Below are 57,671 nucleotides of genomic sequence, written 5' to 3'. Positions count from 1 at the left end.
TAACTTCACATGCATCGATGGAAACTCCTGGCGATATGCAAGTAATATAGAAGGAAGCCAATTCTTCACGGATTCAATCATCCCGATCTGCACACTTCCATTGCCTGTCCACTTCACCTCTTTAATCTCTTGTTGTAAAATATCTGCCTCATGAAGAATTTGCAAGGCACGCTCATAAATTACGCTACCTGATTCCGTTAGTTGGACACGTTTAGTCGTTCGTTCGAGTAACTGAAATCCGACTTCTAACTCCAAATTCTTGATCGCTTTGCTGAGCGAAGGCTGCGAAAGATGAAGTTTTTTAGCCGCTTCAGAAAAGCTGGATTGCTGCACCACCATGACAAAATACTGCAATTGCTTGAATTCCATTCATCTCACCTCCACTTATAGCCTGCATGCATGAATATATGAAAAACATGTATTAGAATTAATAAATACAAACCAGTATAGTAAGAATATCACGTTGGAAAGGGTGAAGTATATTGTTAATTCCATCAAATGAAAAATACTGGTCAGGTCGTACCGATAGTGAGACCGACAGAGCTGCATTTCGAATGCATCAAATCATCCAATTTTCCGAATTAAAAGAAAGCGCTACCAATAAAACATGTACCCTCATCGGATTTTCTTCAGAAGAAGGTGTACGTCGAAATAATGGCAGACTCGGTGCTGCAGAAGGACCGAATGCCCTACGTAACGAACTAGCGAAACTACCTTGGCGTTTGCCTGCTGACCGTCAAATAATTGATGTAGGCACTGTCATATGTGAGCACGGTCAGCTAGAACAAGCGCAAGCTGAATTAGGCACAGTCGTTCAAAAGAGCCTTCTCCATCATACGAAACCCGTTATTTTAGGTGGCGGACATGAAACCGCTTACGGTCATTATACAGGAGTTCGAGACTTCCTAGGCCCTGACGCAAAACTTGGTGTAATAAATATTGATGCTCACTTCGACTTGCGTGGCTACGATGAACAACCTTCTTCAGGCACGATGTTCAAGCAGATGCTCGACGCCGATCCGCATGTTGACTACCTTGTGCTAGGTATTCAAGAATTTGGCAATACAGACGCATTATTCGCAGAAGCCGATGCAAAAGGCGTGACATATGTCACAGAACAAGAAATTTCGACAAGTCCTTTAGACGATACATTGCAAAAAATACAGTTATTCATTGATAAACAAGACGCTATTTTGTTAACATTGTGCTCGGATGTCCTGAATTCTGCGTTCGCTCCAGGTGTAAGTGCGCCATCTCCCTTCGGATTAGATCCGTTGATTGTACGCTCTTTCATTCAAACGGTGGCATCGCATGAGAAAACACTTTCATTCGACATTTCCGAAATAAATCCGTCACTTGATCATCATAATCAAACGGTTAAGCTGGGGGCCTATCTTACAAATGAAGCAATCTTTGCATTGCTGGGAGGTCGAATCACATGACAATTGAGCTAAATCAAATTTCTACGCTGTTTTTAGCGTTAGCTCTCCTAACACTGGGTACGATGTTAGTCCGTAAAGTCGGCTTTCTCCAGAAATTCTGTATCCCTGCCCCTGTTGTCGGCGGTTTACTATTCGCGTTTTTAGCGACTATTTTGAAGTACTTTGATTTAGTGAGTTTTTCTTTAGATACTTCATTGCAAAATCTATTCATGCTGACATTTTTCACAACAGTCGGTCTGGGTGCTAGTTTCCGTTTGATTCGTCTAGGCGGAAAGCTATTGATGATCTACTGGGTAGCTTGTGGCTTCTTAGCACTGATCCAAAACGTCATTGGTGTATCCATGTCCTATATATTTGGATTACACCCGTTGATCGGTATGATGGCTGGCGCTGTCTCGATGGAAGGCGGACACGGTGGTGCTACTGCTTACGGGGAAACATTAGAGAGCCTTGGGATTGATTCAGCCCTATCCGTTGGTATTGCAGCAGCAACCTTCGGACTCGTAGCAGGCGGTCTAATCGGTGGTCCAATCGTTAAATACTTGATCAATAAATATGATTTAAAATCTACGGAAGTCGAGCATGAAAAAGCATATTCCGTGGAATCATTGGAAAAACCAATCAACACAGATAACTTCCTAACACAGACGTTATTGATTACTCTTTGTATCGCAGGCGGTACATTTATCGGGGATCTGTTCTCTAGTGCCACTGGTTTCGTCATGCCAGGTTATGTAGGCGCGATGTTCGTTGCAGTTATCGTTCGTAATATTGTGGATCGCGTGAAGGAAGATGCCGTTCATATGACAAGCATCAATTTGATCGGCGACGTTTCACTCGGTATTTTCTTATCGATGGCGTTAATGAGCATCAAGCTGTGGGAAGTTGCAGATTTGGCACTTCCATTGTTGCTGATCGTCTTTGTACAAGTGATCTTCGTCGCGTTGTTTGCGATCTTCGTCCTGTTCCGTTTGCTCGGTAAGGATTACGACGCAGCCGTTATGATCGCTGGTTTCGCAGGCCATAGTTTGGGTGCGACGCCAAATGCGATGGCGAACATGGCAGCCGTCACAGGACGCTATGGTCCGTCACGCAAGGCCTTCTTGATCGTCCCCATCGTAGGCGCCTTCCTCATAGACGTCGTCTCGATGCCGATCATCATCACTACGATTAATATATTTGCTTGATTGTCGTAAATTAAACACTTTAAAGATGTAAGCTAATTAGTGAGTGCGAAGGGATTGAAGCTCCAGCTGGAGACGCTTTCCTGAGGGCGTGGCCCGAGCTTCCGCTTCAATCCTACTTACCGAGTGGGGATACTTATATCGCTCATTGTAGATAGTGTGTGAATTATTGTTGTGTTTCAACTTATTTAAGTTCAATGACAGATCAAGGTCTAGATCAAAACTAATTTTAATAATGAGCGGTAAGTTTCAACCACTTGCTATGCAAGGGATTCGAGCGAGAGCCGTAGCGATGGACGGCTTTTGCGAGTAATAGCGAAGCGTTTGGTGCAAATCTTTGCACAAGGAGCGGCGACCCGCCTAGAGCGCAAACCCCATCCCCAACACTAACTAAACCTTTATAATTCCCCAAGAACCGAAATTCTCGGTTCTTTTTTTATTCCTTTTAAGCGTAATTTTCACACCCTTCTGTTAAAATGAAAACATTAATTCGCATCTTGGAGAGGAGCTTGCTTTATGAAAGAAGAACTAATCGAACGACTCACACGCTACGCTAAAATCGACACACAATCCGACGCTACTTCGGACACAACACCGTCCACAGAAAAACAATGGGACCTGTTGCGGGTACTCGAAAAAGAGATGACTGATATTGGTCTCGAAGACATCTCAGTCGACGAAAACGGCTACCTATTTGGTACGCTGCCATCAAACACGGAAAAACAATTACCAACGGTCGGCTTCTTGGCGCATATCGACACAGCTCCTGACTACACGGGTACGAACGTCAACCCACAACGCATTGATAACTATGACGGTAAGGACATCTCATTAAACGAATCAACAATTATGAGCGTACAAGCATTTCCAGAGCTCAACAACTACATTGGCCATACCCTGATTACGACAGATGGCACAACTTTACTAGGTGCTGACGATAAAGCTGGAATCGCGGAAATCATGACAGCGATGCACTATTTAGTCGAGCATCCTGAAATCAAACACGGGAAGGTACGCATAGGCTTCACACCTGACGAAGAAATTGGGCTTGGTCCACATAAGTTTGACGTAGAACGTTTTGGCGCTGACTTTGCTTATACAATGGACGGCGGACCACTTGGGGAACTACAGTATGAAAGTTTTAACGCGGCAGGTGTTGAAGTGATTTTCCACGGTGCGAATGTCCACCCAGGAACAGCTAAAGATAAAATGGTCAACTCCTTGCTAATCGCGGCAGAATTCCAGCAAGCAATGCCACAACACGAAATTCCGCAGGAAACGGAGCATTATGAAGGCTTCATTCACTTAATGAATATCGATGGTTCTGTAGAAAAAACGACCTACCAATATATTATCCGTGACTTTGATAGAGATTCTTTTGAAGCTCGCAAGCAACTTGTACAAGATACTGCTACACAGCTTCAGGAAAAGTATGGTCAACATGCGGTAGAGCTAACAGTAACGGATCAGTACTTCAATATGGGTGAGAAAATTACGCCTGTAATGGAAATCGTCGATGTAGTAGCGGATGTCTATCGGAGTCTTGATATTGAACCGAAAATCGCACCCATTCGTGGGGGTACAGATGGTTCCCAACTTTCCTACATGGGAATGCCAACGCCAAATATCTTTACGGGCGGCGAAAATTACCACGGTAAATACGAATTCATCTCAGCAGACAATATGGTGAAAGCTACACAAGTTATTATCGAGACATTGAAACTTCAAGAACAACGCGGTTAAGCGTATGAAAGCAATTTGGATTGGCATTTTATCCGCACTATTCTTTGCGGTGACATTTGTATTGAATCGATCCATGGAACTGGATGGCGGTAGCTGGATGTGGAGTGCTTCACTGCGCTATTTCTTCATGGTTCCATTTCTACTCGTCATTGTAGCGATGCGTAGAGGATTGCATGGCGTCAAACGGGAAATGACTGTTGCCCCCTGGTCCTTTTTCATTTGGAGTTTCGTCGCATTCGTTCTATTCTATGGTCCGCTGACGTTTTCAGCTGGCTATAGTCCGGGATGGCTTGTTGCAGGAACATGGCAAATGACGATTGTGGCTGGGGTTTTGCTAGCACCCTTCTTCACGTTCCAAGCGAAGACGGAAACAGGGGGATTCCGCACAATCCGCCACCGTATTCCTGCAGCATCGTTGGTAATTTCATTGGTCATCTTAGTGGGTGTCGTGTTGATCCAGATTCCACATGCGAGTAGCGTATCGACGAAAACTATTATGTTCGGTACGTTGCCGCTTGTCATTGCAGCATTCGCCTATCCACTTGGTAATCGAAAAATGATGAACCTAGTAGGCGGACGTCTTGATATGTTCCAACGTGTACTTGCGATGACACTGATGACGATACCGATTTGGTTAATCCTTGCGTTATATGCTTGGTCGACGGTCGGATTGCCTTCTACAAGCCAAGTGGTGCAGTCATTGATTGTCTCGGTGAGTTCAGGCGTTATAGCCACCTCTCTCTTCTTCATGGCAACCGATATGGTGCAACATGATCAAGGAAAACTAGCGGCAGTTGAAGCTACGCAGTCTGTCGAATTAATTTTCGCCATGCTTGGTGAGATGTTGTTGCTAAGCTTGCCATTACCTGGCGTTCTTTCATTAGTAGGCGTGCTAGTAATTATCGGAGGCATGTCGTTGCATAGTTATCAAACTGCATTAGCTACTAAAAATCCATAGAAAAGGGTTGTCCGATAGTCAGTTTATGACACGTTGGACAACCCTTTTTTTCATATTTTACGTTCTTTAATTTGTGGTGGGATGCGCTTTCGCAATAATTGCGGTCTGACTTCAGATAATAAAATGGCGATAAAGATAATCAATGCGCCGAGAAACATTCGAAATGTCAGTAATTCGTAAGCTAGGGCCACGGAAAAGACCATCCCCCACACGGACTCCGTTGACAAAATAATAGCAGCCTTCGTTTCCGACAGATGCTTCTGTGCAACGGTTTGCATCAAAAATGCTAGTGTCGTCGAGAATACTGCCAAGTACAATACTGAACTTAAGGCTGCCGAATCCATCGAGAATGAAGTCTCACCTATTACAATGACCGTGATACAGCTGATCACCGCGGCAACCGTCATTTGCAATAATGTCAGCAAAATAGGATCCACCGAACTGACGAATCGTCCTGTGTAGAAGATATGGAATGCGAACATCACGGCGCAACCAAGTGTCAGCAGGTCTCCTATATTTATGCTTGAAGACCACTGCAACGATAATACTGCTACTCCGATGAGTGCCAAAACGGCACCACCTAACTCAAATTTGTCGAGCTTTCGCTTATATAGGATAAATGCGATAAACGGTACAATCACTACATTCACACCCGTTAGAAAGGCATTTTTTGAAGGTGTTGTGAATTGAAGTCCTACTGTTTGCAGGGCAAATGCTGCGTACAGCAAGATCCCGAGCACTGTTCCTTGCCATAGTATGGATTTGTTTAGTTGGCGTAGCCGCTTATGGAATACGAGTGCTAGTAATAGTGCGCCAATTGTGAAGCGTACTGCTAAGATTTGATACGGTGTGTAGTAGTCCAAAGCGAGCGCGCTCATCACAAAGCCGCTCCCCCAGATAATGGCGGTGATTGTCAATCCGATTTCGCCTATGTATTTTCTCATTTCTTTCACCATGCTTCCGCTAGTCAGTCGTATTATTCTAGCACGAATTTCTGTCAGATTATAGATGAATTTGTAATTGGAGCCTCTTTTGCGAATGGTAAGGGACATTGTGAGTGTGATGGGATGGAAGCTCCAGCTGGCGTCCCATCCGAAACACGTCCGAGCGCTAATCCTCCTGCCAGCCTATCTAATTCCACATCAAAAAACTGTCCATGAAGTCACACCCATCATGACTTCCTGGACAGCTGTCTACCTATCACTCTTCATATAACCCTATCTCCTTAATAGCACGCTCGACTAGCGATGGATCTACAGACTTGTCAAAGTCGATTTCCCCACGTATAGCGCCATTAGCTTTGTACATCTCATACTGCTTCTTAATATCGTCGATGAACATCTTACCGTTCGGATCGAGCCCTGTTACGAATACTCTCTCCCATAATTCATGATCCTTCAAAGCCGTATGTTTCACCATGATGTCGATAATTTCATCTTTTCCTTGATCCTTAAAAAACGCGTCGTTGTAGTCACGCACTCCTTTAAGGTAGGCTGCCATGAAGCGCACCGATAGATCTTTATTGGCCATGAACTGCGGTGAAGCCAATACCATGGCGATCTGAGACTCGGGTGCATAGTCTGTCGCGTCCCCGAAGCGTACGTGGAAACCTTTGTGGATTCCTTGTGCGATCAATGGTTCAATGTTCAATGCAGCATCAATTGTTCCTGAATCAATTGCTCCAAGCATCGCACCAAAGTCTGCGATATGGACATATTCCACATCGTCTTCTGTCAAACCTGCGTGCTTTAACATTTCTTCATAGATATACCCATCAATCGAATTTCTTGATGACACAGCAATTTTCTTTCCTTTGAAGTCGCTGTACTCCTTGATTTCATCAACCATATGATTACCAATGACGAAACTGAAGTAGGACTTGCCAAGCATATTATGGCCTTTATCTGCGATAATCCGAACATCGATTCCTTGGGCAATCGCGTTGAAGAATGATGCGGTAGAAACGCCACCCGCGATATCCACTTCTCCGGCAGCTAGTGCAGGCAACATATCATCGCTGTTGGCAAAGTCCGCAAAATCTACACGTATATTATAGTCGTCAAAATAACCCTTTTCCTTCGCAATATAGAAACCTGCTCCAGAAGCAGCCCCATCTTCCGCAATGAATACCTTCGCCTGCTTTTCAAGCGGAGCTAAGTCACCGGATATAGGCTTATCATCGTTCGCTACAGGCTTCACAACTTCTTTTGGAGAGCACGCACCCATTATCAATACAACTGACAATACGCTGAATAAACCTGCCTTTTTCATCCACTTCCCCACATCATCTCTCCTTTTATCATTTATTCTCTCGATTTCAGTACTTCTTCTTGCAAGTGATGCCAAATCTCAATGAATTTCGCTGCCATTTCAGGATCTTTCCGAATATCTTCCATTTTTCTCGGTCTAGGTTTATCAATGATAATCTCTTCGATAATTTTTCCTGGCTGTGCGCCCATCAATAGAATTCGATCACTTAACAACAATGCTTCATCGATACTATGCGTAATGAACAACACCGTCTTTTTCGTCTCTGCCCAAATACTCAATAACTCTTCCTGCAAAATAAAGCGATTCTGTTCATCGAGCGCGCCAAACGGTTCATCCATCAATAGAATCTCCGGATCGTTTGCGAATGCCCTGGCAATACTCACCCGTTGTTTCATTCCGCCAGACAATTCCTTTGGATATAGCGAAGCGAATCGCTCCAATCCCGTCTTCTTCAAATAAAAGTCCGTTCGTTCAGCAATGAATGCTTTCGGCAAATTACGCATCTTCAAACCAAAGGCGACGTTTTCGCGTACCGTCAGCCATGGAATAACCCCACGTTCTTGGAAGACCATTGATTGCAGAGGCCGATCATTCGATTCTGTTTCAATCGTAAAAGTGCCAACACTTGGTTGTTCAAGTCCAGCAAGAATCCGCAGTAATGTCGTCTTGCCACATCCACTCGGTCCGACTATACAAACGAACTCACCGTCTTTTACAGTCATGGAAATATTCTCAAGCGCGACGACACTGTCTTGTTTCTTATAAAAGGATTTCATTAATCCATCTACTGAAATTTTAGGCTTCCCCTCCATTTCCCTCACCTCCATGGCAGTAACTTATTTTGAAGCGCACGCAGTAAAAGCGAGAATAAATAACCGAAAAATGAGATCAGAATTAATCCCACATACATTTCGGGTAATAAAAAGGCCTTATAGGACGTCCATATCAAATAACCAATCCCTGAAGTCGCTCCCATCATCTCTGCCGCCACAATCGTCAACAACGCAATCGCCTGCCCCATCTGGATTCCTTCGAGCATGACAGGCAACGCACCGGGAAGGGCAATTTTGAAGAAGAAATTCCACTGGCTCGTTTGATAGTTACTCGCAACATCCAAATAAATCTTATCAATGTTCAGTACACCTGCTGCTGTGTTGATCACAACTGGGAAAAACACACTGCCTGCAATCGTCACGACTTTCGACAAATCCCCGATTCCGAATAAAATAATAATGATCGGCAATAACGCCAATGTCGGAATAGGCATAAGCGCCATAACAATCGGCTGTACAAAATGCCGGATCGGTGAATATAATCCCATCAGCAAACCGACAATAACACCTGGTATTACACCTGCCAGAAATCCGATGAATATTCGATACAACGATACGCCAACATGCTTCGCCATCGCACCGCTCACAATCATGTCATAGAAAGTTTGCACAATTGTACTAGGCGGTGGGAAAAAACGAATATCCAAGATACCTGTTCTCGACATTATTTCCCATAATACTAGCAAGAATATCGGCGACACAATCGTCAGCAACTGCTTGCCGCGTTCTTTACGTTGCCGCATCTTCCATTCTCTTTGCTCCACCTCAAATGATTCATTACGAGCCAATTCTTGGGTCTCCACCCTTCACCACCTCTTCACTGCCTATTGTATGTAAAGGCCTAGGAAACTGGTTGGGCAGGCATAGCATTCAAGTTGTTTCTATCAAAATAATTGATTATACTGAAACCATGACTACACTTACATCAGACCAAATCAGAGAATTGAATAGTTACAGCATCTACCTGAATCCACCAGCACATCCCGTCTTTACACTAGCGGATGTACTGGACCCTTCGAAAGTACAGAGTATTGTACAAGTGATCCAAACCGTCAGTCAAAGTCCAAATGAAGTCGTCGCTACTTCGTTCTTCGTTCGCAGACTCGGTATGTTTTTCGCTATGCAGTTGTATAATCTCGCTGCGTATGACGAAATGTGGAACGGATCAGCGGAAGATTTACAATTTGGCGCTCTAGAAGAGTTCGGCAATAAAACGATCAGCACTTTTGCAGATAGCTCAGATTGGGAAATGATTGATGACGAAGATCGCCAATCGCATATTAGACAGATTCTGGATGATGCACACGCAGTGATTGCGTCATTGCGTACAGCTGTCTCCGTATCTCCCTTAACCTTATGGGAAAACATCTTCGGCTTCTGGCTATGGCAGTATCATGTGCTATTGTCTGATCCAGGATCGGAAATGGAAGCGAGAGAAGATTTAGACATACTAAAAGACGACACCACATGGACGGGTATCGCCGATCACTCACGTTTCGCAAGCTATTTGAATGGATCAGAACCGTCCGCTTTATTAAACACCACTGTCCGCAAAACTTGTTGTTTTTCTAAAGATGTACCAGGATTGATGCGCTGTGGATTTTGTCCATTACCATGAAAAAGCAGGCTTTCGCTCATTACGCGAAGGCCTGCTTTTAACGTTTACGATAGGCATGATAGGATTGTTTGGTCGAATAGATGATCCCCATTGCCGCACCACTATAAAAAAATCCCATGAAGATTCCGGCAGATAAGTTTTTCGGATGGCTAATAAATATCGACAAGCCGAGCGCAACTACTGTGGATACCGTCGAGAGCCAAGTAAGCGGCACTTTAAATAACCACTTAGCAAGCAGTACCACAATCAAAACGACTGGCACACCCCATATCGCATCCCACACATTGGTATGAATAATGGGAAATTCCGTCAGCATATGCTACATCCTCTCGTTTTCGTTAGGATGTGCAATTTTGTTTTAATTATTAATCAAAAAACCTTCCAGTCTGAAGACTAGAAGGCGGGTTCGCCGCTATACGTTCTTCGTGGCGGCTTCACTAATTTCTTTTCGCATTTCATAGATGTTTTGCACAATGACTTTACCTACCGCATAAGCAGGTACAGCTACTAGGATGCCTAGGAATCCTGCGAGACTTCCCGCTACTAGCAACACCGTAATGATGGTCAGTGGATGAATATCAAGAGATTTCCCCATGACGTTCGGCGTAATTAAGTTACTGTCGATTTGCTGTGCGACCAACGTAACGACTCCGACCCAAATAACTAACTTCGGTTCCTGTAAATACGCAATTATTACAGCAGGCGCTACCGCAATCCATGGCCCGATAAACGGAATAATATTCATGAACAACGCTAGAATTGCCAACAATAAAGCATACTGCAATCCGATAATGGAGTACCCAATTAAAATAAGTGTTGCCAATATTGCACTAATCAATAATTGTCCTTGAATATACGAACGCAATACGTGATCAATATCCTCTAAAGTTTTCTTCACCCATAAACGTCGTTTTCCCGAAAACAGATTGTAAATTCTTGGCGCCAATTTTTCATGATCCTTCAACATAAACAGGAAGAAGAACGGCACGAGCAAGAGTAAAGCTACAGCCTGGATGAATGATTGAACAAATTGTACGAGCCACTTTCCAAATGTTACTGCGAACGTTTGAATCGATTCAACTGCCGAATTCAAAGAATCCTGCAATCCTTCAGGGAGATTATCTTTTTCGTTAAGAACTTGATCTTTCAGTTGCTCAATTTGGCGAGTAAGAGTAGGCCCATTATCCACTAAGTTATTCACTTGTTTCGTAACCATTGGACCAATAATTGCAACTAAAATCCAAATAACAGCTACAAGTATAAGCATAATTGTAATGATACTTCCCCATCGCGGCATGTTCTTCTTTTCCAAGTAATGTTGAATGGGTACTGTAATATAATAAAGAAGTCCGCCAAAGATCAATGGCATAATAATAGTCTGTAAGATAATACCGACAGGCTTAAAAATATAATTTACTTCTAAAAAGTACTTGGTGATCAATAGCGCCAATAAGACGCCGACACCGACCTGAAACCATACCTTTTTCGTCAATGCTTCACGTCCCTTCCGTAAAATTTTATGTAGTTAGCTTAAGTATACGTTGTAGAGCCCTCTATGTCGAAAACCAACCTAGCTACTTCGATAGTATGATCACAGGTTTTTCTCTAATTTAGCACATGGCTTTGTATTAGAAAAGTCACTGGCTCGCTACTTGTACTTCTTTTGTTTTCCCTACATATAAACTTTTTCAAACCTACTAAATTATGATAAATAAGCGATACTTGGATAACAACTTGCATCCAGTTTACTCTTCACGCACGACTTAACACCTTTCGCCGCAAGCGGATCATCAATACGTAGACGACCGGTACGACAGCCGAAAACATCGCAAGTCCAGTCCAACCTGCAAATTGCCACAACGGCGTTACAAGCGTACTACCCGCTGCCATACCTACATAATAAGATACCAAGTATAGACTCGCCGCACTTCCTTTATGATGCGTCGCCTCCTTGCTGACTGAAGCCGCTGTCAAAGAGTGAGCTGAAAAGAAGCCTAAACAAATTATACAATATCCGATAATAATCAAAGGTAATTTGACGGCAATAGTCAGAAGGCAACCGATAGCCAACAAGAGGACACCCGTAAAGCGCACAGTATTCATACCATACTTGACTGCAATTGAACCAGCCATTGGAGCCCCGATAATACCAAATGCATAGGCAAAGTAGATATAAGACACTTCATCCAGCGTCAGGCTAAAAGGTGATGCAGTTAAATGAAACGGTAGGAAAGTCCACATGCCTGTGAAGCTGAGTTGTAGCACAATACCCAAGCCAAAAACAACGAGCAAGGCAGGATTCTTCAAATGATAGCCGAAGCCCTGAATATCCTTTTTTATCGACTCTACACTTGGCTCGAAGTACGCAGATTTTGGCAAGAAGAACACCAAGATAGCAAATACCACTATGCCGACAACGGTTAATAACTGAAGCGATAGTTCCCACGACCAACGTTCCGCCAAATAACCTGTCACAAAACGTCCGAGCATACCTCCTGTCCCATTAAATGAAATATACAAAGCAGTCGCCAAACTAACAGACCGTTCATGGATTTCTTCATTGATATAAGCAAGTGCTGCCGCAAGTACCCCAGACATAGCAAAGCCTTGCAGGAATCGCAGTATGAGTATGACAGTGAACGAGTCAGTCAAAAACATCGGAATGAATAAAAGCGCAGTAAGTAAAATGGATACTTTCACAAAAACGGATCTACCAAGACGATCGGAATAAAACCCCAGAACTACAAGCCCTAAAATCAGTCCGATGGTGTTGATGGACATGGCCAAACTCGCAGTGGATACAGAAACGTTAAATTGCTTTGTTAATATAGGCAATAAAGGTTGGATGGCATACATCGCAGCAAAGATTAGCACAGATGCGATACCGAGACAAATGACAATCCGCCAAAATCGTAAGTCACGAATTGTCGATTTAGCTTGTATATTCATGTTGACACTTCCTGTCCTTTTAATGCGAATACTGGAATTATATCATCATAACGTCAATTAAACAGGAAATAATCAGATAAGCAATTGCTTTATATTTAGTTTTTTGTATATTACACGGAATATGCACCATACTGTATGTCGGAGGTGTTGGACAAATGAACAAAATGGCGATGACAGCTGTCGGACTTGGCGCACTATATCTCATGCGAAATAAGCAGTCACGGGAAAAACTTATGGAGCAATTTAGTCACCTTGCAGGAATGAACAGTAAACCGTAATGCCAGACATTTGCAGACACTTGAAAACCGGAGCCTAAAAAGGTTTCCGGTTCTTCCCAATATGTGGCGTTTATAAAAACATGTTTTCACGTTCGAAAAGTGGGTATTTATATAGTAACAACGAAACGGAGGAGATAGTATGAGTAACAAAGATCATGGTACAGAAGATAAATTAAAAGGCATGGGAAACAAGCTTAAAGGGAGCGTAAAAGATACAGTTGGCGATTTAACTGACAATACAAAAATGCAAGCTGAAGGTAAATGGGATAAGGCAAAAGGAGCTGCACAAGAAAAAATTGGTGAAGCGAAAGAACATTTCAGCGATGACGAAGCGCATCCTGAAAAGTAATTTATGTACAGTAAGCCTGCTGCTCAATCAGCAGGCTTTTTCACGCCCATTAAAAAAGAAGGATCTTCCATTACAATGGGAGATCCTTCTTTTTTACAACTGGTCTGTACCTATTCGAGGGCTATTTGGAATAGGATTCCCTACTTCTTCATTTGGATCACTATCCAGATTTTCACCGCTATCCGTTTGCTGTCCAGCACTATCATGCAAGTCTACAGATTCCGCACGTTCCCCGTCTGTTAAATGATCGACAAACAAGGCAATACCGCCTTCTTTTAAATCATTATAGAATGTTTTTGATTCTTGCTTCGAAAAACCCATTTTAATAAATATCGTTAACATTTCGTCCTTACTATTGAACAACCGACGCGTATGATCCCAAACTGAACCGTCTTGTAGTCCAATCAATTCAATTTCAGAATCACTTTCTAAAACTTTTAAATCATCGCGCACGTTGGAAACTGCACACATATGATTCTTTTTAAAACCTTGCGCTTCAAGTTCCGTTATTTTATAAAGGACATTATCGAGAGAGTGAAACGTACCCACATATTGTTTATCAGCCATTTTTGCACCTCCTTTTGTTAACACTCTGCTTTACTTCTACCCATCGAGGACTATTTTCACACATGGTTTAACATACTTTACATATAACTAACACATGCATAGTTCTTCACTCCTTGCACATGCTAAAGTTATCACGATGAAAAGGAGTGGTTGAGTAGTGGGAGTAAAAGACAACGTAGAAGCCGAAATCTCGAAAATGGGTGAGGAAAAGAAAGAGCAAATTTTGCAGAACTTCAATCATTTTAAAGGTTATCTTGCTGACAAAGTAGAAAAAGGTGAAAGTCTTGGCTTAAGCGATGAGCAGTTGGCGAAAACGACTGCGTTTATTGCCAATTATTTATCACGCAATGAAGAGCCTCGTAACCGTGAACAGTATTTATTGCAGGAGTTATGGGATTCAGGTTCTAAAGAAGAGCAACATACCTTGGCGCATATGCTTCTGAAAATGGTTCGTCAAGCATAATAGGAGGCGATTTGATATGGTATCTAAAGAAAATAGTGCCCCTCACTATCATCCGAATACGTATCGTCTGATTCAAACACATCCCGAAAATCTACGAACGAATACAGTTAGTCTGTTCGATTTGCATGAAGATATGCAAACGGTCGATTCCATCTCGTTGCCCGACCAAAGAAAAGATATGATGAAGGAAAAGATCAACCACTCCCCTCGCTTAAGTGGCGGCAGCTTGTCGGATGACTACGGCGCACCCCACTGATTCGCTAATAAAAGCCGTACGGTGCAAATTGCATTGTACGGCTTTTCCACATTCGTCCGCAGTAGTTGTCGATATTTCCCGGGAAATGAGATGGATAACACACAATCTGAAAGACTATTTCCGTGATATACTATGATCCGATGGAAATGGAGGTTGTGTACATGAAACCGTGGATGTATCCGCTACTCGTTGTTTTTGGGGCTGCTAGTTATGGAATTTTATCGACAATTATTAAATTAGCAATTCAAGACGGCTTCACCGCTTCAGAAGCAGTGACGAGCCAATATTATACAGGATTTCTTTTGGCACTTATTATATTTATTGTTGTTAAGCGCTCTAAACCAACATTTCGCGGTAGTTTTCCAGTGTTGATTGCAGGATTATTTACTGCGATTACAGGCACCGTATACGGCAAATCGGTAGAGTATATGCCTGCATCGCTAGCAGTTGTCTTATTGTTTCAATTCACATGGATCGGTATGTTGTATGAGTGTGTATTAGCCAAGCGTTTACCAAAACAGTCCGAAGTTGTATCACTTCTGTTTTTATTTGGCGGGACCATTCTGGCTGCAGGCTTGATCGATGTGGACTTGAGTGGTATTCCGTGGCAAGGATGGGCATGGGGAATTGCTGCGGCATTTAGTTTCGCTGCATTCGTCACGGCAAATCAAAAGCCCGTTCCTGGGATGGATGTCGTGACGCGGTTGTTTTTGATGTCATTTTATGCAGCAATCGCGATTACATTTTTCCAGTCTCCGGAAATTTTATGGAATGGAATGCTAGGCGATGGATTATGGATTTACGGTGCTATTTTAGGTGTGTTTGGCATTGTTCTACCTATATTTCTGTTTTCAGTCGGAGTCCCGAAAGTGGGTGCCGGTATGTCTTCCATTTTGAGTGCTGTGGAGTTACCTGTGGCGATTATTGCTTCGATGTTGCTGCTTGGTGAAAGACTAACGCTGCTGCAGTTTCTTGGAATATTCTTGGTATTGTTCGGGATGACTTGGCCTGCCATGTTGCAACGGTTTGCGATGAGAACTAGAACGCGGTTAAAACGGGTGTAATAAAGGGAACAATGTTGATTAACTAGATATTGATGTGAAAAACAAACAAGACTTCACTGGATTAGTGAAGTCTTGTTTGTTTCATATTCTAACCAATCCACTCTACGCAAAGCTGCGATAAGGAATAGAAGAATAATATCCATCGCCACAACTGCAAAACTAGTCGCGATAAAAAGTGTGGAAAAAGCATGATCGCCAAAGTTCAATGAAAATGCAGTCATCAGCATCATCAAGAAATTAATACTCACATACCAAATATAGGACATGTGTAGACGATTACGAATATGCGCTTGACCGGTTTGTTGTGTCATGGATTTCCAAGTACTGAACAAGTAATATACAACGATTACTTTCCAGACGAAGAGGAATTCTGCATACAACGTCCAACCACCACTTGTGACTTCGCCTAAGTTCACAAAAACACCAGGCACTGAAATCAACATGCCAATAAACGCAGTAAGTTCCACTTTTTTCGCTATCGGAAATCGTTCGGCAAGTAGTCCTGCTCCCGAATAAATCATATAGTAACCGATCGGTGCTGCCAGTATGTCGATACCTATTTGTAAACGAAAGAATACGAAGAGATAGCCCCAGAAAAACAGCCTGAATGCTTTATTCATGATGGGCCACCTCCACTCGCTCGTCAATAATTTGTTGAATGGAATCTTTCGTCAAATCCGGTTCGTACTGGAGATGACCGACTTGTGCAGTAAATGGTTTGCCGGTTTCCGTCGTACCAGACAAATTAATCTTCACGTCCATGGCGGCATGCAGTGAAGGATCAGCATAACTTTTCACGGTCAGCCAGTCACTTTTATCCAAATGCAAAGGAAAATTCACCTCACGCACATCACTACCTGTCGCTTTATTCCACTCGGCGTTTTCTATTACTGGATTGGGTTGTACGGTTTCATTACTATTTGCATTTTGCAATTTGATGTGAAATCGATCTTGTAACGCGTCATCAAATGCTGTACTTACTGATTCTAGTGCTAATGCTTCTGTCACATTCAGACGTGTCTCTGTGTACTCACCGGATGAGCCCGACTTAAACGACAAAGGATTACGCTCTTCTTTTTCGGGTTGGAAAACGATTCGCCCTATTGGATAGTTCGTTGTATGATTTTCCGAGAAGTAGACCGTCATTTCATCGAACTTCTTCGTCTCACTGGGAGTCACATATGTTTCAGGATTAAATTGGATATACACTCTCTTTAGCGAATACCTACCGAATTGTTCCATTTCTTCTATTCCATTATCTCCACGGAATTGATCTGGCATTCCACGAATACTTCCTAATTCTACCGTTTGAATGAAAGACGTATCTTCTTTATTTGTAATAAAATAAAACGGAATATACTGTTCGTAGTCCGCGTTTAAATCCAGATAGTGATTTAGAAAGACCGGATGCTTGAGCTTATGTTTTTCCGCGTATATATAATTACCAGCCCACATAAGCACAATTACCAATAAAATTGCCCAAAACGGTTTAATCTTCATCGGACCAACTCCTTATAGTGACTGAATAAACGTCACCAAGTCTCGTTGATTTTCGGGTGTAACTCCATGTCCGTCTTGATAGGTCTTGAATGTTACATTCGCACCAAGTGATTCGAAATATTCCTTGCTTTCGACTCCTGATTGGGAAGGAATTACATAATCAAAGTCGCCATGAGAAATGAATATTTGCTGATTTTCTACTGATTGTATAGCATATTCATTTTTTACGAAATCGGGTACATACCCGCTAAGGGCTACTACGCCACGAAGTGATGGGATCAGAGTTAATCCAAGTGCTTGTGCTAACACGGCTCCTTGGCTAAAACCAACGACTGTTAAACGTTCTGGATCAAGATCGTACTCCTGGATGGCTTCGCGAATAAATGATTGAATATAAACTAATACTTTATCAAATACATTCCGTTCAGGTTTGCCTTCTTCTTCAATCGTGAAGAATGCATAGCCTGGTCCATGTACGACGGGTCCTCTTAAACTGAAAATATGATGTGTTTCTTTAAAGTCTTTGACTAACTGCGGCAAGTCTTCTTCATGACTCCCCATTCCATGAAGTAAAAATAGTGCAGGCATTTTTCCTGAGACATTCGTCGGTGCAGTGTGTACAAATGTAAATGGTGATTGCATGGATATCTTCCCCTTTTCTGTTCTATATTCCACTAGTTTACCACAGAAAAAAACGCCTGCCACTTTATCTGACAGACGCGTTGAAGAGCTTATTTCTTTTCAGGTTTCGCTAATACTTCGTCCCAGTTGATCGTTCCATCTTTAATTTGATCGCGGCGTTCTTTAGTCATTGTATCATTCGGACGGCCGCCGTCTGGCCAATCTTTGTCGTGATTTTTCCATTCAGGACGATCTTTTGATAGGACATATGCTGCCAAGTCACTTGCATCTTGGTCAGACAGAGAATCTTCTTGACCAACCGGCATGTTTTTCTGTATATAACCCGCCATTTTAGTCATACGTGCAATTCCTGCTCCGTCGTTAAATGATCCCTCGCCCCATAGTTTCGGGCCTGTGTTGGAACCAATTCCCTCACCGTTTTCACCGTGACATGCAATACAAGATTGCTGATACAAGTCCTCACCATTCTCTACGTTTGGTGTCGGTAGATCGTCAAGAGTGTTCTGGTGGCGCCAATCTAATTCTGCACCTACTGGAATTCCTTCTGAGATATACGTCATGTATGCAACCATTGCATCCAAGTCTTCATCGTCATCAGCAAATTTCTGTCCATCCATACTTCTTACCATACAACCGTTAATTCGTTCTTCCAATGTAACCATTTGGCCAGATCTTCCGATATACATCGGATACACTGCGGACATCCCGACCATGGACGAAACACCTTCATCAGTTCCGGCACCTGCGTGACAGCTTGTACAAGATAATTCGTTCACTCGTGCGAGCCCGTCTTCTACTGAAGCGGCTTCGGAACGTAAGACATTGGACGTATCATCAAATAAATCGAAGCCGCGTTTGATCGCTTCTCCTTCTTTACCTTCTGGAACATCGTCCATTGAAGGCGGGTTGTGCTGAATTCCAGCTACCTCTTCTGTCGGAGCTTTTACCTGTGTAGTTTCTGATGCTTGGTCTTTATTCATGCGCATTTGGTTGCCCATAAATGCTATAACGACTAAACAAACTACGACAATAAAGCCTAGGGCTAATCCCGTTGTTCTTTTCATGTCCACTCCTCCTATTTCCTATTATTTAGCATATATACCACTTTTAACTTACCATACTTGTATATGCCAGTCTACCCAATTATGACTGATATTCATTTTCATTTAACACTAAACCTTGTCGTGTAAGTAGTTCATTTGCCTAAACTAAATGTGACAGAATGCGAAACAATCGACGGCGTCATGCCGTCGATTGTTTATTCCACTATATAGCCGTCACGCATCGTAATAATACGATCTGCGTAAGGAAGCATTTCTTCATCATGCGTCACCATCAGCGTCGTTAAATTCAGTGTACGCGTTAATTCCTGCAGTAATTCCATGACACTTTTTGAGCGTTTAGTATCAAGACTTGCTGTTGGTTCATCCGCAAATAAGATTTTAGGACGATGAATGATTGCACGCGCAATTGCCACACGCTGACGTTCTCCCCCAGATAACGAAGAAGGATACGCATCTTTACGGTGTTCCATATCGACTAACTTTAAAATATCTGCTATGGCTGTAGTCTGCTCTTTTTTACTCATTTTCGTTTCCGATACATCGAGCATCAACTCTAATTGCTCTTCTACGGTTAGGAACGGAACTAGGTGAGAAGACTGAAAAACAAATCCAAAGTCTGTCGCACGTATATGACGAATTTCTTCTTGGCTCATTTTAGTCATGTCTTTTCCTTCGAATAAAATCTCACCACCGGAAGCTTTCTGCAATCCAGCCGCAATCGTCAGAATGGTAGATTTACCAGAACCTGAAGGGCCGACCAACGCTGTGATCTCTCCTTCTTTTAACGATAAATTTACACCCTTTAATACTTCTTCTTCAATTTCACCGTTAGAAAATGTTTTTTTCACTTCGTCAATTGTAAAGGTAGACATATTACATCTCTCCTTGTTGAATCGCTTGTAGCGGTTCGATTCTTTTCACTTGGAATCCAGAAATTGTTGCTCCTATAAAACCGACTACCATAAATACTGCCGACAGCATCAAGACGGTATCCATTGTTAAATGGAATGGCATGCCGTCAGGGGCAATAAAGCTAAATGCTTGGCTGAGCGCAATGGAAAGCACGAGTGAAATAGCTGTAATCGCAAGCATTTGATACCAAATCATCTTAAATAATGACATAGTCTTCATGCCGATTGCTTTTAATATTCCGTACAAACCAATTTTTTGCACGTTCATCATATAGAAGAAAATCGCAAACAACATACCGCTGATGATTACAAGGAACCAAACAATCATATTCAACGACATCTGTTCCGCACTGTAACTTGGAATGGCATTCAGAAATTCTTTATTAGAGAATGAATCTAGTGCACTTAGTGTTGGTGTATCTTTGCCTGGAATGAAAATCGTCTGCATTTCCATTACACGATAGATTTCTTGATAGTTAGTCATGTCGATGAATGCGACAGGTGCGTGACTATATTTTTGCTGGTCAACGAACCCTTTGACGACGAATTCACCGCTAAATTGATTATTTGTTAAGACATCCCCAACTTTAATGCCCTCTTCTTTCAATGTACTATCCAGTACAATCTCGCCTTCTTTGACGTTTTCAAACAGCTGCGAGCCGGTAGATGCAACGAACGCAACACTATGCTGTTTGTCTTCCGAATCATTGACAAAGCCCATCTGAACCGAAAATGCAGTTGCATCGGGTTGATCGATGAGAATTTGTTTCTGTACTTCTGCATCTATTTTTGAAAGATTATACGTACTGTCTGCATCCTTATCCAAATAAAACTGCCCTTGCGGTAAATCTTTGATCAACGCCGCGTTGTCCTGTGATAATCCATTCGCTAATCCTGAAATAATAAATGTCAAAAAACTGACTAAAAATATGATGGATCCTAGAATCAAGAACTTCGCTTTACTTTTCTTCATTTCTTTCCACGCGATTTTCATATCGAGCGCCTCCGTATTTTTCTTTATACTTATATCGTATCTTGTGAAGATGAACGGAGAATGAACAGCATATTACACTTCACAACTTTTATTATTCTGTTTAAAGTGATATAACTTTCTATTTTTCTGGTGATATGTGAAAATTATAACAACAAAGGAGGGATGTTAATGATTCGTTTTGAAGAAGTCTCAAAGAGTTATGATATGTCGCATTTAGTCGTGAATTCAGTGAATCTAGAAATTAAACGGGGAGAGTTTCTTGTTTTGGTCGGACCCAGTGGTTGCGGAAAAACCACAACACTCAAGATGATCAACAGGCTCATCCCACTTACAAAAGGCACAATTTGGCTTGACGATAAGAGGATTAGCGACTACCCAATCCATGAGCTGCGCTGGCAAATAGGCTATGTGCTACAGCAAATCGCTTTATTCCCTCATATGACGATTGAAGAAAATATTGCAGTTGTACCCGAACTCGTCGGTTGGAAGAAAAAGAAAGTCCGTGAACGTGTAACTGAATTACTTGAAATGGTTGGTCTCGATCCCGATGTTTATAGGAAGCGTAAACCGAATGAACTGTCCGGTGGTCAACAACAACGGGTGGGTGTCGTGCGTGCACTTGCTGCAGATCCTGAGATTCTATTGATGGATGAGCCATTCAGCGCCTTAGACCCAATCAGCCGTTTGAAGCTACAGGATGATTTGCTTGAATTACAGCGCAGAATCCAAAAGACCATTGTATTCGTAACGCATGATTTACAGGAAGCGTTTAAACTAGGGGATCGTGTCTGCATCATGAACGAAGGGAAAATTGAACAGGTAGATACACCTCAGAAAATTCTCATTCAACCTGCTTCACCGTTCGTACGTGAATTTACAGCTTCCGCTGCTGCACAAACATTTTCTATCAGGGACCATATAGAAGATATTCCAACAGATCTATCACTATCCTTTGCAATTCCAATTAATTCCGAATGGGGCCCACTGCTTCAGTTTTTGGCTTCAGAAGATCAAGTGGCGATCCAACAGGATGGACAAGTGATTGGAATGGTTACCCGAGAAGGTATTCTTCGTTTCTTGGCTGAACAAGCGGTGAAGGGAGGAGCATCCAATGAATAATTTCCTTGATGTTTTCCAAGACCGTCGTGGACAATTACTTGAAGCACTCATTGAACATATTCAGATTTCATTAATTTCCTTACTCATTGCTGTGCTGATCGCTGTGCCATTGGGGATTTATTTAACCAATCGGCGAAAAATAGCGGAATCTGTCATCGGAGTGAGTGCTGTGATGCAGACGATACCTTCACTGGCACTTCTAGGGTTATTGATCCCACTATTCGGCATCGGAAAAGTGCCCGCCATCATTGCGCTAGTAGTTTATGCATTGCTGCCTATTTTACGCAATACGTATACCGGTATTAAAGAAGTCGACCCTTCCCTTCGCGAAGCTGCTACCGCAATGGGTATGAACACGCGAAAACGATTAATGAAAGTCGAATTACCACTAGCCATGCCGATCATTATGGCGGGTATCCGTACATCGATGGTGCTCATCATCGGAACTGCGACACTTGCAGCATTGATTGGTGCAGGTGGACTCGGAGATTTAATATTACTCGGAATCGATCGGAATAATCCTTCGTTAATCATACTAGGTGCAATACCAGCCGCATTACTCGCATTGTTCTTTGATTTCGTATTGAAGATATTTGAAGGTCTTTCATTCAAAAAAGCCATTACGGCATTTACAATTTTTGTGATTGCCGCCGTCTTGATGATTGCCGCACCATTCATAGGAGGCAGCAAGAAGGACGAATTAGTGATAGGAGCAAAACTTGGTGCAGAACCTGAAATTCTTATTAATATGTACAAGTTGTTGATCGAAGACCAAACAGATTTATCTGTCGAATTAAAGCCAGGGCTCGGCAAAACTTCATTTGTATTTAATGCGTTGAAGTCAGGAAGCATTGATTTGTATCCTGAATTTACAGGCACTGCTATATCGGAGTTCTTGAAAGAAGAAGCCGTCAGCAATGACCGCGATGAAGTATATGAGCAAGCACGAAAAGGACTTGATGAACAGTTTGATATGACACTTATGACACCGATGTCGTTCAATAACACCTATACTCTCGCTGTTTCCAAAGCATTCCAAGAAGAGTACGGGCTAAAAACGATGTCCGATCTAGCTTCTGTGGAAAATGCAGTAAAAGCAGGATTTACACTGGAGTTTAACGATCGTGAAGATGGCTATCTTGGAATTCAAAAGCTTTACGGCATAACGTTTTCCTCCATTAAAACAATGGAACCGAAACTACGCTATCAAGCAATCGAAGCAGGCGAAATCAACTTGATGGATGCCTACTCGACTGACAGCGAACTTCGGGAATATGATATGACGGTGCTCGAAGATGATAAAGAACTATTCCCGCCATACCAAGGCGCACCGCTACTTCGAAAAGATACGCTGAAGAAGTATCCTGAACTCGAAGATGCGTTGAACAGTCTTGCAGGAATCGTAACAGACGATGAAATGCGCGAGATGAACTACCAAGTGAACTCTGAAGGTGCGAAAGCTGACGAAGTAGCAGAAGCATTCTTGAAAGAACAAGGTTTGTTGAAGTGAAGATAGAAAAAATCAAAAGTGAAAGGTGAAACGCTACCTACTTGCCTTTCACTTCTACGCCTAAATAAAAAACAGTCACCAGCAGATAAAATTCTGCCGGTGACTGTTTTTTTGATTTAATTAATCCATCCAAGGAACTTCTATCATTGTACGACCGATCCATTCGCGCAGCACTTCGTTTGTTGGTCCCATGATTGCACCAGCACGACCGTCACGCACGAACTTTTCCACTTGGCCTGTCATATAACCGCGGCCACCTGACACTTGCAACGCCATATTGGTAACATCAATTACCATGTCTGCCGCATGCGTCTTCAACTGCCATAACGGGTACAAACACTCGGATAACTCTTTGCCTTCCGTATTGCAACGATCTAGCGCTTCTGCTGTACGATACAACATACTACGTGCGCTATCTACTTTAATCTGCGCCTTCGCCAACTCATGACGAATGACTTGATAATCTGTAACAGATGATCCTGTATCTGCGTGGACTCTGCGTTTAGCACCGTCTGTAGCCATATTCAAAGCGCCTTGTGCAATACCAACCCAACAAGCTGCTGAACCTAGTAAGAAAAGAGGGTCGATTGTGTTATCGTTGAAATAACCCATGCCACCTTCGCCACCAATACGGTTTTCAAGAGCTACTTGCACATCTTTAAAGTTCATCGGACCACTTGCGTTTCCGCGTAATCCCATTGCATCGAACGGGAATGCTTCAACTCCCGGCTGATCATTTTCGACCAATAAAAACATTAAATTATCCGGATTATCCGTTTCAGGAGATGTCGTTGCAACTAAATAAAAGTCTGCTTCTCCACCACTTGTGACGAATGACTTTTCAGCGTCCAGCAAGTAACCATTTTCATTTCGTATCGCTTTACTACCGATATTCCAGAAGTGACCCCCTGTCGCTCGTTCACTAAACGCTAGGCCACCGATTTGTCCTTCACGCAAGCGTGGTAATAGACGCTGACGCTGTTCTTCTGTTCCCGCTTCATAGATCGTATGTGCTGTAGTCATATGCATAACCCAGCACATCGTCGTAGATGGGCAATAATGCGCAAAGCTTTCGGAAAGTACTGCAAATGCTGTGAATCCGTCTTTCAGACCACCCGCTTCAACCGGGATGGTAACAGCCGAATAACCAGACTTCGCAACTTCACGTAAACTTTCACGTGGATAACTTCTCTCTTGATCAGAAATAAGTGCACGCGGCAGCAATTCTTTCTTGCCTAACGCATGTGCAGCTTTTTGTAATTCTTCATGCCCTTCTGGACAAGTCCACCATTCAGGAATTTGCATAATTCCATCTTGTTGTTTTTGTTTTTCCATCATAGCACTTTTTACCAAAATTACCACTCCATTTTATCATTTACCTACTTTTCTATTAGCAAGCAAGCAGGCTGTTCTCTTTCAACATTATCATGTTTTATTAAATAGTAAAGATTGGTCTATAAAATAAATATCTTTTTTATTTTAAATTATAATAAAACATCTAATAAATCCATTCAATTCATCCTTTGAATTTGTGGCGTTTTCTCAAAATTAAAATGGATAAAACCTTGAAAACACTATATTACATATGATGTAACAGTCATTTCAATTCCATAATATCCATCCGAACTTTTATGTCTTTTATATTCAAGTATTACTTATTCGATAAATTCGGACACATTTATATTAAAAGCTATAAAAACACGTAACTATTACGGGCAGTACGGTAAAATGCTATAATGAATTATATATAGAAGGAGGCCTAGGCGATGAAAAAATGGACAAGTATAATGATTTTAAGCTGCCTATTAGTTCTCAGTGCATGTGCTGCAACCGACACGAATAAATTGACGATACCTGAACTTACAGATCGTGAAAAACAAATACTTGAAACAGCAACAAACACAGCGTTTGTGTTCGATTACACAGCAGATCAGACGTATACGGACGTTTCTCTTTGGGTGGAAAAGTACGAAAAAGGAAAATTAGTGGCTGAGCCTATAAGCGAGTTAAAAACTCCTTTGCCTGGCGAATCTACGAAAGGTAGTATCATCATGACAGTCACACAAACACTCGAACAGGAACTATTATTCTCCGCGAGTGTAAGTGATGCAAAAGGTTCCGCAAGTGTCAGTAATCAGGAAGAGTTGGAGGAGTTAAAGGACATGGCGTCACTGTTCAACACAAATCCGCAAGAAGGATTGCCACTTTCAGATAACATGTTGTTGGCAGGTCTCATTTATACTTCCACGACGGCAGGAGCACCGACTAGTGCATTGTCCAGTGATTTCTACGAACAAAAAGATGATTACTTGGATGAATTAAAAGAATACGATGTAGTATATATATTACGCGCTTCATTTACAAACGCGAAAAAGCCGGTCGACAAGTAACTTATGTCAACCGGCTCTTTATCCATAATTCAGTTTTGCAAATACTCTTTCACGGCCTGCGATACGGTCTTTCCTTCCGCACGTCCCGCCACTTCCTTCATTACAACACCAATTGTCTGACCCATTGACGCTTCTTTTGAAATACCTAATGAAGCAATTAACTCTTTTACTTCTTCCACATTCATCTGTTTCGGCAAATAAGATTCCACAATTGCAATTTTCGCTTTTTCTGCTTCCACGATATCTTCACGATTAGCTTTTAGACCTTCATCAAGCGATTGTTTTGTTTGCTTAAGCTCACGCTGAACGATTTTGATTTCTTCTTCTTTCGTCAGTTCGCGCTTTAATTCAATCGATTCATTTTGTAGACCTGCACGCAGTAAATTAATGACACCTTTCTTCATAGTGTCTTTTTCCTTCATTGCAGTTCGGATATCGGCCATTAAACGATCTTTTAATTCTGACATGGAAATCCCTCGTTTCTATAGTAGTATGCCTAGTATACAAAAAAAGTATGTGCTCAGTCGCGTTTTTTAACTTATAAGAGAATCGGGATTGAAACAAGTCTATCATTCTCCTCATTGATTCCCGACGATCAAATATAGCTTAATTGACGAAACTCAAGTACTAGTTTACACTTTTTACTACTAGCTCCTTCAGATAGCATAAGGTTTTCCAACACCTTATTCGCTTGGAGGAGCTCTTCGATATGTATATAAAAAAGGAGTTCATCATATGAAAAAAAGTGTAGTACTGGCGGAAAAGCCATCTGTTGCACGGGATATTGCCCGTGTGCTGAACTGCAATAAAAAAGGGAACGGCTATTTGGAAGGCGATAAATATATCGTGACATGGGCACTCGGACACTTAGTAACGCTCGCTGATCCTGAAAACTACGATACAAAGTATAAAACATGGAAACTCGATGATCTACCTATGATGCCTGAGGATTTAAAACTGACGGTCATCAAACAAACGAGCCGACAATACAATGCCGTGAAGTCGCAGCTTGTACGCCCTGACGTTTCTGATATTATTATTGGAACAGATGCAGGACGCGAAGGAGAACTCGTTGCACGCTGGATTATCGAAAAGGCAAAGGTCAATAAACCAGTAAAACGTCTATGGATTTCCTCCGTCACGGACAAAGCAATTAAAGACGGTTTCGCCAACTTAAAACCTGGCAAAGACTACGAAAATCTATTCGAAGCAGCCGTCGCACGCTCTGAAGCTGACTGGTACATCGGGCTGAACGCTACGCGTGCCCTGACTACAAAATTCAATGCACAACTCAACTGCGGTCGCGTCCAGACGCCTGTCGTCGCAATCATCGCGCAGCGCGAAGATGAAATTAATACGTTCCGTCCAAAAACATTCTACGGTATTGAGGCTCAATCCGATTCTAACTTGAAATTGACATGGGCAGATTCCAAAACGGGTGATACGCGTTCATTCGATCGGGATAAACTGTCGGCTATCGTCAAAAAAGCAGACGGCAAAGCTGCAATTATTGAAAATGTCGAAAAGAAAGCCAAAAAAACATTCTCCCCAGGCCTTTATGATCTGACGGAGTTACAGCGAGATGCCAATAAAATGTTTGGCTACTCAGCAAAAGACACACTGAATATCATGCAAAAATTATATGAGCAACATAAAATACTGACCTATCCACGAACGGATTCTCGTTTCCTCTCAAGCGATCTCGTTGCAACGCTTCCTGAACGCTTGAAGACCGTCGGCATAGGAGAATACCGGTCACTTGCAAATAAGATATTAAAGAAACCAATCAAAGCGAATAAATCATTCGTTGATGACAGCAAAGTATCTGATCACCACGCAATTATTCCGACTGAAGAAATCGTCTTGCGGGATAAACTATCGGACCGCGAGCGAAAAATCTATGACTTAGTCGTCAAACGATTCCTGGCTGTCTTATTCCCTGCGCATGAATACGAACAGCTGACAGTTCATGCAAAAATAGCAGACGAGAAATTCACAGCGCGCGGAAAAACCATTCTAGTCGCGGGTTGGAAAGAAGTCTATGACAACCAATTTGATGAAGATGAAATCGAACAAGATGCAAAAGAGCAATTGCTTCCTAAACTAACAGCAGGTGATAAGCTCGACATCAAACTTATTAAAGAAACATCCGGTCAAACAAAGCCTCCCGCTCGTTTCAATGAGGCAACTCTTTTATCCGCCATGGAAAATCCGACGAAATATATGGGCACACAGGATAAGAAACTCGCAGACACATTGAAATCTACAGGCGGACTCGGAACGGTCGCAACACGTGCGGACATTATCGAGAAATTATTCAACTCTTTCCTAATTGAAAAGCGTGGTAAAGATATTCACGTAACCAATAAAGGGAAACAATTACTCGAATTAGTACCAGATGAACTAAAATCTCCTTTACTAACGGCTGAATGGGAACTAAAACTAGAGAAAATTGCCAAAGGTCAGCTGAAAAAGAAAGCTTTCATCAATGAGATGAAAGGCTATACGAAAGAGATTGTATCGGAGATTAAAGCTAGTGAAGCGAAGTTCAAGCATGATAATATCTCAACAAAATCATGTCCTGACTGTGGCAAGCCGATGCTAGAAGTAAACGGCAAACACGGCAAAATGCTTGTCTGTCAAGATCGTGAGTGCGGCCATCGTAAAAACGTCTCACGCGTCACGAACGCACGCTGTCCACAGTGTAAGAAGAAGATGGAGCTTCGTGGTGAAGGCGATGGCCAGATCTTCACATGCAAATGCGGCTACCGCGAAAAGCTCTCGGTATTCAAAGAACGGCGTGAGAAAGCATCAAAAGGCAAAGTAAACAAGCGCGATGTGCAGAAGTATTTGAAGAAGAACGACGAAGACGAGCCGATAAACAATCCATTCGCAGATGCGTTGAAAGGATTGAAACTGGACGACTAACTTCAGAGGGATTGGCTGAACGTTGGTGTTGGGTTGGGGATGATACTATTTATTGTGCATTGAAGTAAGTGTTGTAAACCGTATTGAACTTAAATAATTTAAGACAAAACAATAATTTACACGCTAATTCCAAAGCGAAGCGTTAGGAGCACATTTTTGAACTAGCGAACCGGTTTACTCACCGCGGGCCCATGGGAAAACGTCCGCCAGCTGAAGCTTCCATCCCATCGCACTCACAAAGTCATCTCTTACAGCATTCCAACTAAACATCACTAAAAAAGCTGTCCCACGGAAACTTCGTGGGACAGCTTTTGATTTCTCTATTAGTAAGAACGTGCAAACCAAACGGTATGCTTCGACTCATTTCCACAATTAATACAAGTGGACTTCTCTGCTGGTGGATCGAACGGAATATTACGTGTCGTAAACTTCGTCTCATCTTTCACATGCTCTTCACATGCATCATCGCCACACCAACCTGCCAGAATCCAACCAGGGATCTCTTCGTTAGTTTCACTATCTTCAATATGCTTCTTTAACTCATCGAGCGTATCGATGTTCGTATGAGAATTCTCATCACGGAACGTACGCGCATTTTCAAGCAAACGCTTCTGCATCGTCTGTAATTCTTGCTCGATGCTAGCAACAGCTTCAGCCAGACTAACAGCCACTTTCTCGCCACCGTCACGCGCTTTCATTAATGCTTGATCATTTTCAAGATCACGTGGTCCAAGTTCTAGACGTACCGGAACACCTTTTAATTCATACTCGTTAAACTTAAAGCCTGGAGATTGGTCTGAATCATCAAGACGTACACGAATACCTTTAGACTTCAATTCAGCGTAGATTTCATCCAGCTTTTCCATGATTGCCGGATTCTTCTTCCAAGGACCAACTGGGATCAGCACAACTTGCGTCGGTGCAACGCGTGGAGGCAATACAAGACCTTGCTCGTCACCATGGACCATGATAACAGAGCCGATCAAGCGTGTTGACGTACCCCAAGATGTTGTATGCACGAACTGGTGCTTGTTTTCTTTAGTTAAGTATTTGATATCAAATGCTTCTGCAAATTTTGTGCCGAGATAATGTGAAGTTCCGGCTTGTACTGCCTTACCATCTTTCATCATCGCTTCAATCGAGAATGTATCAATTGCACCCGCAAAACGCTCAGATGGTGTTTTCTGACCATCATATACCGGAATCGCAAGTAATTCTTCAACAACTTCTTTGTAGATTTCCAGCATTTGCATCGTTTCATGACGCGCTTCTTCTTCATCTACGTGTGCAGTATGTCCTTCTTGCCACAAGAATTCAGACGTACGAATGAATGGTAGCGTCTTTTTCTCCCAGCGGAATACGTTTGCCCACTGGTTGATCAGTACAGGAAGGTCACGATAGCTTTTAATCCAGTCAGAATACAAATGACCAATCATCGTTTCAGACGTTGGACGTAGCGCCAAACGTTCTTCCAATTTCTCGCCCGCGGCTTCTGTTACCCATGGCAATTCTGGAGAAAATCCTTCGATATGATCTTTTTCTTTTTCGAAAAATGACTCTGGAATTAGCATAGGGAAATAAGCGTTACGGTGACCCGTCTCTTTAAAACGACGATTCATTTCATCCTGAATATGCTCCCAGATTTCATAGCCGTCCGGTTTAAACGCGATACATCCACGCACTGGTGTATAATCCATTAAATCCGCTTTCTGGATTGTATCGATATACCATTTCGTAAAATCATTTTGCTGATTGCTCATTACTTCATTTCCTCCTTAGTAAAAACCGCACTCTTGTTATTCCATACTGTTAATCATATAACAAATCAAGCATTCCTACAATTGAATGCCGTCACAATGCATGTCTAACCTCTTAAATTCCATAAAAAAACTGCCCTCAATGAAGAGGACAGCCTTCGATTACACTAATTTTTCTTCTGCAAAGACAAATTGTGGTTCGCGTTCTACTTTCACAGTATCCTCTCCGAAGCGACCTTCCCACTTCGACATGACTACTGTTGCAAGTGCGTTTCCGACTACGTTTACTACTGTACGTGCCATATCTAGCAAACGGTCGATACCCGCGATGAACGCCAATCCTTCAAGCGGAATGCCCACTGTTCCGAGCGTTGCAAGTAACACGACGAATGAAACACCAGGGACGCCCGCAATTCCTTTAGACGTAATCATCAGAACTAACACCAATGTAATTTGTTCCGTAATGCTTAACTGGATTCCATACATTTGTGCAATAAACATTGCCGCCAATGCCTGATAAAGTGTAGATCCGTCTAGATTAAACGAATAGCCAGTCGGTACTACGAAAGATACGATGTCTTTTGGACAACCGAACTTTTGCATTTTCTCCATTACTTTCGGTAACACTGTTTCTGAACTGGATGTAGAAAATGCTAGAATTAACTCATCCTTTAGGATTTTCATTAAGTGGAAGATGTTCACGCCGACCATCTTCGCGATCCCGCCTAACACGACGATGATGAAGAATATCATCGTTGCATATACAAGAACCATTAATTTACCCATCGGAATGAGTGATTCCAAACCGAATTTAGATACCGTTACACCAATTAACGCGAATACGCCGAACGGTGCAAACTTCATGATCATATTCGTTACCCAGAACATTGCGTCTGCGACCCCTTGGAAAACATCCAGCACCGGTTTGCCGCGCTCCCCGATTGCCGCTACACCTAATCCGAATAACACAGAGAAGAAAATGATTGGCAACATATCGCCATTTGCCATCGAGTCTACAATATTACTTGGTACGATGCCGACTAGCACATCCATGAAGCCACCATTTTGAACTTCTTCTGTCGTTTCTACATATTGCGAGATGTCACCTTTTTCAAGAGAAGACATATCGATGCCTTCACCTGGCTTGAAAATATTTGCTGACATAAGACCCACAATAATCGCAATCGTTGTTACAATTTCAAAATATAAAAGCGTTTTACCGCCAAGTTTACCTAATTTCTTAATATCACCAGTACCTGCTACGCCGATTACTAGCGTGGAAATAATAATAGGTACCACAATCATTTTAATCATATTGATGAACATCGTGCCGATTGGCTGTAAGTATCTCTCTACATTAGGATTACCATAGAAGATTGCACCGACTGCAATACCTAAAACCAATCCAATTAATATTTGGTAAGCCAAAGACAATTTAAATATCTTTTTCATCGATAATCCCCCTTAGATGTTCTCTGAAAACGCTTTCTTTCAGTAACTTATTCATATCTTACGGGGGCCCTACAAAATTCTACAACATCCTACAAAAACTATTTTCGTCCTTCTATTGTTTCCATATATAACACATGCAGAAACTTCTTACTGTTCACTTTAACTGGCCTGACTTCAAAGTTTTCTTCTTGAATCTGTTTCATTCTCAGACTAATCTCTTGGAAATCAAAGAAGCGTGGGGCATAGTATTCGAATTCATCGATTGTATAATCTACCGCGCCAAGTGATGCTAAATGTTCCATCGCCGTAAGGATGGAACGTCGGATTCTTTGCTCCATCGCCTTACTTTCTTTGGAGATGTCTCCATCTGGCACACCCAACTTTGTCAACGCAGCTTCATATAGTTCCTTTAGAGGCGGTAATTGAATAGCTCGCTGCTCGTTCAAGACTTCCATGATGGCTACGATGTCTCGACTCGCGCTGTCACTGAAGATTCCCATATCATGTAGCTTCTTTAGAACAATATCTTTCACTGATTGCTGTGCTTTAGGTTGTTCAACAGAACCGAATTGTGCCAGCGATTCCCGAATCGTCAATAGGGAGTTTTTTAGACGTAACTGTTCCGCTGTACGTCGCACGATGCTTTGCACTTCTATTTGATTGATTGGCTTATGTATGAAGAATTCGACACCGACTTCATAGGCTTCGCCAACCATTTCTTTGTTCACTACTTGGCTCAGCATAATAAATTGTCCATTATAGCCTTGTGTTTTCAACTGTTGAATTGTTTCGATCCCGTCAAGTTCAGGCATCAATAAATCGATCAATACGACGTCTGGTGCAAGGGAAAGTATTTGAGGAATGGCTTTCACTCCACTTTCCGCCTCACCAATCACAATTCCTTCTTGCTCTGCCAAAATATTTTTCAGCATCGCACGGCTTGCTTTATCGTCATCTACGATAAAATATCTCATGCTTCAATCTCCTCCATAATGGATTCTATAGGGATTTCCACTAGTACATTCAGTCCTTGTTCGAGACGCTTTACAACAATTGTACCTTGCATTGCATCGATAATTGCACAGACATGCGATAACCCGATACCTGTTGCTGCTGTTCCTTGATCTGTAAATTTCGTTGTATACCCTGGTTCAAATATAATGTCTTCATGTTCAAAAGGAATCCCTTTTCCTGTGTCACATACACTAAAGCGCACCCACTTTTCATCAGTTTCGACTGTAATGAGTACTTGACCTTTTTCATCAATGGCCTCCACAGCATTCGCCGTCAAATTATTCAATATTGCGAGCAAAGGGACATGTTGGCTTGTTTGAAGGTCCCCATCAATTACTGTTTCCAACGTGCATTTCTTCCCGATCATTTCACTGTACTTTTCATTCGCAGTGACAACCATATCGAGTAAATCAGACAGGTAAAACACTTCTACTTGTTGCCGTGTTGTCCACTTTGATAACCCTGCCAAAATTCGCTGAGAATCCTTTTTCACTTCATGGATCTCCTGCGCAATGTGTAACGCTTGGGTGCTAAGTTCCGGTTGATTCTCTTTTTTGAGCTTGCGGTATAAATCATGACTCGATGCAGTGATTTGTTCTATATGGTTCATGGACTTTTGTAAATACAATGCTTCCGCATATAACTCCGAACCTACCCCAAGCATCTCCTCTACACGCTGCTTCTCTTTTGATAATGCCACAGAACTATATAATCCCACCGTGAAGAAACTTCGCAATAATGCGACCCCCACTAGAATCCCCCACTCCTTACCATTAAGCAGTGAACTATGTAACCACCAGTTACGCAGTGCATGCTCTGACGTGTTGCTCACTACTTCAAATACGAAAGCTAAGGCACCTAGTCGAAGTGGTAAAGATTTATACTTTTCAAGACCGACAAAATGCCAGCCTACCGCCACGATAAAGTAAAACAAAAAGACAGGTACATGCATTTGTAAACTCTCAAGCAAATCAGCACCAAGCCATAGTTCCTTCATTACACGAAATATTACTACCGTAACTGCTGTAACAAATCCCGTGCGCAAAATAGAGACAGGTGGATAAATAAGTATTAATAAAAAGAATACTATACCGCCCAGCGCAAAACGGAACATCTCGTCGTCAAACGGCATCACTTTCAACTCGCCGGTCAGAGCTGTCAAGATTGCAATAAAGGCAATTCTAGCCGCTTCCGATTGATATATTTGGCGCCACATTAATTTTACATTCATCATTCTGCTCCTAATAAATAAGTAATCGTACACGTATTATAGCAACCAGAAAAACATTGTACAGTTTTGGACTTGGATATTACGGGTACTGTAAGAAGGTACATTTATTATATTTATATATCGAAAGGATGAAAATACATGAAAGTTTTAGTTGTAGGTGCAAACGGTCAGATCGGAAAACAGTTAGTTTCATTGATTCAAGACAGCGATACACTGAAAGCGAAAGCCATGATCCGCAAGCAAGAGCAAGCAGAACATTTTGAGAAAATCGGTGCAGAAACCGTGCTTGTAGATCTTGAAGGCGAAGTGGACGACATCGTAAAAGCAGCAGACGGCGTAGATGCGATCGTCTTCACAGCAGGCTCCGGTCCCAAAACAGGTCCAGATAAAACTATGATGATCGACCTTGACGGCGCTATTAAAACTATACAAGCAGCGCAGAAAGCCGATGTAAAACGCTTCATCATGATTAGTTCATATGACACAACACGTAAAGCGATCCAGGAAGCACCGGAATCATTTGCTCCGTACGTTGTCGCAAAACACTATGCAGATGAATGGTTACGCTCGACTGACCTTGACTATACGATGATTCATCCAGGCGCTTTAACAAACGACAAAGGAACGGGCAAAGTAGAAGCCGCAACTACTGTCGAGCCTAAAGAAGTACCACGTGAAGATATCGCAGAAGTTATCTTCGCATGTCTTGAAAACGACTCCACAATAGGCAAGGAGTTTCAGGTAATCGGTGGGTCCACACCAATTACAGAAGCGATTGAAAAACTATAATCCCAATAATTTAAAAACAGTTAAAATAAAACGATCAGAAGCACAACACTTCTGATCGTTTTTACGTAAGTTTTTTAATTATCTCTTCGTATTCAGGATATTTCTTCAATAAATCATGCCGCTCAAATAACTCAAAATCTGCAAAATCAAAACCTGGCGATACCATACAACTAACTAGCGCAAACGTATTGGGCTCTTTCACCGATGAGCCAAAGATTGTATCTCTTGGTACGATAAATTGTGGCACTTCCCCTTTGTGTAGATCAAGACCCACTGATACCTCCTCATATAGCCCTTGAGGCGTAATCATATGTACCGTTAATGAGCTGCCCCCATGAAAATACCAGATTTCATCCGACTGCAGACGATGAAAATGGGAAACATCTTCTGAACGAAGTAGAAAATAAATACTCGTATACATAGGCCGCTCACCTTGCGCACAATTCGCAGTTACCTCCGACCGATACGTCGATCTATAAAACCCTCCTTCAGGATGAGGTTCCAGCTGTAAATATTCAATCCATTCTTCTGCGTTCATATCCATCACTCCTCGTTTTCTGTATGTAGCAGTATAACAGGTTCTTTCTTACGATAATTAACGAAACAGATACTGAGAACGACGAGCAACAAGCCACCCCATAGCGTATGTGTCATCGCTTCACCGACAAATACGGTGCTGATGAACACTGAAATGACCGGAACTAAAAAGGTAAACACTGCTATCTTACTTGCCTCTCCAGCACGAATAAGAGAGTAATAAATGATGTAAGCTACTGGGATTCCCATCGTCGCACCAAATCCGAGGCCGAATAGATACATCGATTCCCACTCAATCGCAGACCAACTCTCTGCCAGGGAACCAAGTACAAGCAGGACTACGCCACCTATAGTGAATTGCATCGCGACCATCCAATATGCATCGACTTCCTCACTGACTTTCTTGACATACACAACGCCCAGTGCCCAAAAGAATGCCGTCAGCACGCCCAATACCACGCCTAGTATGGAAAGCTGGGCTGTAAAATGTTCTGCGCTAACTACTATAATGCCGATGAACCCAATCAATAATCCTGTTACCTTAATTGGTGTCATAGTCTCACCCAACCACATCCACGCAAATAATCCAAGAAGGACTGGCTGAAAATATACGAGTACCGAGAATAACCCCCCTGGTAAATAGTGTAGGCCTATCGTATGCAAACCAAAGAATAGGACGGTGTTGAACAAAGCTGAAATACTGTACTTTCGCCAATGCTGACGCCATTGTAATCTGTCACGTAGCTTGAACATCAGTAATATGATCAGACTACCGCCAAGCAGAGCACGCATTCCTGAGAATAATAACGGCGGAGCATAAACGATTGATAGTTTATAAATGGGCCAACTTACACCCCAAATCACAACTAATACTATTAGCGCGAAAGTTGATTTTGTAAATAGCTTGTTCACTCCCCCATCCTTTCTATTTACGTTGACCCGATTGTTATAGTCTATTCCCACAAACTTTTTATGACTCCAATTGAAGTCAAAGGTTTTCTTTTGCGCAAAAGTTCCTTATGATTACTAATGGAGGCGATTTTACATGAAAAAATTATTTATGCTGATGATAATTGCTGCTTTTCTCGTAGCTTGTAGTAATGACGAACCGAAAGAAGCGGTTGAATCTACTGAACCAACCGAAGAAACAGCACCGACAGAACAGACAAGTGACGGTGTAGAAGAAGGTCTTAAAGAAGATACAGTCGAACGAGAGTATGCCGCGTTCGCTAACGATGAAGTACCCGTCAATTCCAAAGTGAAGTTTCTTGGGAAGGTAGCAGCTATTGACCAAGGAGTTTATGCTGTACAAAGCGCTGCAGACGAATCTTCAGATGAAATCATATATGTGAAGGATATCCGACTTGGAGAACGTACGGATATTCTGGAAGGTTTCGACGTTTCCGTTTACGGTACGTATGACGGCAAAGATGATAAGGGTGTACCTGTTATTAAAGGAATTTTCATTGATGCTGACTGACCACTAAGAGTATCAACCCGTGTTTGGTAATTTACAAGTTTTAATAGGTTGAACGATAGGTATAGTACCTTTACAGTTGAAAATCTATAAAAGTACAAAAGTGGCATACTATAGTATGTCGCTTTTTTCGAAAGAAGGGTGATTGAATGCAACGAAGACTACTGGATTACGCCGCTTTGATTGTAGGATCATTCATCTTCGCAATTGGAATTAACTATTTTGCGATTCCGAATATGCTATCTGAAGGTGGCGTCATCGGGATTACGATCATTACATACTATTTATTTGAATGGTCACCTGGCGTTGTCAGTTTCATACTTAACTTGGTGCTCGTTGCGATTGGGTATAGGTTCTTCAGCAAACGAACAATTATTTATACTGTCATCACAATCATTTTCATGTCTATTTTCCTTGAACTGACAAAGAACTGGGGAGAACAGTTGGGCCATGATACTTTACTTGCTGCTTTATTCGCTGGTTTATTTGTAGGTGGCGGCCTTGGGTTGATTTTCCGTGTCGGTGGAACTTCTGGAGGTGGCACTACAGTTGCCCGCATGCTTCAGCAGTGGCTAGGTTGGAGTGTAGGAAAAGCGGTCCTAGTTATCGACATTACTGTCATTTTATTGTCTGCTTTTGTTATTGGTAAAGAAAAGGCAATGTTCACACTTGTAGCGGTATATGTAGGGGCAAAAGTAATTGATAAGATCGTAGACGGTGCAGATGATCGAAAAGCTGTAATGATTATTTCAAAACACCAGGAAGACATTCGCAAGGAATTGCTCACTACGATGGGTAGAGGGGTCACCATTCTTGAAGGTCGTGGCGGTTATACGCTTGAGAAACAAGCAATTTTATACATTATCATTAACCAAGGGGAAATCGTACAGCTACGACGGATTTTGGAGAGTGTGGACGAAGATGCTTACGTTACAATCAATAATGTACAAGAGATTTTCAAACGTGGTTTTAAAGAGAGACGTCCAAAGTAAGTTGTAGACCTAACGATAACGATTCAAATATTTCGAGTTCTAACGTAAACCAAAAGGGTTCACAATACCTTTCTACCCATCTAATTATAGGTGGGTTTTTTCTCGTTTTTTTATTATTCACCCTTCTCCCAAGACTCGCAACAATCTTCCAATTTAATTATTTCAATAAAGCATTTAACTAAATGCAATTCTCTTATATACTTGACTTTGTCTGAAAAATTAATACTTTTTCGTGATAGTTAGAATAGCATTCTTTAAGCGAAAGGAGATCATCATGAATACGCAGAAAAAAGGATTTTTCCAGAAGTTTTTGGATATGATCGAAAAGACCGGCAACCGCTTGCCGCATCCGGTTACATTGTTTGCCCTTTTGGCTTTACTAGTAATCGTCATCTCCGCAATCGTTTCGTACTTCGGTGTTAGCGCAGAGCATCCAGGTAAAGAAGGCGAAATGATTGAAGTACATAATCTCCTTAGCAGTGAGGGTATACACTATATCATTACGAATATGACCGATAACTTCATCGGTTTTGCTCCACTTGGTGTCGTATTGATTACGATGCTTGGTATCGGGGTTGCAGAAGGATCGGGCTTGATCAGTGCATTGCTTCGCGGCTTTGTCATGTCCGTACCAAAACGTTTAATCACCCTCGGACTAGTGTTTGCAGGGGTAATGTCTAGTGTTGCTTCTGACGCAGGATACGTTGTTTTGCCGCCACTAGGTGCTGTATTGTTTGCGGCACTCGGTAGACACCCTCTTGCAGGTCTAGCCGCAGCATTTGCCGGAGTTTCCGGCGGGTTCAGTGCAAACTTGCTTCTTTCCGGTACGGATGCATTGCTTGGTGAATTAACCATTATGTCTGCAGCGATCATCAATCCCGAGTATGCAGAAGGTATGAACATTGCCATGAACTATTACTTCATCGCATTTTCCGTTATCGTTCTGACATTCGTCGGTGCGTGGGTTACGGAAAAGATTGTGGAGCCACGTCTCGGTGAATATACTGGTGAATTCCGTGAGAAAGTTGAAAAACTAACTCGCCTTGAAAAGAAAGGTTTGATTTTGGCTGGTGTTTCTGTTGTAGTGGCAGGAATACTCGTTGCACTTCTTGTCGCTTTCCCAGGTGCTCCATTGCGTGGGGATGAAGCGGATATGCCAATCATCAAATCGCCGTTCATGAAATCGCTTGTGCCGATCATCGCGTTCATGTTCTTCGTACCGGGTCTCGTATACGGTAAAGTAACGAAAGAAATTCGCAATGATAAAGATGTCGCAGCTATGATGTCTACGACAATGGCTGCTATGGGTATGTTCATTGTTCTGTCGTTTACAGCGAGTCAGTTCGTTGCATTCTTCTCTGAGTCGAATATGGGCTTGGTATTAGGAGTCTACGGCGCAAACTTCCTTGACAGTATTAATTTAAAAGGAATACCACTATTACTGATGTTCATCGTCATTGCGGCGTTCATCAACTTGTTTATCGGCAGTGCATCTGCGAAGTGGGCCATGATGGCACCAGTCTTCGTGCCGATTATGATGCAACTTGGTTATTCTCCTGAATTGACGCAAATGGCGTATCGTGTAGCGGATTCTTCAACGAATATCATTTCACCGCTCATGACATATTTTGCGATCATCATCGCGTTTGCGCAAAAGTATGATAAGAAAATGGGTATCGGTACGCTCGTTTCCGTTATGTTCCCATATTCCATGTTCTTCTTGCTATTCTGGAGTATCACGTTAATCATTTGGATGTTACTAGGTATCGATCTTGGTCCTGGTTCCCCTATTTATTACTTAAAATAAGAAGATCTTTACCCCGTAAGAGCTTACTTTGCTCTTGCGGGGTTTTTTATGGTAGTATAGTAGATGATAATGATTTTCATTTAGCGGGATTTTATCTATTGAAAAGGAGTTTTCAATTATGAGCTATGAAGCAAAGAATGACGTAGAAAAGTCGATCATGGGTAGACGCTCGATCAAGAAGTTTAGTGCTGACCCAGTCGATATAGACGAGATCATCGAATTACTGAATGTAGCTAAATGGGCACCCAATCATAAACTGACAGAACCTTGGCGATTCCAATTATATGCGGATGAAGGCAAAGAGAAATTTATAGAAGCATTCCTAACTTCTCAGAAGAGAGATGGAGAAGTGACAGATAAAGCAAAAAACAAAGCGGCCTACTTCCGCACTATACCATTGCATTTAGTTGTCATCATGCCCGAAGATTCACGTAAAAAGCGTTGGGATGAAGATTACGCTGCGGTTTCTGCAATGATACAGAACTTCCAGTTAGCAGTATGGGAACGTGGTATCGGCATGATCTGGCTTACGAACGACTGGACGCATGATCCTGTATTTAAGGACGCAATTGATGTGAAATCAGATGAGAAAATTGTTGGAACCTTGATGATTGGTTACCCAAAACATGTGCCTCGACCTGAAGAGCGCGCGGATATCCGCAAGGTCTTGAAAGTTATCGATAAATAAAAAATACGATTACCACTTCACTTTATAGAAGCTGGTAATCGTATTTTTTATTTGATACTAGTATATTATTACTTGATTTCTGTACAATTAGGAATACACTAGAAAAAGAACTTTTATAAGGGGCAACGATCCAATGAAAAAAATGATTCAACCTATTTTCCAACGCTATTGGAACCCTTATCTCGTCTTATTGATAGCTGGTATTCTTAGTGCAGTATATTTCGGCTTAACTTCGACCGTTTGGGCAGTAACTGGTGAATTTACAAGACTGGGAGGCGACCTCTTATTATTATTTGGAGTCGATATCTCAGGCTGGCAATATTTCGACATGGTACATCTGCAGGGAGCGACATGGAACCGACCAGATGGCTGGATTGTCTGGGGAATGTTCGCGGGCGCACTCATTATGGTGTTGCTTAGCAATAGTTTCAAAATCCGATTGCCGCAGCAGAAACGTCGTTATGTACAAGGATTAGTTGGTGGAATTATTGCAGGATTCGGTGCACGCTTGGCACTCGGCTGTAATCTAGCTGCATTCTTTACAGGCGTTCCTCAATTCTCTTTTCACTCATGGATCTTCATAATGGCAACAGGCATCGGTACTTTCTTCGGTGCCAAACTGACGAAAACGCGCTGGTGGAAAGGCAAGCCTTCGTTGACTCGAGGTAACGCGAAGCCGACACAACTTAAAAAGCGCGTAATCCAACCGTATGTCGGTGGAACAATCGCAGTCCTTTACATAGGACTCATTATATACTTCTTTGCATCCGGACAAAAACTGCTTGGCCTCGGTGCGCTTTTCGGCCTTGCCTTTGGTATTCTAATTGAACGGGGACAAATTTGTTTTACTTCTGCATTCCGCGATTTATTTCTCGTCGGACGTAGCATTATGGCAAAAGCAATTATTATGGGTATGGCCGTCAGTTCCATTTTGACGATCGTTGTCATTTCCATCTATGACTTAACGCCAATCACGCAAATTGCAGCACTTAGCACATTTGTAGGTGGCATATTATTCGGACTTGGCATTGTCATGGCGTCAGGTTGTGAAACAGGTATGATGTATCGCTTGATGGAAGGACAGTTACTGTTCTTGCCAGTATTTGCGGGCAATATTATCGGGGCTACATTCCTTGCCTATGCTTGGGATCACCTGGGTGTCTATAATATATTGGTCAAGAGCGGTGCAAAAATCAATTTACTCGATACATTGGGACCAATTGGTGCAATTTCTGTCACCTTGCTCATGCTTGGTGGACTCTATTCATTAACGGTATATGGAGAAAAACGCTACCACCGTAAGCTAACAATAAAGAGAGGAATGAATGTACATGCAAGCTGAAATAGAAGCGGACTTCACACTCGATCTTCGTGGCGAGTCGTGTCCCTACCCTGTGATTTACACTTTAGAAGCACTTGAAGGTATGAATAAAGGAGAGTTACTGCAAGTCATCACTGATTGCCCCGGCTCTTTTCGCAACGTACCGGAAGAAGCGATCGCTCACGGTTATAAATTTGCGCAGGATCCTGTAAAGAACGGACAGGAATACTTGTTTCATATTTACGCATGAGAAAAGGCAACTATCCGCGGATAGTTGCCTTTTCATATTGAATTAAATACTTACAATATGCGTTTTCATAGTCGTTTCTTTTATTCCAGCTACAATGACACTATTAATCGCGTTTATATAAGCTAGTGCACTCGCTTTCAAAATATCCGTGTCTGCTGCTTTTGCGATATAGTTTTCTCCTTCATGCGAAATGGTAATTTTCACTTTTCCTAGCGCATCTTTGCCCCGTGATACACTGCTAATATCGTATCCAATCAATTTCACTTGAATATTCGTAATTTCTGCAATGGCGGAATATAGCGCATCAATCGGACCTGTTCCAACAGCACTCGATTTAAAGACTTCTTCACCTTTGCGAATCTTAACGCTCGCTGATGGGAAACTTGAGTTACTGACAACTTGCAGATCTTCAAATTCAAAGAAATGATCGCTGTAATTTGTTACATTGTCTTGATCATGTTTTTCGTAATAATTTTCTACAATGATATACAAATCATGATCATATACTTCCTTTTTCATATCTGCCAACAGTAAGAACCCTTCAAAAATCCCTTCAAATTCTTCAGGTTTCATATGAGTAAATCCAAGCTTTTCAAGTGCATTTTTCACCGCATGGCGTCCTGACCGCGCTGTTAAAATCAGTTCCATATCATCCAGTCCTACATCTTCTGGATGAACAATTTCATACGCATCACGGGATTTCAATAATCCGTCCTGGTGTATTCCGGACGAATGGGCAAAAGCATTGTCTCCTGTAATCGCCTTATTCACTTGCACATCCAATCCCATGAAGCTAGATACTAGACGTGATGTATTCATAATCTCTTTCGTGTTGATTTGTGTATTGACATTATAAATGGAGCTTCTTGTTTTCAATGCCATTACTACTTCTTCAAGTGCCGCATTTCCTGCTCGTTCCCCAATTCCGTTAATTGTACACTCTACTTTATCTGCGCCGTTCTTCACCGCCGCTAAAGTATTGGCAGTCGCCATCCCCAAGTCATTATGACAATGGATACTTAATAGTACATCTGGATTCAAGTTTTTCATGCGATCATTTAATTTATGAATTAACGCCCCAAATTCTTCCGGCTCCGCAAAGCCAACTGTATCAGGTACGTTGATCATCGTTGCGCCCGCTTTCATGACGGATTCGATTGTATGCCACAAGTACTCAAATTCTGAGCGTGAAGCATCTTCTGTTGAATACTGTACTTGAGGCATTAATGACTTTGCATACTTTACTGCATCAACACCTATTTGAAGGATCTGATCTTTTGATTTATTGAACTTTTTCTCCACATGAATATCTGAAGTACCCAGCACCATATGAATCATCGGATTTTCTGCGTACTTTACTGCGTTATATACTGAATCGATGTCTGCTTGGACTGCGCGTGCCAGTGCAGTGATCATAATATCGTTTGTATTACCTACCCTCTGCGCGACAGCTTTCACCGCATCGAAATCTCCTTGAGACGAAGCAGGAAATCCGGCTTCGATAATATCGACACCAAGCTTTTTGAGTTGTTGCGCAATCTCCACTTTTTCATATAGATTCAATTTAGCCCCTGGCACCTGTTCTCCATCGCGTAATGTCGTATCAAATACCCAAATTTTTCTACTCATCTCTATGCACTCCCTTTTTATAAAAAAATAACAACAAAAAACCCCGCCTCTATATCGAAATATAGAGACGAGGTTATACTCGCGGTACCACTCTAATTGATCTGCCTATGAGACAAATCCACTTATCGACAGCCATCACTGTCTATCCCATTAACGGAGGAAACCGACATCCCTTACTGTAAAACTTTCAGGGAGTGACTCATGGATGAGTTCAAAATGTGCGCCTACTGATTTCCACCAACCATCAGTTCTCTACAAAGACACAAAACATTTCTACTAGTTCCACTCTTAGTCTGCGATATACTATTGAACGTTATATTACATATCCCTGAGATCTTTGTCAATAGATTTAAGTAAATTATTTATATTTTCTGTCAAGACCTTCGTTCTAATGCTGCGTCAAATAGCTAGGACGTAGAGGCGACATGGTGAAAACTAGGAAAGCCAAATATCTTTGTTTAGAAATTTAGTAACTCCATGTAAATAGCGAAAAAGGCAGAAGCCCGTCGGCATCTACCTTTTTTCTATTTATTCACTTCATCATTTCTTCTATAAGCGCCACTGGGACATACGTTTTATTCGGTTCGAGAAGCTCTGGCGCTACTTCAAACTTCATCAATGATTTATTATAGCCGTATTCCTTCTGACCACGGGTAATCGTGTAAGATGGTGCCCCCTTTGATACTATGGCACCAACACCCGTAGAGTCTACTACATATCCAAGTTTTTCGGCAAGCAGACGTAGAGGAACCATCTTCACACCATCGACCATGTACTGATCATTTTCGATAATCTGCTCAACTGTAGCATCCTCATCTACTGCTTCCATCTTATCAAGCAAAACAACTTTTTTTGGTGTAGTCTGCGCAGGAATACTTTTTGTTGTTTCTTTATAGAATACTAGCAAGTCGTTCCCTTTCAAATCATCCACCTTCACTGGATCACCTGAAGAACTTGAAATATCTGAACTATCATCTACATTTAGCTGCAATTTCAAGTATGGATCGACCAATTCATCGTCAAATATTCCAACTACCGCCGTGCTTTCTTCATCCTTTTCCACAATGACTACATCAGGTGTATACTGCGGAGGAAAAATCAGGATCATTGGTTTATTCGAATCTGTATACGCAGATACGCTATCTCCTATTTTCAGTTTGGTCTTTTTTCCGGCATTATCGTAAATGAGCGTCTCTTCATTCACAGCCAATACGAATTGTTCTTCTTTTCCTTTAAGTGTATAAAGAGTCAAGCCATCATTTTTCTCAACATCTTCAATTGTTCCTTCCACTTTAATAAAAGCTTTTAAATCCGATGTCATTTCTGTCTTCACATTCTCTTTTGCAAAAGTCATTCCAGGCACCGCTACACTTCCTACAAGTAATGCAGACAGCGCAAACGGGATAATTTTATTCAATTTCATGAAAGACACGCTCCTTTATATATGTTCTATTTAGTAGTCGTATGAAATATGAAAAGGTTACAACGTTTAGAAAAGCATTTGATCTAATCGCTTCTTTAGTACGCTCTTTTGTTAGCTCCTCTACTACCTTCTAAACAATTCCCCTCCATAAGATCCGATCCAATTAACTATAATCAATCAGGTTAGTACTGAATGTTTTCAATAAACTTGTAAAACAAGAGCCAATCGAGAAACAGGTTTTTTAATTGATAATATAGTAACTACATCCAAGGCTACAAACTTCCCTTTTCAATAACGATACAGGTAGTTCATAATAGTAAAACCTTTTAAAATACACATTACATATCAATGATATCCACTCTTCAAAGTGTAACTGTTGACAATCAATTACACTTATACGATAATGATTATGTAATTAGAATTATTATAGTTAGTTGATGGCGATTAACTTTTATAGTGAATGCGGTTTAGATTTTAGCAATATGGCCAAAACTAGCTATAAATATCATTTAGGAGGAATTTACTTATGTCACAAATTGGTAAAACAGTAGAATCATTTAAAGCTTCAGCTTACAATGCAGGTAGCGGAGAGTTTATCGACGTTACGGATGAAAACTTGAAAGGTCAATGGAGCGTTGTTTGCTTCTACCCAGCTGACTTTACTTTCGTTTGTCCAACTGAACTAGAAGACCTTCAAAATCAATATGCAACACTAAAAGAACTTGGCGTAGAAGTGTACTCTGTTTCAACAGATACACACTTTACACATAAAGCATGGCATGATCACTCAGAAGCAATCAGCAGCATTAGATATATTATGATTGGTGACCCATCACAAAAGATCTCACGTAACTTTGATGTGTTAGATGAAGAAGCTGGTCTTGCTCAACGCGGTACATTCATTATTGACCCAGATGGTGTTGTACAAGCAGCAGAAATCAATGCTGACGGCATCGGTCGTGACGCAAGCACTCTTGTAGGTAAAATAAAAGCAGCTCAATATGTTCGTAACAATCCAGGCGAAGTTTGCCCAGCAAAATGGGAAGAAGGCAGCAAAACACTTAAACCAAGCCTAGACCTTGTAGGAAAAATTTAATTTAAACAGCGGGGGCATCCCCGCTTTTTTTAAAAGATAAAAATATTGAGGAGTTTGATTAATCTTGTTAGAACCAGATATAAAAGCACAATTAGCTCAATACCTCGAAATGATGGAAAATGACGTGCTTCTGAAAGTTAGCACGGGGTCTGATCAAGTTTCTAATGACATGAACGGTTTAATGAATGAATTAGAAATGATGTCACCCCACATTAAAGTAGAGAGAACTGAGTTGGAAAGAACGCCTAGTTTTAGTATAAATCGTATCGGAGAAGATACTGGCATCACTTTTGCAGGTGTCCCACTTGGACATGAATTTACTTCATTAGTACTTGCTTTATTACAAGTAAGTGGACGTGCTCCAAAAGTTGATCAAAAGCTGATGGATCAAATCAAAGCAGTTGAAGGTAAATACCATTTTGAATCGTATATAAGTTTGAGCTGTCAAAACTGTCCTGAAGTTGTCCAAGCTCTCAACATTATGAGTGTCCTAAACCCTAACATAACTCATACGATGGTTGATGGTGCGGCATTCAAAGAAGAAGTTGAAAGCAAAAAAATCATGGCTGTTCCAACGGTATTTTTAAACGGGGAAGAATTCTCAGGCGGTCGTATATCACTGGAAGAAATCCTTGGCAAAATGGGGAGTGCTCCAGACGCTTCGGAACTTGAAAATAAAGAGCCGTTTGATATGCTCGTCGTCGGAGGAGGTCCAGCAGGTGCAAGTGCTGCTATTTATGCGGCGCGTAAAGGGATTCGTACAGGTATTGTAGCAGATCGTTTTGGTGGTCAAATTTTGGACACGGCTACGATTGAAAACTTTATTAGTGTTACTCGCACTGAAGGTCCAAAACTTGCCGCAAGTCTTGAAGAACACGTGAAAGAGTACAACGTAGACGTGATGAATTTACAGCTTGCGAAACGTTTGGAAAAGAAAGACCTAATTGAAATCGAACTGGAAAACGGTGCTGTTCTAAAGAGTAAATCCGTTATCCTTTCAACAGGTGCCCGTTGGCGCGACATTGGTGTACCTGGCGAAGCCGAATTTAGAAATAAAGGGGTCGCATACTGCCCACATTGTGATGGTCCATTGTTTGAAGGCAAAGATATTGCGGTCGTTGGCGGTGGAAACTCTGGCATTGAAGCAGCAATTGACCTTGCTGGTATTGTAAAGCATGTTACAGTTCTTGAGTTTGCTTCCGAGTTGAAAGCCGATTCTGTTTTACAAGATCGTCTTCATAGCCTTTCGAACGTCACTGTACTGAAAAATGTTCAAACGAAAGAAATTACAGGTACCGATAGTGTAAATGGCATTACGTACATTGACCGTGCCACAAATGAAGAACATCACATCGAATTAGCTGGCGTCTTCATTCAAATTGGACTCGTACCGAACACCGACTGGCTAGGCGACTCAGTTGAACGTAATAAGTTCGGCGAAATTGTTGTCGATAAGCGCGGTGCAACAAACGTGCCTGGCGTATTTGCTGCAGGAGACTGCTCGGATAGCGCGCACAAACAAATCATTATTGCAATGGGATCAGGCGCCACTTCTGCTTTGAGTGCGTTTGATTATCTAGTTCGAAATTAATGGCTGGGCATGATTTATTGCAATCATGTGCCTAAAGTAGGGATAAATAAACGAATCAGACTCATGACTCGTTCGACCCTTTCACCCTATCGTACGTACAAGCTCACATACGGCAATTTAATAATTTGAGCGTACGAACGGGTACAATTCGGATCTATACATATATCCGAATTGTACCCGTTTTCTATCTGTTAAAGACCTACGGAGTATAGAACCTACGAAAATCCCCCAGTAACCCTTACGATGATTTACTTGAAGAAGACTTCCACGCTTCTCTTTCAAATAAATTAATCAAACACTACATTATGCGATAACCCGCACGTCTATTTTAGCTGTATTTCCTTGTAGTAATAAATTCCGCACATTTTTTTATATCGAAGTACTTATAGGGAGCACTAGGTTCCAAAATATTTCTGAGTTCAATGAAAACTAGGCATCCTATAACAATATACTTACAGACTAGCCCTCCGCCCCTGAATAAGCTATCATTATAGGATAACTAATCTTTGTATATCTGAAAGAGGTGCCCCATGAAACCAGTAATCCTAGCCGAAAAACCAAGCCAGGCAAAAGCGTATGCCGATGCTTTCACTTCTCGAAAACATGACGGCTATATGGAAATCAATCCGTGCCCGACATTTCCGGAAGGGGCTTTTTTGACGTGGGGTGTCGGGCATCTCGTGGAATTAAAAGAACCGCACACGTACAACCCGTCCTGGAAACGTTGGTCGCTTGGGAGCTTGCCCATCTTACCCGAGCGTTATGAGTTTCAGGTAGCCCAGGGGAAATATAAGCAGTTTCAGGTCGTGAAGAAATTGATTCGCGGAACGAATACTGTCATCAATGCCTGTGACGTGGACCGAGAAGGATCAAATATCTTTTATTCGATCTACTATATGACCGGTGCCCGCAATCAATTGATCCAGCGACTGTGGATTAACTCGCTGGAAGCAGATGAAGTGCGTAAAGGATTTGAAAATTTACGTGACAACAAGAAAGACCTGCAACTATACGAGGAAGCGAAAGCCCGTCAAATTAGCGATTGGTTAGTTGGAATGAATGGTTCTCGGTTATATACCCTTCTCCTAAAGGCAAAAGGAATTGAAGAAGTATTTCCGATTGGCCGCGTTCAATCGCCAACAGTGTATTTAATTTACCAACGTCAACGCGAAATTGAAACATTTGTGTCTGAACCATTTTTTGAAGCAGAAGCCATTTTTACTGCGGAACACGGTACATATAAAGGAAAAGCAAAACTCAAGGAACCAAAACGTGAATTAATTGCGGAAGCATTAAACAGCCGCAATATTACGAAGCGGACCCCTGGTGTAATTAGCGAGCTGACGAATACTGATAAACGAACACCACCGCCACAGTTGCACTCTCTTTCGACGTTGCAGGCAACAGCCAACAGACGCTGGAAAGCAAGTCCCGCAACCGTGTTAAAAACGATGCAGACGCTCTACGAGAAAAAACTAGTATCGTATCCAAGAACCGATACACGTCATATCACGCCCAGTGAATTCAATTACTTAGTTGAGGCGGTTGAAGATTACCAAAAGTTAATAGAGCATCCGTTTGAAGTTGCTTCACGTACACCCAAAAAACGCTATGTTGACAGTTCAAAAGTACAAGAACACTATGCGATCATCCCGACTAAAAAACTGCCGACTCCTGCCGCACTGACAAAGTTGTCACCACTCGAGCGCAATCTGTATGAAGAAGTTATACGCACTACACTCTCCATGTTCCATAGGGATTATCTTTATACTGAAACGAAAGTGATAACAGACGTCAACGGATTGCCATTCTTCACAACAGGTAAAACAGAGCGCGATAAAGGCTGGAAGGAACTTTTTGCTGCACCCACCAAAGCAAAAGATGCAGAAGAACCTACCCTACCGCCACTTGCGAAAGAAGAAACGGTTCAAAGTGAAATCGGTATAAAAGAAGGCGCGACACAACCTCCGAAACCGTATACTGAAGGTCAACTCATCGCCATGATGAAAACGTGCGGGAAATTAGTGGAAGATCAAAGCGAAACGGATATTCTGAAGGAAATTGAAGGTCTCGGAACAGAAGCAACACGAAGCAGCATCATCGAGACTATCAAAAAACACGGATACATCGCTGTAAACAAGAATATCGTATCCATTACAGATAAAGGACGCGTACTCTGCCAGACAATCGAAGGCAGCCTGCTTGCCAGCCCTTCCATGACCGCAAAGTGGGAAACATACTTAAAGAAAATCGGCAATGGTGAAGGTACGGGGCAGCACTTCCTCGGCAGCGTAACAAAGTTCATACAAAAGCTGATTGAAGATGTACCCGTCCAATTAGAAAAACAAACGATTGATATCGTGCTGCCGCCACGCCCTTCTTCAGGAAGGAGCTCGTACACCCGAACTGAAGTTGCACCTTGTCCAAAATGCGATAAAGGCATGATTATTGAACATCAAAAGTTTTTCGGCTGCAGTAACTATAAAAACGGCTGTAAACAAACTTTTCCAGGTCTGTTCTTGAAAAAGAAACTGACCGTCCCACAAGTCAAATTGTTATGTACCAAAGGTAAGACTAACGTCATCAAAGGATTTACCTCCGCAGATGGCAATAAGTTCGATGCTTCACTGGAACTGAAAGAAGGAAAATTGAACTTGGTCTTTACATAACGTAAAAATATAAAAAGGAAGCAGCCCCATGCTGCTTCCTTTTTATATGATCGTATGCACATCTACATTAATCAATTAATAGTGCATTACGCACTTACAACCATTAGAGAATAGGCGATAATAAACGAGAAATCGATTGCTTAAACTTAATGAGCAATGATCGCTCTTCATAGCGCTCTTTCGTCAGTTTCGAACTCAACTCGGTGTCTTGACGGAATAGATCAGTTAATTGCGCCGCTACTATCTCATCATAAACAATAGCAGTTACTTCGAAGTTCAAACGGAAACTACGTGAATCAATATTCATAGTACCTACTACTGCTACTTCTTCATCCACGACAATTGTCTTCGCATGTAAAAAACCATTTTCATACAACAATATTTTCGCTCCATAATTAAGCAAATCACCAACATAAGACCAAGTAGCCCAGTAAACAAACGGATGATCCGGCTTACATGGAATCATAATCCGTACATCCACACCAGATAATAATGCAATTTTACAGGCGTCCATAAAGCTAGTATCCGGGATAAAATAGGGTGTCTGAATGTAGACAGTCTTTTTAGCCGATAATAATAACTTGATGTACATATTTTTTAGATGTTCTGTCTCGGAGTTTGGTCCACTTGAAACAATCTGTACTGGACTAGTGCCACTTTGTTTTTCTGTCTGGAATAAGTAGTCTCCCCAATCACCTAGCTCTTTCTTACCCGCTTGATGCCAATCAAGAATGAACTTTCCTTGGATGTGATTGACTGCCCCACCTGTCATCCTGAAATGTGTATCACGCCAATACCCAAATTTCTTATTAAGACCTAAGTATTCATCCCCCACATTGAAACCACCAATATACGCAATTTCACCATCAATAATACAGAGCTTCCGGTGATTTCTATTATTGACCCGGAAGTTCACTAGACGGAACATGGATGGAAAGAATACTTCTACATTTCCACCTGCTGCACGTAAATCATTATAGAATTTAGGTGGCGTCTTCTTAGATCCTACTTCATCGTACAAAAGTCGAACTTTAACTCCTTCTTTTGCCTTTTGAATTAGGAGATCACGCAGTTTAGTACCTAAGGAATCGGACTGAATAATATAGTACTGAATATTAATCTCTTTAGTCGCCAAACTGATATCTTCGAACAACGCAGCAAATTTCGCATGTCCATCATCAAAGATTTTTATATGATTATCTTTGGAAAGTAGTGCGTGAGAGGATTTTAAATTCATATGAATTAATTCCCTATGTTCTTTTAATAATGCATTATTTTCAAGTATGGCCAAGTTTTCGGGTAGTAGTTGTTTATCCACTTCCGTTTTCTCAGCCTTTCTTTCTGCGGCTGAAAGATTATAGAAGTTTTTCTGTTTCAAACTGCGACCGAAAAACAGATAAATAAAGAATCCGGCAATAGGAATGAATACCAAGAGCATGATCCAAGCCCACGTATTTCCAATATCTCTTCTTTCGATAAATAATACTGAGGCCAGTAGCAGAATGTTTAATATGGTTATAATAGATAAAAGAGTTGTTAGAATATTACCCAATTCCATACCGACCATCATTCCTCCAAGCTCTATCATTTCTTCCACCCCTTTCTATTAAAAGGTAGTCTTTAATATAGCATAGAGCCTACGCTATCGCAGTAATTTAAAATATACTATGTCTAGTATTTTAAATTGACTTCCTTATTACTATATTATTGAAAGGGTACGTATTGATACATAGAATGGCCGTTTTTAATGTAATTAATTCTTCTCGTAGCAAAAAGCCAGTCCTATGGGAGACTGACTTTTCTTTATAAGCAAACCCATACTATACAATCTCTTAGCTTATATAGTATGAGTTTAGTAATTTCCCGGGAAATGTCGCTAGTTATTCCTTCAAACTTTCAACTTACGCATCTCTTTGTATTAACGCTCTACTATTACCCGTGCCTAGCAAGTTCCAAGTGTTACACTATGACTAAGCTTCATCTTCCATACTTGTGAAAAACTCTTCCTTAATCCGTTTCCCATAAGCTTGTCCACTCTCTCCACGTTCTCTTGGAAACTCTTGCATAACAAGTGGCAAAACTCTTTCCCATAGTACATTCATCACATAGACATCCCTATCGAAATAATAGTCCAGTTCATTCAATGTTAATTGAAGGGACTTCGCATACTTTCGTTTTTCAGCATCCCAAACTGTCGAAACATTCTCTTTGATATAAGCGTCTATTTCATCTTCCGTTACCGTAATACCATAAGCTTCTTCCGCTATTTCCAGTGCATCTTGATAATGATCCGTTTGCTTCTCCGCAATTCCTTTTAGGAATGGTGAAGAGTGCTCCTCTCCTGTCAGATTATTGTTCACACGCAAACGAAACTCTGTCTTATTTGTTGAAAATGAGCTTTCAAGTTTGTTGCTACGAATACCAGATTGAATAGATGTCAGCTCTTCTACCATTTCAGGCATATCTTTTAACACTTTCTCAACCGATTGGTTCATTTGAGCATAATCAATTCCTATCGTTTCTATCTTCCGTTGTTCTGAACTTGCTGTCTGTTTAATCAACAACGTCCCGGCAATCAAGACAGTAAAACAAATCATAATGAGGTGAAACCGATTGCGAGCAGTCATGGTCATTCGCTCCTTCATTTGTTAGGTCGTTCTAGTATGTCATAGGTGTCTTGAATTATTTGTTGAATCCGCTGATTATCACTGAAAACTTTCCCTTATAATTCGACATTAAAAAACCCAAGACCCCGAATGAACCGGATTCTTGGGTGATGATTTATTTACGCACAGCAGGTGATTTTTCAATCATAAACGTTACTACTACGAATAAAGCAAAACTTACTAATAGTACAGTACCGCCTACAATGTAAAGCACAAGAGAGAATACTTCATTGATATTAAACGGTTGAAGAAATTGTAACCACATGCCTGCGGTTAAACCAATTGCACCAATAATACCCGTCCAGCCTTGAAGTGTTAATAACTTTCTTGCACGGACACGGTAAATCTTGTAGAACACTCCCCAAGAAAATACCGACAACCAACCCACTAACAAAATATGCGCGTGAATTGGACGAAACGCATAAGAACCTGCTCCCGCCATATGTGAACCTAAAACTGTACCTATCAAACCAAAAATTGCTGCAATACGTATTAATCGAATACTCCACTTTTCTTGCATACTATATTTCCTCCCGTCATCTTTCTACTACACTCATTATAACTCACCAAGATGAACGGAAGATGAACTTCTGGTTACAGCTTTGGCAAGTGTATGATAAATTCCGTACCTTCACCAAGCTCACTGACTACTTCTACACGCCCATCATGGAGACGCACAACTTGTTCAACAATTGACAATCCAAGACCCGTACCTTCTACTTCACGCGTTCTTGAGTGATCCGCACGATAGAAACGGTCAAATATTCTATTCTTTGTTTCTTCAGTCATACCAATGCCGGTATCTTTAATCGAGAAAGTGACTTCATTTGACTGCTCGGTCAGCTGGATATCAATCGACCCTCCATCCGGTGAATACTTCAGGGCATTCGACAATAAATTCTCCCATACTTTCTCTAGAAATGCAGGATCCCCTTCAAAAATGATGTCGTCAACCTCAAGCATGACAGACATCTCTTTCTCTTGCACTAACCACTGGAATTTACGAACCGTTTCTTTCACTTGTTGATCCACGCGGAAGTCTTTTTTTTGCAGCGGTGATATCAATTGATCAAGCGACGTCAATAGTAGCAGCTGCTTAGTCAATGTCGAGAGTCGTTCCGTTTCAGATTGAATGATTCCCGCATATCGTAAACGTTCATCTGTCGGCAACGCTTCATCCGATAATAAATCCGCGTAGCCTTTAATATTTAGTAAAGGCGATTGGAAATCATGCGATACATCACTAATAAACGCTTTACGTATCTGATCATTCTCATTAAGACGATGAATCATCTGCTGAAAACTCTTCGCAAGCTGCCCAATTTCATCACTTCGATCAATAGACAGCTCACTAGTAAATTCTTCTTCGCCAACCTTTTTCGTTGCCTTAGTCAAAGCTACAATCGGCGCAATCAACTTACGCGCTACAACGAGCATCGATAGAATACTGATGATGGCCATGACGATCACCATACCACCTAGCAAATAGTGAATTTCTGTGAACAGCATCTTAATATCTGGTCGCAAGAACAATGCATATGTCTGCCCACCGTACGTAAAAGGTACTCCTACTGTATTGGCAGATTCATTGGAAAAGTATCCAGTCACAAATGTCTCCGCCTTTAAATCGCGCATACCGTGATATACTTCGCCAGCGTAGACTTTTTGAATCGCTTCTTCTTCGAGATTATTATCACGGAACGCTTCGCCATAGATAGTGGGGCTACTTGTCGGTGATATAACCAATAGCTTATATCCCACATCGGCTAGCATATCAAAGTACGAGGATAGATCCATTCCATCATTTTCTTCAACAAAAGACGCAATCCCCTCAGCCACTTTGACATTCTTCGTATCGTTTTGTGCTTTTAAATATCGATGATAATACGTGTTCACTGAAAGAAAGGCTAGAATTGCACTTAGCATCATAATACCAACCGTCAACAGCAAAAACTTTCCGTACAGCGATTTCATTCAGAAACCTCAAGCTTATAGCCAACACCGCGAATCGTAACGATCTTCACCTGATCTGTTAGCTTCTCCAGCTTATCGCGCAACCGCTTAATATGCACACTCAATGTCTGCTCATCCCCTTCATAATCAAAGCCCCACACGCGCTCTACTAGCACCTCGCGCGTGAACACTTGGCTATGACGTGATGCGAGCACCGATAGCAATTCAAATTCCTTCAACGGAAGCAGCAACGACTTCTTTCCAAGCACAACTTCATAACTCTTTCGGTTAATCAGTAACGGTCCAACCTGAATCATCTGATCTACCGCTTTATCATAACGACGTAAAATGGCATGGATGCGGAACAATAATTCCTTCGGCTCAAACGGCTTCACCAAATAATCATCTGATCCAGCTAAAAAGCCGCGCTCCTTGTCCTCCATCTCACCCTTTGCTGTCAATAGCAACACGGGAATCTCCGTATCTTCACGGAGCCTCTTCGTCAGTTCATAGCCATCCATACCAGGCATCATCACATCCACCACAGCTAAGTCGGGCCACTCTCTGTCGACTACTTCAAGTGCCTCCAATCCATTCATCGCCTTCACAACGGTATATCCCGCCTGCCGCAAGTGAATGCTAACCAAATCTAAAATATGTATATCATCATCTACCACTAAAATCTTCATTTAGACCGCCCTTTCCTTCTCCACTCTGCATTCAATAGTCCTGAAAGAATAATAATCACTGCTGTTAAGTAAAACCATAACACAAGCATGATAATTCCTGCCAATTGTCCATACAGCCTCGAATAATCTACCCGTGATACATACTCCCCAAATAACAATGAAACAAACTGCCAGCCAAATGCTGAGAGTATTGCACCCGGTAACGCCTCTTTCCACTTCATCTTTCCAGTTGGCATCAATTGATAAAATAATAAAAAGAACAAGAACAAGAAAAACGTACCGAGTCCCCATTTAATATTCGGCCAAATATATAACCAGCCTTCCCATGCATCCAGCACATCATAATATGCAATCACGGTATGTAAAAGCTTTTCAATCAAAGGCAAAAATAGCGACATCGGAACGATAAGCATGAATAGAATCGTTACACCTATATTACGGATTATATTCACCCACAACGGCTGCTGATAAAGCCTCCTGTTTGCTAAATCCAATGATCGGGCAAAGGATTGGACCGCAACAGACGTCGTCCACAACGCGGCCAACGCGCTCAACACGAGCAACTTGCCATGACTTTTATAAAGCATAGACTGAACACTCTGCTCAATCAGCCGAAAAGACTCCTCTGGGACGAACGGACGTAATAACGCTAAAATACTAGCCTCTTGCACAGGCAGAAATTGTACAATCGATAGCACTACAAGTAAAAAAGGCAACACGGAAAGCAACATGTAGTAAGCATTCTGAGCCGCCTGATCAAAAAAGCGTTCTTTAAAAAACCGCTTGATTATCGTTATAACCATAAAATCCCCTCCCCTGCTATCGTACGTCTCTTACTATCAATATACCCTAACTTTCCATAGACTATTAAGTTAAATGAGTTTTTGTAGGGGAAATAAATAGTCTGGTTTTTTTGTTTTTGAGAGTACATGACAGTGAGTTGCTGGTTCTGGAAGATAGTTCGTCTGTATTTTGGATAGAGAAGGGAGAGTAAGTAAGTAAACACGTAATGGGAGCTATGAGCGATCTTGGGGGATTATAGAGCCGTGAGCGTGATTGATAGAGCGGACAAGGTGAGGGATAGAGCACTTAGCGGCGTCAATAGAGCGGTTATGGGGGATGATAGAGCGGTGAGCGTGTCAGATAGAGCGGTCACGGGGAGGAATAGAGCACCCAGCAACGCCAATAGAGCGGTCAACGCAGTAGATAGAGCGCTTATAGAGGATAATTGATCGACACAGATAATCATAGTGGAAAATGAAGGCTATGGGCGGTTTTCAGAGGCTATAGAGCGTTGAGCACGGCAGATAGAGCGGCCACGGCGAGGAATAGAGCACTCAGCGACGCCAATAGAGCGATCAACGCAATAGATAGAGCGCTTACGGGGGACGATTGATCATAATTAAATAGAATGGTAACACAAGAAATAAAGGAATCATCCATCCATTAACGATGACTTATTCTCCCTGAAAGCACAAAAAAGCCACTCCCCAAAGGGAATGGCTTCGCGTGCCTAGCAACGTCCTACTCTCACAGGGGGAAACCCCCAACTACCATCGGCGCTGAAGAGCTTAACTTCCGTGTTCGGTATGGGAACGGGTGTGACC

55 protein-coding genes, 1 rRNA gene and 1 other annotated feature (1 of these 57 running past the window's edge) are annotated in these 57,671 nt (G+C 41.8%); of the genes, 24 read left to right on the top strand and 32 right to left on the bottom strand.

The window, feature by feature from the left end; genetic code table 11:
* Positions 1–369: the 5' end (the start) of a LysR family transcriptional regulator gene (locus CSV76_RS09030; protein WP_099625360.1), read on the bottom strand. It extends 549 nt beyond the left edge of the window; only the first 369 of its 918 coding nucleotides appear in the window; it begins with the start codon at positions 367–369; its stop codon lies off the left edge, out of view.
* Between the two features lie 113 nt (positions 370–482).
* Here CSV76_RS09030 and hutG point away from each other — a divergent pair, with 113 nt between their 5' ends.
* The 4 genes from hutG to CSV76_RS09010 all read left to right on the top strand — a co-directional run bounded on the left by hutG (position 483) and on the right by CSV76_RS09010 (position 5,327).
* Positions 483–1,442, top strand: a complete 960-nt coding sequence (hutG, locus tag CSV76_RS09025; RefSeq protein WP_085427854.1) for a formimidoylglutamase — start codon at positions 483–485, stop codon at positions 1,440–1,442.
* Positions 1,439–2,629, top strand: coding sequence for a sodium/glutamate symporter (gltS, locus tag CSV76_RS09020; protein ID WP_099625359.1), 1,191 nt, complete (start codon positions 1,439–1,441; stop codon positions 2,627–2,629). Before hutG ends, gltS begins: the two co-directional genes overlap by 4 nt.
* Positions 2,630–3,142: 513 nt before the next feature.
* Positions 3,143–4,369, top strand: coding sequence for a peptidase T (gene pepT, locus CSV76_RS09015; RefSeq protein ID WP_085427853.1), 1,227 nt, complete (start codon positions 3,143–3,145; stop codon positions 4,367–4,369).
* Between the two features lie 4 nt (positions 4,370–4,373).
* Complete coding sequence (locus tag CSV76_RS09010; RefSeq protein WP_099625358.1) at positions 4,374–5,327, top strand: DMT family transporter; 954 nt, start codon at positions 4,374–4,376, stop codon at positions 5,325–5,327.
* A gap of 50 nt (positions 5,328–5,377) precedes the next feature.
* Here the strand turns inward: CSV76_RS09010 and CSV76_RS09005 are convergent, their stop codons facing one another.
* The 4 genes from CSV76_RS09005 to CSV76_RS08990 form a co-directional block, all read right to left on the bottom strand.
* Entirely contained in the window at positions 5,378–6,271 is an 894-nt protein-coding gene (locus CSV76_RS09005) for a DMT family transporter (RefSeq protein ID WP_085429054.1), read from the bottom strand.
* Positions 6,272–6,527: 256 nt separating this feature from the next.
* Positions 6,528–7,598 (bottom strand): ABC transporter substrate-binding protein, encoded by a 1,071-nt coding sequence (locus tag CSV76_RS09000; protein WP_085429053.1) that lies wholly within the window; start codon positions 7,596–7,598, stop codon positions 6,528–6,530.
* A 32-nt stretch (positions 7,599–7,630) separates the two neighbouring features.
* Positions 7,631–8,410: an ABC transporter ATP-binding protein gene (locus CSV76_RS08995; protein ID WP_085427851.1), complete on the bottom strand. Its 780-nt coding sequence runs from the start codon at positions 8,408–8,410 to the stop codon at positions 7,631–7,633.
* Positions 8,411–8,415: 5 nt separating this feature from the next.
* A complete protein-coding gene (locus CSV76_RS08990; RefSeq protein WP_199170403.1) occupies positions 8,416–9,174 on the bottom strand; it encodes an ABC transporter permease in 759 nt (252 codons plus the stop codon).
* 167 nt (positions 9,175–9,341) lie between these two features.
* On the opposite strand from CSV76_RS08990, the gene CSV76_RS08985 reads away from it, so the two are divergent.
* A complete protein-coding gene (locus tag CSV76_RS08985) occupies positions 9,342–10,049 on the top strand; it encodes a hypothetical protein (protein WP_085429052.1) in 708 nt (235 codons plus the stop codon).
* A gap of 37 nt (positions 10,050–10,086) precedes the next feature.
* On the opposite strand, the gene CSV76_RS08980 is transcribed toward CSV76_RS08985, so the two are convergent.
* From CSV76_RS08980 to CSV76_RS08970, 3 genes are all read right to left on the bottom strand, one after another.
* Positions 10,087–10,365 carry a hypothetical protein gene (locus CSV76_RS08980; protein WP_369823312.1) on the bottom strand — a complete coding sequence of 93 codons (279 nt, stop codon included), beginning with the start codon at positions 10,363–10,365 and terminating at the stop codon, positions 10,087–10,089.
* Positions 10,366–10,461: 96 nt separating this feature from the next.
* Positions 10,462–11,541: an AI-2E family transporter gene (locus CSV76_RS08975; RefSeq protein WP_085427849.1), complete on the bottom strand. Its 1,080-nt coding sequence runs from the start codon at positions 11,539–11,541 to the stop codon at positions 10,462–10,464.
* Positions 11,542–11,801: 260 nt separating this feature from the next.
* A complete protein-coding gene (locus CSV76_RS08970) occupies positions 11,802–12,998 on the bottom strand; it encodes an MFS transporter (RefSeq protein ID WP_099625356.1) in 1,197 nt (398 codons plus the stop codon).
* Between the two features lie 155 nt (positions 12,999–13,153).
* Between CSV76_RS08970 and CSV76_RS17835 the strand changes: the two genes are divergently transcribed.
* Together CSV76_RS17835 and CSV76_RS08965 are read left to right on the top strand one after the other, a co-directional pair.
* Positions 13,154–13,276 (top strand): hypothetical protein, encoded by a 123-nt coding sequence (locus CSV76_RS17835; RefSeq protein ID WP_255396859.1) that lies wholly within the window; start codon positions 13,154–13,156, stop codon positions 13,274–13,276.
* Between the two features lie 139 nt (positions 13,277–13,415).
* Positions 13,416–13,625, top strand: coding sequence for a CsbD family protein (locus tag CSV76_RS08965; RefSeq protein WP_099625355.1), 210 nt, complete (start codon positions 13,416–13,418; stop codon positions 13,623–13,625).
* A gap of 93 nt (positions 13,626–13,718) precedes the next feature.
* Here CSV76_RS08965 and CSV76_RS08960 read toward each other — a convergent pair whose 3' ends face one another.
* On the bottom strand, positions 13,719–14,192 hold the full coding sequence (locus tag CSV76_RS08960; protein WP_099625354.1) for a general stress protein: 474 nt from the start codon (positions 14,190–14,192) through the stop codon (positions 13,719–13,721).
* A 196-nt stretch (positions 14,193–14,388) separates the two neighbouring features.
* Here CSV76_RS08960 and CSV76_RS08955 point away from each other — a divergent pair, with 196 nt between their 5' ends.
* From CSV76_RS08955 to CSV76_RS08945, 3 genes are all read left to right on the top strand, one after another.
* Positions 14,389–14,655: a DUF3243 domain-containing protein gene (locus CSV76_RS08955; protein ID WP_085429050.1), complete on the top strand. Its 267-nt coding sequence runs from the start codon at positions 14,389–14,391 to the stop codon at positions 14,653–14,655.
* Positions 14,656–14,671: 16 nt separating this feature from the next.
* Positions 14,672–14,911 carry a hypothetical protein gene (locus tag CSV76_RS08950; protein ID WP_099625353.1) on the top strand — a complete coding sequence of 80 codons (240 nt, stop codon included), beginning with the start codon at positions 14,672–14,674 and terminating at the stop codon, positions 14,909–14,911.
* A 161-nt stretch (positions 14,912–15,072) separates the two neighbouring features.
* Complete coding sequence (locus CSV76_RS08945) at positions 15,073–15,975, top strand: EamA family transporter (protein ID WP_099625352.1); 903 nt, start codon at positions 15,073–15,075, stop codon at positions 15,973–15,975.
* 53 nt (positions 15,976–16,028) lie between these two features.
* On the opposite strand, the gene CSV76_RS08940 is transcribed toward CSV76_RS08945, so the two are convergent.
* From CSV76_RS08940 to CSV76_RS08915, 6 genes are all read right to left on the bottom strand, one after another.
* Positions 16,029–16,595 (bottom strand): hypothetical protein, encoded by a 567-nt coding sequence (locus CSV76_RS08940; RefSeq protein ID WP_085427843.1) that lies wholly within the window; start codon positions 16,593–16,595, stop codon positions 16,029–16,031.
* Positions 16,588–17,475 (bottom strand): hypothetical protein, encoded by an 888-nt coding sequence (locus tag CSV76_RS08935; protein ID WP_099625351.1) that lies wholly within the window; start codon positions 17,473–17,475, stop codon positions 16,588–16,590. The genes CSV76_RS08940 and CSV76_RS08935 overlap by 8 nt, the downstream gene beginning before the upstream one ends.
* Positions 17,476–17,487: 12 nt before the next feature.
* Positions 17,488–18,117, bottom strand: coding sequence for an alpha/beta hydrolase (locus tag CSV76_RS08930; protein ID WP_099625350.1), 630 nt, complete (start codon positions 18,115–18,117; stop codon positions 17,488–17,490).
* An 89-nt stretch (positions 18,118–18,206) separates the two neighbouring features.
* On the bottom strand, positions 18,207–19,181 hold the full coding sequence (locus CSV76_RS08925) for a c-type cytochrome (RefSeq protein ID WP_099625349.1): 975 nt from the start codon (positions 19,179–19,181) through the stop codon (positions 18,207–18,209).
* Between the two features lie 194 nt (positions 19,182–19,375).
* Entirely contained in the window at positions 19,376–20,053 is a 678-nt protein-coding gene (locus tag CSV76_RS08920) for an ABC transporter ATP-binding protein (RefSeq protein ID WP_099625348.1), read from the bottom strand.
* A gap of 1 nt (position 20,054) precedes the next feature.
* Positions 20,055–21,086: an ABC transporter permease gene (locus tag CSV76_RS08915; RefSeq protein ID WP_099625347.1), complete on the bottom strand. Its 1,032-nt coding sequence runs from the start codon at positions 21,084–21,086 to the stop codon at positions 20,055–20,057.
* Positions 21,087–21,254: 168 nt separating this feature from the next.
* Between CSV76_RS08915 and CSV76_RS08910 the strand changes: the two genes are divergently transcribed.
* Positions 21,255–22,205 (top strand): ABC transporter ATP-binding protein, encoded by a 951-nt coding sequence (locus tag CSV76_RS08910; protein WP_085427838.1) that lies wholly within the window; start codon positions 21,255–21,257, stop codon positions 22,203–22,205.
* A complete protein-coding gene (locus tag CSV76_RS08905) occupies positions 22,198–23,715 on the top strand; it encodes an ABC transporter permease/substrate-binding protein (RefSeq protein WP_085427837.1) in 1,518 nt (505 codons plus the stop codon). Before CSV76_RS08910 ends, CSV76_RS08905 begins: the two co-directional genes overlap by 8 nt.
* A 120-nt stretch (positions 23,716–23,835) precedes the next feature.
* Here the strand turns inward: CSV76_RS08905 and CSV76_RS08900 are convergent, their stop codons facing one another.
* Positions 23,836–25,050 carry an acyl-CoA dehydrogenase family protein gene (locus CSV76_RS08900; RefSeq protein ID WP_085429049.1) on the bottom strand — a complete coding sequence of 405 codons (1,215 nt, stop codon included), beginning with the start codon at positions 25,048–25,050 and terminating at the stop codon, positions 23,836–23,838.
* A gap of 431 nt (positions 25,051–25,481) precedes the next feature.
* Here CSV76_RS08900 and CSV76_RS08895 point away from each other — a divergent pair, with 431 nt between their 5' ends.
* Entirely contained in the window at positions 25,482–26,105 is a 624-nt protein-coding gene (locus CSV76_RS08895; RefSeq protein ID WP_099625346.1) for a hypothetical protein, read from the top strand.
* Positions 26,106–26,134: 29 nt separating this feature from the next.
* Here the strand turns inward: CSV76_RS08895 and CSV76_RS08890 are convergent, their stop codons facing one another.
* The gene (locus tag CSV76_RS08890) at positions 26,135–26,572 is read right to left on the bottom strand and encodes a GatB/YqeY domain-containing protein (protein WP_085427835.1); all 438 of its coding nucleotides are present in this window, start codon (positions 26,570–26,572) and stop codon (positions 26,135–26,137) included.
* Between the two features lie 268 nt (positions 26,573–26,840).
* Here CSV76_RS08890 and CSV76_RS08885 point away from each other — a divergent pair, with 268 nt between their 5' ends.
* Positions 26,841–29,033: a DNA topoisomerase III gene (locus CSV76_RS08885; RefSeq protein WP_099625345.1), complete on the top strand. Its 2,193-nt coding sequence runs from the start codon at positions 26,841–26,843 to the stop codon at positions 29,031–29,033.
* A gap of 323 nt (positions 29,034–29,356) precedes the next feature.
* Here CSV76_RS08885 and proS read toward each other — a convergent pair whose 3' ends face one another.
* The 4 genes from proS to CSV76_RS08865 all read right to left on the bottom strand — a co-directional run bounded on the left by proS (position 29,357) and on the right by CSV76_RS08865 (position 34,487).
* Positions 29,357–30,793, bottom strand: a complete 1,437-nt coding sequence (gene proS / locus CSV76_RS08880) for a proline--tRNA ligase (RefSeq protein ID WP_099625344.1) — start codon at positions 30,791–30,793, stop codon at positions 29,357–29,359.
* Positions 30,794–30,952: 159 nt separating this feature from the next.
* Positions 30,953–32,242, bottom strand: a complete 1,290-nt coding sequence (locus CSV76_RS08875) for a cation:dicarboxylate symporter family transporter (RefSeq protein WP_099625343.1) — start codon at positions 32,240–32,242, stop codon at positions 30,953–30,955.
* A 98-nt stretch (positions 32,243–32,340) separates the two neighbouring features.
* Complete coding sequence (locus tag CSV76_RS08870) at positions 32,341–33,216, bottom strand: response regulator (RefSeq protein WP_099625342.1); 876 nt, start codon at positions 33,214–33,216, stop codon at positions 32,341–32,343.
* On the bottom strand, positions 33,213–34,487 hold the full coding sequence (locus CSV76_RS08865; protein ID WP_233204443.1) for a sensor histidine kinase: 1,275 nt from the start codon (positions 34,485–34,487) through the stop codon (positions 33,213–33,215). The genes CSV76_RS08870 and CSV76_RS08865 overlap by 4 nt, the downstream gene beginning before the upstream one ends.
* A gap of 138 nt (positions 34,488–34,625) precedes the next feature.
* Between CSV76_RS08865 and CSV76_RS08860 the strand changes: the two genes are divergently transcribed.
* The gene (locus CSV76_RS08860; protein WP_099625340.1) at positions 34,626–35,276 is read left to right on the top strand and encodes an SDR family oxidoreductase; all 651 of its coding nucleotides are present in this window, start codon (positions 34,626–34,628) and stop codon (positions 35,274–35,276) included.
* Between the two features lie 61 nt (positions 35,277–35,337).
* On the opposite strand, the gene CSV76_RS08855 is transcribed toward CSV76_RS08860, so the two are convergent.
* Both CSV76_RS08855 and CSV76_RS08850 read right to left on the bottom strand, forming a co-directional pair.
* Positions 35,338–35,820: a cupin domain-containing protein gene (locus CSV76_RS08855; protein WP_099625339.1), complete on the bottom strand. Its 483-nt coding sequence runs from the start codon at positions 35,818–35,820 to the stop codon at positions 35,338–35,340.
* On the bottom strand, positions 35,820–36,725 hold the full coding sequence (locus CSV76_RS08850) for a DMT family transporter (RefSeq protein WP_099625338.1): 906 nt from the start codon (positions 36,723–36,725) through the stop codon (positions 35,820–35,822). Before CSV76_RS08850 ends, CSV76_RS08855 begins: the two co-directional genes overlap by 1 nt.
* A 133-nt stretch (positions 36,726–36,858) precedes the next feature.
* On the opposite strand from CSV76_RS08850, the gene CSV76_RS08845 reads away from it, so the two are divergent.
* From CSV76_RS08845 to yedF, 6 genes are all read left to right on the top strand, one after another.
* The gene (locus CSV76_RS08845; protein ID WP_099625337.1) at positions 36,859–37,293 is read left to right on the top strand and encodes a hypothetical protein; all 435 of its coding nucleotides are present in this window, start codon (positions 36,859–36,861) and stop codon (positions 37,291–37,293) included.
* Positions 37,294–37,439: 146 nt separating this feature from the next.
* A complete protein-coding gene (locus CSV76_RS08840; protein WP_085427826.1) occupies positions 37,440–38,282 on the top strand; it encodes a YitT family protein in 843 nt (280 codons plus the stop codon).
* A 274-nt stretch (positions 38,283–38,556) separates the two neighbouring features.
* Positions 38,557–40,089: an AbgT family transporter gene (locus CSV76_RS08835; RefSeq protein WP_099625336.1), complete on the top strand. Its 1,533-nt coding sequence runs from the start codon at positions 38,557–38,559 to the stop codon at positions 40,087–40,089.
* Between the two features lie 118 nt (positions 40,090–40,207).
* Positions 40,208–40,777, top strand: coding sequence for a nitroreductase family protein (locus CSV76_RS08830; RefSeq protein WP_099625335.1), 570 nt, complete (start codon positions 40,208–40,210; stop codon positions 40,775–40,777).
* A 133-nt stretch (positions 40,778–40,910) separates the two neighbouring features.
* A complete protein-coding gene (gene yedE / locus CSV76_RS08825; protein WP_099625334.1) occupies positions 40,911–42,119 on the top strand; it encodes a selenium metabolism membrane protein YedE/FdhT in 1,209 nt (402 codons plus the stop codon).
* Positions 42,109–42,348: a sulfurtransferase-like selenium metabolism protein YedF gene (gene yedF / locus CSV76_RS08820; RefSeq protein ID WP_199173049.1), complete on the top strand. Its 240-nt coding sequence runs from the start codon at positions 42,109–42,111 to the stop codon at positions 42,346–42,348. The genes yedE and yedF overlap by 11 nt, the downstream gene beginning before the upstream one ends.
* Before the next feature lie 42 nt (positions 42,349–42,390).
* Here yedF and CSV76_RS08815 read toward each other — a convergent pair whose 3' ends face one another.
* The gene (locus CSV76_RS08815) at positions 42,391–43,977 is read right to left on the bottom strand and encodes a 2-isopropylmalate synthase (RefSeq protein ID WP_099625333.1); all 1,587 of its coding nucleotides are present in this window, start codon (positions 43,975–43,977) and stop codon (positions 42,391–42,393) included.
* Between the two features lie 60 nt (positions 43,978–44,037).
* Positions 44,038–44,276 (bottom strand) — a binding site (T-box leader).
* A 233-nt stretch (positions 44,277–44,509) separates the two neighbouring features.
* The gene (locus tag CSV76_RS08810) at positions 44,510–45,400 is read right to left on the bottom strand and encodes a stalk domain-containing protein (protein WP_099625332.1); all 891 of its coding nucleotides are present in this window, start codon (positions 45,398–45,400) and stop codon (positions 44,510–44,512) included.
* Positions 45,401–45,926: 526 nt separating this feature from the next.
* Between CSV76_RS08810 and ahpC the strand changes: the two genes are divergently transcribed.
* From ahpC to CSV76_RS08795, 3 genes are all read left to right on the top strand, one after another.
* Positions 45,927–46,496 (top strand): alkyl hydroperoxide reductase subunit C, encoded by a 570-nt coding sequence (ahpC, locus tag CSV76_RS08805; protein ID WP_085427820.1) that lies wholly within the window; start codon positions 45,927–45,929, stop codon positions 46,494–46,496.
* Positions 46,497–46,557: 61 nt separating this feature from the next.
* A complete protein-coding gene (gene ahpF / locus CSV76_RS08800; protein WP_099625331.1) occupies positions 46,558–48,087 on the top strand; it encodes an alkyl hydroperoxide reductase subunit F in 1,530 nt (509 codons plus the stop codon).
* 530 nt (positions 48,088–48,617) lie between these two features.
* The gene (locus CSV76_RS08795) at positions 48,618–50,756 is read left to right on the top strand and encodes a type IA DNA topoisomerase (protein ID WP_099625330.1); all 2,139 of its coding nucleotides are present in this window, start codon (positions 48,618–48,620) and stop codon (positions 50,754–50,756) included.
* A gap of 103 nt (positions 50,757–50,859) precedes the next feature.
* On the opposite strand, the gene cls is transcribed toward CSV76_RS08795, so the two are convergent.
* The 7 genes from cls to rrf form a co-directional block, all read right to left on the bottom strand.
* The gene (gene cls, locus CSV76_RS08790; RefSeq protein ID WP_099625465.1) at positions 50,860–52,314 is read right to left on the bottom strand and encodes a cardiolipin synthase; all 1,455 of its coding nucleotides are present in this window, start codon (positions 52,312–52,314) and stop codon (positions 50,860–50,862) included.
* A gap of 412 nt (positions 52,315–52,726) precedes the next feature.
* The gene (locus CSV76_RS08785) at positions 52,727–53,383 is read right to left on the bottom strand and encodes a hypothetical protein (RefSeq protein ID WP_085427788.1); all 657 of its coding nucleotides are present in this window, start codon (positions 53,381–53,383) and stop codon (positions 52,727–52,729) included.
* Between the two features lie 154 nt (positions 53,384–53,537).
* The gene (locus CSV76_RS08780) at positions 53,538–53,942 is read right to left on the bottom strand and encodes a hypothetical protein (protein WP_085427787.1); all 405 of its coding nucleotides are present in this window, start codon (positions 53,940–53,942) and stop codon (positions 53,538–53,540) included.
* Between the two features lie 74 nt (positions 53,943–54,016).
* Positions 54,017–55,396: a sensor histidine kinase gene (locus tag CSV76_RS08775; protein WP_085427786.1), complete on the bottom strand. Its 1,380-nt coding sequence runs from the start codon at positions 55,394–55,396 to the stop codon at positions 54,017–54,019.
* Positions 55,393–56,064, bottom strand: a complete 672-nt coding sequence (locus CSV76_RS08770; RefSeq protein ID WP_099625329.1) for a response regulator transcription factor — start codon at positions 56,062–56,064, stop codon at positions 55,393–55,395. The genes CSV76_RS08775 and CSV76_RS08770 overlap by 4 nt, the downstream gene beginning before the upstream one ends.
* Positions 56,061–56,867: a YihY/virulence factor BrkB family protein gene (locus CSV76_RS08765; RefSeq protein ID WP_085427784.1), complete on the bottom strand. Its 807-nt coding sequence runs from the start codon at positions 56,865–56,867 to the stop codon at positions 56,061–56,063. The genes CSV76_RS08770 and CSV76_RS08765 overlap by 4 nt, the downstream gene beginning before the upstream one ends.
* Before the next feature lie 708 nt (positions 56,868–57,575).
* Positions 57,576–57,671, bottom strand: a 5S ribosomal RNA gene (gene rrf, locus CSV76_RS08755); the annotation flags it as partial.

This window comes from Sporosarcina sp. P17b, assembly GCF_002743115.1.
Lineage (GTDB): Bacteria > Bacillota > Bacilli > Bacillales_A > Planococcaceae > Sporosarcina > Sporosarcina ureae_C.
This window is presented reverse-complemented; position numbering and strand designations above follow the sequence as displayed.

What these genes read in the sequence shown, in the direction of transcription:
- gltS (WP_099625359.1), top strand. Translation starts at nt 1,439, where the DNA reads ATGACAATTGAGCTAAATCAAATTTCTACGCTGTTTTTAGCGTTAGCT.
- pepT (WP_085427853.1), top strand. Translation starts at nt 3,143, where the DNA reads ATGAAAGAAGAACTAATCGAACGACTCACACGCTACGCTAAAATCGAC.
- CSV76_RS09010 (WP_099625358.1), top strand. Translation starts at nt 4,374, where the DNA reads ATGAAAGCAATTTGGATTGGCATTTTATCCGCACTATTCTTTGCGGTG.
- CSV76_RS09005 (WP_085429054.1), bottom strand. Translation starts at nt 6,271, where the DNA reads ATGAGAAAATACATAGGCGAAATCGGATTGACAATCACCGCCATTATC.
- CSV76_RS09000 (WP_085429053.1), bottom strand. Translation starts at nt 7,598, where the DNA reads ATGAAAAAGGCAGGTTTATTCAGCGTATTGTCAGTTGTATTGATAATG.
- CSV76_RS08995 (WP_085427851.1), bottom strand. Translation starts at nt 8,410, where the DNA reads ATGGAGGGGAAGCCTAAAATTTCAGTAGATGGATTAATGAAATCCTTT.
- CSV76_RS08990 (WP_199170403.1), bottom strand. Translation starts at nt 9,174, where the DNA reads ATGCGGCAACGTAAAGAACGCGGCAAGCAGTTGCTGACGATTGTGTCG.
- CSV76_RS08985 (WP_085429052.1), top strand. Translation starts at nt 9,342, where the DNA reads ATGACTACACTTACATCAGACCAAATCAGAGAATTGAATAGTTACAGC.
- CSV76_RS08980 (WP_369823312.1), bottom strand. Translation starts at nt 10,365, where the DNA reads ATGCTGACGGAATTTCCCATTATTCATACCAATGTGTGGGATGCGATA.
- CSV76_RS08970 (WP_099625356.1), bottom strand. Translation starts at nt 12,998, where the DNA reads ATGAATATACAAGCTAAATCGACAATTCGTGACTTACGATTTTGGCGG.
- CSV76_RS17835 (WP_255396859.1), top strand. Translation starts at nt 13,154, where the DNA reads ATGAACAAAATGGCGATGACAGCTGTCGGACTTGGCGCACTATATCTC.
- CSV76_RS08965 (WP_099625355.1), top strand. Translation starts at nt 13,416, where the DNA reads ATGAGTAACAAAGATCATGGTACAGAAGATAAATTAAAAGGCATGGGA.
- CSV76_RS08960 (WP_099625354.1), bottom strand. Translation starts at nt 14,192, where the DNA reads ATGGCTGATAAACAATATGTGGGTACGTTTCACTCTCTCGATAATGTC.
- CSV76_RS08955 (WP_085429050.1), top strand. Translation starts at nt 14,389, where the DNA reads ATGGGTGAGGAAAAGAAAGAGCAAATTTTGCAGAACTTCAATCATTTT.
- CSV76_RS08950 (WP_099625353.1), top strand. Translation starts at nt 14,672, where the DNA reads ATGGTATCTAAAGAAAATAGTGCCCCTCACTATCATCCGAATACGTAT.
- CSV76_RS08945 (WP_099625352.1), top strand. Translation starts at nt 15,073, where the DNA reads ATGAAACCGTGGATGTATCCGCTACTCGTTGTTTTTGGGGCTGCTAGT.
- CSV76_RS08940 (WP_085427843.1), bottom strand. Translation starts at nt 16,595, where the DNA reads ATGAATAAAGCATTCAGGCTGTTTTTCTGGGGCTATCTCTTCGTATTC.
- CSV76_RS08935 (WP_099625351.1), bottom strand. Translation starts at nt 17,475, where the DNA reads ATGAAGATTAAACCGTTTTGGGCAATTTTATTGGTAATTGTGCTTATG.
- CSV76_RS08930 (WP_099625350.1), bottom strand. Translation starts at nt 18,117, where the DNA reads ATGCAATCACCATTTACATTTGTACACACTGCACCGACGAATGTCTCA.
- CSV76_RS08925 (WP_099625349.1), bottom strand. Translation starts at nt 19,181, where the DNA reads ATGAAAAGAACAACGGGATTAGCCCTAGGCTTTATTGTCGTAGTTTGT.
- CSV76_RS08920 (WP_099625348.1), bottom strand. Translation starts at nt 20,053, where the DNA reads ATGTCTACCTTTACAATTGACGAAGTGAAAAAAACATTTTCTAACGGT.
- CSV76_RS08915 (WP_099625347.1), bottom strand. Translation starts at nt 21,086, where the DNA reads ATGAAAATCGCGTGGAAAGAAATGAAGAAAAGTAAAGCGAAGTTCTTG.
- CSV76_RS08910 (WP_085427838.1), top strand. Translation starts at nt 21,255, where the DNA reads ATGATTCGTTTTGAAGAAGTCTCAAAGAGTTATGATATGTCGCATTTA.
- CSV76_RS08905 (WP_085427837.1), top strand. Translation starts at nt 22,198, where the DNA reads ATGAATAATTTCCTTGATGTTTTCCAAGACCGTCGTGGACAATTACTT.
- CSV76_RS08900 (WP_085429049.1), bottom strand. Translation starts at nt 25,050, where the DNA reads ATGGAAAAACAAAAACAACAAGATGGAATTATGCAAATTCCTGAATGG.
- CSV76_RS08895 (WP_099625346.1), top strand. Translation starts at nt 25,482, where the DNA reads ATGAAAAAATGGACAAGTATAATGATTTTAAGCTGCCTATTAGTTCTC.
- CSV76_RS08890 (WP_085427835.1), bottom strand. Translation starts at nt 26,572, where the DNA reads ATGTCAGAATTAAAAGATCGTTTAATGGCCGATATCCGAACTGCAATG.
- CSV76_RS08885 (WP_099625345.1), top strand. Translation starts at nt 26,841, where the DNA reads ATGAAAAAAAGTGTAGTACTGGCGGAAAAGCCATCTGTTGCACGGGAT.
- proS (WP_099625344.1), bottom strand. Translation starts at nt 30,793, where the DNA reads ATGAGCAATCAGCAAAATGATTTTACGAAATGGTATATCGATACAATC.
- CSV76_RS08875 (WP_099625343.1), bottom strand. Translation starts at nt 32,242, where the DNA reads ATGAAAAAGATATTTAAATTGTCTTTGGCTTACCAAATATTAATTGGA.
- CSV76_RS08870 (WP_099625342.1), bottom strand. Translation starts at nt 33,216, where the DNA reads ATGAGATATTTTATCGTAGATGACGATAAAGCAAGCCGTGCGATGCTG.
- CSV76_RS08865 (WP_233204443.1), bottom strand. Translation starts at nt 34,487, where the DNA reads ATGAATGTAAAATTAATGTGGCGCCAAATATATCAATCGGAAGCGGCT.
- CSV76_RS08860 (WP_099625340.1), top strand. Translation starts at nt 34,626, where the DNA reads ATGAAAGTTTTAGTTGTAGGTGCAAACGGTCAGATCGGAAAACAGTTA.
- CSV76_RS08855 (WP_099625339.1), bottom strand. Translation starts at nt 35,820, where the DNA reads ATGGATATGAACGCAGAAGAATGGATTGAATATTTACAGCTGGAACCT.
- CSV76_RS08845 (WP_099625337.1), top strand. Translation starts at nt 36,859, where the DNA reads ATGAAAAAATTATTTATGCTGATGATAATTGCTGCTTTTCTCGTAGCT.
- CSV76_RS08840 (WP_085427826.1), top strand. Translation starts at nt 37,440, where the DNA reads ATGCAACGAAGACTACTGGATTACGCCGCTTTGATTGTAGGATCATTC.
- CSV76_RS08835 (WP_099625336.1), top strand. Translation starts at nt 38,557, where the DNA reads ATGAATACGCAGAAAAAAGGATTTTTCCAGAAGTTTTTGGATATGATC.
- CSV76_RS08830 (WP_099625335.1), top strand. Translation starts at nt 40,208, where the DNA reads ATGAGCTATGAAGCAAAGAATGACGTAGAAAAGTCGATCATGGGTAGA.
- yedE (WP_099625334.1), top strand. Translation starts at nt 40,911, where the DNA reads ATGAAAAAAATGATTCAACCTATTTTCCAACGCTATTGGAACCCTTAT.
- yedF (WP_199173049.1), top strand. Translation starts at nt 42,109, where the DNA reads ATGCAAGCTGAAATAGAAGCGGACTTCACACTCGATCTTCGTGGCGAG.
- CSV76_RS08815 (WP_099625333.1), bottom strand. Translation starts at nt 43,977, where the DNA reads ATGAGTAGAAAAATTTGGGTATTTGATACGACATTACGCGATGGAGAA.
- CSV76_RS08810 (WP_099625332.1), bottom strand. Translation starts at nt 45,400, where the DNA reads ATGAAATTGAATAAAATTATCCCGTTTGCGCTGTCTGCATTACTTGTA.
- ahpC (WP_085427820.1), top strand. Translation starts at nt 45,927, where the DNA reads ATGTCACAAATTGGTAAAACAGTAGAATCATTTAAAGCTTCAGCTTAC.
- CSV76_RS08795 (WP_099625330.1), top strand. Translation starts at nt 48,618, where the DNA reads ATGAAACCAGTAATCCTAGCCGAAAAACCAAGCCAGGCAAAAGCGTAT.
- cls (WP_099625465.1), bottom strand. Translation starts at nt 52,314, where the DNA reads ATGGAATTGGGTAATATTCTAACAACTCTTTTATCTATTATAACCATA.
- CSV76_RS08785 (WP_085427788.1), bottom strand. Translation starts at nt 53,383, where the DNA reads ATGACTGCTCGCAATCGGTTTCACCTCATTATGATTTGTTTTACTGTC.
- CSV76_RS08780 (WP_085427787.1), bottom strand. Translation starts at nt 53,942, where the DNA reads ATGCAAGAAAAGTGGAGTATTCGATTAATACGTATTGCAGCAATTTTT.
- CSV76_RS08775 (WP_085427786.1), bottom strand. Translation starts at nt 55,396, where the DNA reads ATGAAATCGCTGTACGGAAAGTTTTTGCTGTTGACGGTTGGTATTATG.
- CSV76_RS08770 (WP_099625329.1), bottom strand. Translation starts at nt 56,064, where the DNA reads ATGAAGATTTTAGTGGTAGATGATGATATACATATTTTAGATTTGGTT.
- CSV76_RS08765 (WP_085427784.1), bottom strand. Translation starts at nt 56,867, where the DNA reads ATGGTTATAACGATAATCAAGCGGTTTTTTAAAGAACGCTTTTTTGAT.